Origin of the sequence: Streptomyces sp. NPDC096176, assembly GCF_044763255.1 — a bacterium.
Lineage (GTDB): Bacteria > Actinomycetota > Actinomycetes > Streptomycetales > Streptomycetaceae > Streptomyces.
Genome location: NZ_JBIWFV010000001.1, coordinates 446,134 through 501,044, shown reverse-complemented (window position 1 = coordinate 501,044; position 54,911 = coordinate 446,134). Strand labels below are relative to the sequence as shown.

At 69.6% G+C, this 54,911-nt stretch carries 52 protein-coding genes and 3 pseudogenes (2 of these 55 only partly in view); 27 read left to right on the top strand and 28 right to left on the bottom strand.

Annotated features, from left to right (window positions below; all coding sequences use genetic code 11):
- The 4 genes from ACIQ7Q_RS02455 to ACIQ7Q_RS02440 form a co-directional block, all read right to left on the bottom strand.
- Window positions 1-949, bottom strand: partial view of a GntP family permease gene (locus ACIQ7Q_RS02455; protein ID WP_403855432.1) — the 5' portion only. 524 nt of this gene lie to the left of the window's left edge; the window shows 949 of its 1,473 coding nt (coding positions 1-949); the start codon lies at window positions 947-949; its stop codon lies beyond the left edge, outside the window.
- A 90-nt stretch (window positions 950-1,039) separates the two neighbouring features.
- The gene (locus ACIQ7Q_RS02450; protein ID WP_403855430.1) at window positions 1,040-1,444 is read right to left on the bottom strand and encodes a RidA family protein; all 405 of its coding nucleotides are present in this window, start codon (window positions 1,442-1,444) and stop codon (window positions 1,040-1,042) included.
- Entirely contained in the window at window positions 1,441-2,205 is a 765-nt protein-coding gene (locus tag ACIQ7Q_RS02445; protein ID WP_403855428.1) for an IclR family transcriptional regulator, read from the bottom strand. Before ACIQ7Q_RS02445 ends, ACIQ7Q_RS02450 begins: the two co-directional genes overlap by 4 nt.
- Complete coding sequence (locus tag ACIQ7Q_RS02440) at window positions 2,202-3,281, bottom strand: sugar kinase (protein ID WP_403855426.1); 1,080 nt, start codon at window positions 3,279-3,281, stop codon at window positions 2,202-2,204. Before ACIQ7Q_RS02440 ends, ACIQ7Q_RS02445 begins: the two co-directional genes overlap by 4 nt.
- A 129-nt stretch (window positions 3,282-3,410) precedes the next feature.
- On the opposite strand from ACIQ7Q_RS02440, the gene ACIQ7Q_RS02435 reads away from it, so the two are divergent.
- The 4 genes from ACIQ7Q_RS02435 (at window position 3,411) to ACIQ7Q_RS02420 (ending at window position 9,174) form a co-directional block, all read left to right on the top strand.
- On the top strand, window positions 3,411-4,685 hold the full coding sequence (locus ACIQ7Q_RS02435; RefSeq protein ID WP_403855424.1) for an amino acid deaminase: 1,275 nt from the start codon (window positions 3,411-3,413) through the stop codon (window positions 4,683-4,685).
- Between the two features lie 214 nt (window positions 4,686-4,899).
- Window positions 4,900-6,525: an amidohydrolase family protein gene (locus ACIQ7Q_RS02430; RefSeq protein WP_403855422.1), complete on the top strand. Its 1,626-nt coding sequence runs from the start codon at window positions 4,900-4,902 to the stop codon at window positions 6,523-6,525.
- A 231-nt stretch (window positions 6,526-6,756) separates the two neighbouring features.
- Window positions 6,757-7,701 carry a glucose-1-phosphate thymidylyltransferase RfbA gene (gene rfbA / locus ACIQ7Q_RS02425; protein WP_403855420.1) on the top strand — a complete coding sequence of 315 codons (945 nt, stop codon included), beginning with the start codon at window positions 6,757-6,759 and terminating at the stop codon, window positions 7,699-7,701.
- 561 nt (window positions 7,702-8,262) lie between these two features.
- Window positions 8,263-9,174, top strand: a complete 912-nt coding sequence (locus ACIQ7Q_RS02420; protein ID WP_403855418.1) for a hypothetical protein — start codon at window positions 8,263-8,265, stop codon at window positions 9,172-9,174.
- Between the two features lie 124 nt (window positions 9,175-9,298).
- Here ACIQ7Q_RS02420 and ACIQ7Q_RS02415 read toward each other — a convergent pair whose 3' ends face one another.
- The 4 genes and pseudogenes from ACIQ7Q_RS02415 to ACIQ7Q_RS02400 all read right to left on the bottom strand — a co-directional run.
- Window positions 9,299-9,442, bottom strand: a complete 144-nt coding sequence (locus ACIQ7Q_RS02415) for a hypothetical protein (RefSeq protein ID WP_403855416.1) — start codon at window positions 9,440-9,442, stop codon at window positions 9,299-9,301.
- 162 nt (window positions 9,443-9,604) lie between these two features.
- The gene (locus ACIQ7Q_RS02410) at window positions 9,605-10,879 is read right to left on the bottom strand and encodes a glycosyltransferase (protein ID WP_403855414.1); all 1,275 of its coding nucleotides are present in this window, start codon (window positions 10,877-10,879) and stop codon (window positions 9,605-9,607) included.
- Window positions 10,876-11,460 carry a tetratricopeptide repeat protein gene (locus ACIQ7Q_RS02405; protein WP_403855412.1) on the bottom strand — a complete coding sequence of 195 codons (585 nt, stop codon included), beginning with the start codon at window positions 11,458-11,460 and terminating at the stop codon, window positions 10,876-10,878. Before ACIQ7Q_RS02405 ends, ACIQ7Q_RS02410 begins: the two co-directional genes overlap by 4 nt.
- A gap of 725 nt (window positions 11,461-12,185) precedes the next feature.
- Window positions 12,186-12,365, bottom strand: a pseudogene (locus ACIQ7Q_RS02400) (IS5/IS1182 family transposase); the annotation flags it as partial.
- Window positions 12,366-12,568: 203 nt separating this feature from the next.
- Between ACIQ7Q_RS02400 and ACIQ7Q_RS02395 the strand changes: the two are divergent.
- Together ACIQ7Q_RS02395 and ACIQ7Q_RS02390 are read left to right on the top strand one after the other, a co-directional pair.
- Window positions 12,569-12,784, top strand: a complete 216-nt coding sequence (locus ACIQ7Q_RS02395; RefSeq protein WP_403855411.1) for a hypothetical protein — start codon at window positions 12,569-12,571, stop codon at window positions 12,782-12,784.
- The gene (locus ACIQ7Q_RS02390) at window positions 12,777-13,607 is read left to right on the top strand and encodes a DUF2637 domain-containing protein (protein ID WP_403855409.1); all 831 of its coding nucleotides are present in this window, start codon (window positions 12,777-12,779) and stop codon (window positions 13,605-13,607) included. Before ACIQ7Q_RS02395 ends, ACIQ7Q_RS02390 begins: the two co-directional genes overlap by 8 nt.
- A 16-nt stretch (window positions 13,608-13,623) precedes the next feature.
- Here ACIQ7Q_RS02390 and ACIQ7Q_RS02385 read toward each other — a convergent pair.
- Window positions 13,624-13,872: pseudogene (locus tag ACIQ7Q_RS02385) on the bottom strand (transposase); the annotation flags it as partial.
- 990 nt (window positions 13,873-14,862) lie between these two features.
- On the opposite strand from ACIQ7Q_RS02385, the gene ACIQ7Q_RS02380 reads away from it, so the two are divergent.
- Window positions 14,863-15,111 (top strand): chaplin, encoded by a 249-nt coding sequence (locus ACIQ7Q_RS02380; protein WP_403855407.1) that lies wholly within the window; start codon window positions 14,863-14,865, stop codon window positions 15,109-15,111.
- A 511-nt stretch (window positions 15,112-15,622) separates the two neighbouring features.
- Here the strand turns inward: ACIQ7Q_RS02380 and ACIQ7Q_RS02375 are convergent.
- On the bottom strand, window positions 15,623-16,081 hold the full coding sequence (locus ACIQ7Q_RS02375; protein WP_403855405.1) for a hypothetical protein: 459 nt from the start codon (window positions 16,079-16,081) through the stop codon (window positions 15,623-15,625).
- A 616-nt stretch (window positions 16,082-16,697) separates the two neighbouring features.
- A complete protein-coding gene (locus ACIQ7Q_RS02370) occupies window positions 16,698-17,198 on the bottom strand; it encodes a DUF5949 family protein (RefSeq protein ID WP_403855403.1) in 501 nt (166 codons plus the stop codon).
- 1,010 nt (window positions 17,199-18,208) lie between these two features.
- On the opposite strand from ACIQ7Q_RS02370, the gene ACIQ7Q_RS02365 reads away from it, so the two are divergent.
- Both ACIQ7Q_RS02365 and ACIQ7Q_RS02360 read left to right on the top strand, forming a co-directional pair.
- On the top strand, window positions 18,209-18,508 hold the full coding sequence (locus tag ACIQ7Q_RS02365) for a hypothetical protein (protein ID WP_403855401.1): 300 nt from the start codon (window positions 18,209-18,211) through the stop codon (window positions 18,506-18,508).
- A 200-nt stretch (window positions 18,509-18,708) separates the two neighbouring features.
- Complete coding sequence (locus ACIQ7Q_RS02360) at window positions 18,709-18,897, top strand: hypothetical protein (RefSeq protein ID WP_403855399.1); 189 nt, start codon at window positions 18,709-18,711, stop codon at window positions 18,895-18,897.
- A gap of 87 nt (window positions 18,898-18,984) precedes the next feature.
- Here the strand turns inward: ACIQ7Q_RS02360 and ACIQ7Q_RS02355 are convergent, their stop codons facing one another.
- Window positions 18,985-19,638 (bottom strand): vitamin K epoxide reductase family protein, encoded by a 654-nt coding sequence (locus ACIQ7Q_RS02355; RefSeq protein WP_403855397.1) that lies wholly within the window; start codon window positions 19,636-19,638, stop codon window positions 18,985-18,987.
- A gap of 225 nt (window positions 19,639-19,863) precedes the next feature.
- On the opposite strand from ACIQ7Q_RS02355, the gene ACIQ7Q_RS02350 reads away from it, so the two are divergent.
- Together ACIQ7Q_RS02350 and ACIQ7Q_RS02345 are read left to right on the top strand one after the other, a co-directional pair.
- A complete protein-coding gene (locus ACIQ7Q_RS02350; protein ID WP_403855395.1) occupies window positions 19,864-20,274 on the top strand; it encodes a rodlin in 411 nt (136 codons plus the stop codon).
- Window positions 20,275-20,561: 287 nt separating this feature from the next.
- The gene (locus tag ACIQ7Q_RS02345; protein ID WP_403855393.1) at window positions 20,562-20,795 is read left to right on the top strand and encodes a chaplin; all 234 of its coding nucleotides are present in this window, start codon (window positions 20,562-20,564) and stop codon (window positions 20,793-20,795) included.
- Window positions 20,796-20,888: 93 nt separating this feature from the next.
- Here the strand turns inward: ACIQ7Q_RS02345 and ACIQ7Q_RS02340 are convergent, their stop codons facing one another.
- Complete coding sequence (locus ACIQ7Q_RS02340; RefSeq protein ID WP_403855391.1) at window positions 20,889-21,680, bottom strand: putative protein N(5)-glutamine methyltransferase; 792 nt, start codon at window positions 21,678-21,680, stop codon at window positions 20,889-20,891.
- Between the two features lie 375 nt (window positions 21,681-22,055).
- On the opposite strand from ACIQ7Q_RS02340, the gene ACIQ7Q_RS02335 reads away from it, so the two are divergent.
- Both ACIQ7Q_RS02335 and ACIQ7Q_RS02330 read left to right on the top strand, forming a co-directional pair.
- Complete coding sequence (locus ACIQ7Q_RS02335; RefSeq protein ID WP_403855389.1) at window positions 22,056-23,267, top strand: pyridoxal phosphate-dependent aminotransferase; 1,212 nt, start codon at window positions 22,056-22,058, stop codon at window positions 23,265-23,267.
- A gap of 80 nt (window positions 23,268-23,347) precedes the next feature.
- Window positions 23,348-23,734, top strand: a complete 387-nt coding sequence (locus ACIQ7Q_RS02330) for a hypothetical protein (protein ID WP_403855387.1) — start codon at window positions 23,348-23,350, stop codon at window positions 23,732-23,734.
- Window positions 23,735-23,821: 87 nt separating this feature from the next.
- On the opposite strand, the gene ACIQ7Q_RS02325 is transcribed toward ACIQ7Q_RS02330, so the two are convergent.
- Window positions 23,822-24,943 (bottom strand): glycosyltransferase, encoded by a 1,122-nt coding sequence (locus tag ACIQ7Q_RS02325; RefSeq protein ID WP_403855385.1) that lies wholly within the window; start codon window positions 24,941-24,943, stop codon window positions 23,822-23,824.
- A 389-nt stretch (window positions 24,944-25,332) separates the two neighbouring features.
- On the opposite strand from ACIQ7Q_RS02325, the gene ACIQ7Q_RS02320 reads away from it, so the two are divergent.
- On the top strand, window positions 25,333-25,974 hold the full coding sequence (locus ACIQ7Q_RS02320) for a hypothetical protein (RefSeq protein ID WP_403855383.1): 642 nt from the start codon (window positions 25,333-25,335) through the stop codon (window positions 25,972-25,974).
- A 202-nt stretch (window positions 25,975-26,176) separates the two neighbouring features.
- Here the strand turns inward: ACIQ7Q_RS02320 and ACIQ7Q_RS02315 are convergent, their stop codons facing one another.
- A complete protein-coding gene (locus tag ACIQ7Q_RS02315) occupies window positions 26,177-27,997 on the bottom strand; it encodes a phosphoenolpyruvate carboxykinase (GTP) (protein WP_403855381.1) in 1,821 nt (606 codons plus the stop codon).
- Window positions 27,998-28,203: 206 nt separating this feature from the next.
- On the opposite strand from ACIQ7Q_RS02315, the gene ACIQ7Q_RS02310 reads away from it, so the two are divergent.
- Complete coding sequence (locus tag ACIQ7Q_RS02310) at window positions 28,204-28,881, top strand: hemolysin III family protein (RefSeq protein WP_403855379.1); 678 nt, start codon at window positions 28,204-28,206, stop codon at window positions 28,879-28,881.
- Between the two features lie 86 nt (window positions 28,882-28,967).
- Window positions 28,968-29,591, top strand: a complete 624-nt coding sequence (locus ACIQ7Q_RS02305) for a TetR/AcrR family transcriptional regulator (RefSeq protein ID WP_403855377.1) — start codon at window positions 28,968-28,970, stop codon at window positions 29,589-29,591.
- 146 nt (window positions 29,592-29,737) lie between these two features.
- On the opposite strand, the gene ACIQ7Q_RS02300 is transcribed toward ACIQ7Q_RS02305, so the two are convergent.
- The 7 genes and pseudogenes from ACIQ7Q_RS02300 to ACIQ7Q_RS02270 form a co-directional block, all read right to left on the bottom strand.
- Window positions 29,738-32,107 carry a galactose oxidase-like domain-containing protein gene (locus tag ACIQ7Q_RS02300; protein WP_403856393.1) on the bottom strand — a complete coding sequence of 790 codons (2,370 nt, stop codon included), beginning with the start codon at window positions 32,105-32,107 and terminating at the stop codon, window positions 29,738-29,740.
- A gap of 141 nt (window positions 32,108-32,248) precedes the next feature.
- Window positions 32,249-33,457 carry a glycosyltransferase gene (locus tag ACIQ7Q_RS02295; protein WP_403855375.1) on the bottom strand — a complete coding sequence of 403 codons (1,209 nt, stop codon included), beginning with the start codon at window positions 33,455-33,457 and terminating at the stop codon, window positions 32,249-32,251.
- Window positions 33,454-35,235 carry an ArnT family glycosyltransferase gene (locus tag ACIQ7Q_RS02290; RefSeq protein ID WP_403855373.1) on the bottom strand — a complete coding sequence of 594 codons (1,782 nt, stop codon included), beginning with the start codon at window positions 35,233-35,235 and terminating at the stop codon, window positions 33,454-33,456. The genes ACIQ7Q_RS02295 and ACIQ7Q_RS02290 overlap by 4 nt, the downstream gene beginning before the upstream one ends.
- Window positions 35,232-36,455 carry a glycosyltransferase gene (locus tag ACIQ7Q_RS02285; RefSeq protein ID WP_403855370.1) on the bottom strand — a complete coding sequence of 408 codons (1,224 nt, stop codon included), beginning with the start codon at window positions 36,453-36,455 and terminating at the stop codon, window positions 35,232-35,234. The genes ACIQ7Q_RS02290 and ACIQ7Q_RS02285 overlap by 4 nt, the downstream gene beginning before the upstream one ends.
- Window positions 36,456-36,668: 213 nt before the next feature.
- Entirely contained in the window at window positions 36,669-38,687 is a 2,019-nt protein-coding gene (locus ACIQ7Q_RS02280) for a thioredoxin domain-containing protein (RefSeq protein ID WP_403855368.1), read from the bottom strand.
- A 401-nt stretch (window positions 38,688-39,088) separates the two neighbouring features.
- Complete coding sequence (locus tag ACIQ7Q_RS02275; protein ID WP_403855364.1) at window positions 39,089-39,274, bottom strand: DUF397 domain-containing protein; 186 nt, start codon at window positions 39,272-39,274, stop codon at window positions 39,089-39,091.
- Between the two features lie 5 nt (window positions 39,275-39,279).
- Window positions 39,280-40,112: pseudogene (locus tag ACIQ7Q_RS02270) on the bottom strand (helix-turn-helix domain-containing protein).
- 133 nt (window positions 40,113-40,245) lie between these two features.
- Between ACIQ7Q_RS02270 and ACIQ7Q_RS02265 the strand changes: the two are divergent.
- From ACIQ7Q_RS02265 to ACIQ7Q_RS02250, 4 genes are all read left to right on the top strand, one after another.
- On the top strand, window positions 40,246-40,776 hold the full coding sequence (locus ACIQ7Q_RS02265; RefSeq protein ID WP_403855362.1) for an ATP-binding protein: 531 nt from the start codon (window positions 40,246-40,248) through the stop codon (window positions 40,774-40,776).
- A 196-nt stretch (window positions 40,777-40,972) separates the two neighbouring features.
- The gene (locus tag ACIQ7Q_RS02260) at window positions 40,973-41,881 is read left to right on the top strand and encodes a helix-turn-helix domain-containing protein (RefSeq protein ID WP_403855360.1); all 909 of its coding nucleotides are present in this window, start codon (window positions 40,973-40,975) and stop codon (window positions 41,879-41,881) included.
- A gap of 118 nt (window positions 41,882-41,999) precedes the next feature.
- Window positions 42,000-42,566: a Uma2 family endonuclease gene (locus tag ACIQ7Q_RS02255; RefSeq protein ID WP_403855358.1), complete on the top strand. Its 567-nt coding sequence runs from the start codon at window positions 42,000-42,002 to the stop codon at window positions 42,564-42,566.
- A gap of 130 nt (window positions 42,567-42,696) precedes the next feature.
- Window positions 42,697-45,933: a tetratricopeptide repeat protein gene (locus tag ACIQ7Q_RS02250; RefSeq protein ID WP_403855356.1), complete on the top strand. Its 3,237-nt coding sequence runs from the start codon at window positions 42,697-42,699 to the stop codon at window positions 45,931-45,933.
- Between the two features lie 59 nt (window positions 45,934-45,992).
- On the opposite strand, the gene ACIQ7Q_RS02245 is transcribed toward ACIQ7Q_RS02250, so the two are convergent.
- Both ACIQ7Q_RS02245 and mca read right to left on the bottom strand, forming a co-directional pair.
- Complete coding sequence (locus tag ACIQ7Q_RS02245; RefSeq protein WP_403855354.1) at window positions 45,993-46,241, bottom strand: hypothetical protein; 249 nt, start codon at window positions 46,239-46,241, stop codon at window positions 45,993-45,995.
- Window positions 46,234-47,115 (bottom strand): mycothiol conjugate amidase Mca, encoded by an 882-nt coding sequence (gene mca, locus ACIQ7Q_RS02240; RefSeq protein ID WP_403855353.1) that lies wholly within the window; start codon window positions 47,113-47,115, stop codon window positions 46,234-46,236. The genes ACIQ7Q_RS02245 and mca overlap by 8 nt, the downstream gene beginning before the upstream one ends.
- Window positions 47,116-47,212: 97 nt before the next feature.
- Between mca and ACIQ7Q_RS02235 the strand changes: the two genes are divergently transcribed.
- Window positions 47,213-47,620, top strand: a complete 408-nt coding sequence (locus ACIQ7Q_RS02235) for a DUF4307 domain-containing protein (protein WP_403855351.1) — start codon at window positions 47,213-47,215, stop codon at window positions 47,618-47,620.
- Between the two features lie 165 nt (window positions 47,621-47,785).
- Window positions 47,786-48,283 (top strand): transcription elongation factor GreA, encoded by a 498-nt coding sequence (gene greA / locus ACIQ7Q_RS02230; RefSeq protein ID WP_403855349.1) that lies wholly within the window; start codon window positions 47,786-47,788, stop codon window positions 48,281-48,283.
- A 74-nt stretch (window positions 48,284-48,357) separates the two neighbouring features.
- Here greA and ACIQ7Q_RS02225 read toward each other — a convergent pair whose 3' ends face one another.
- The 3 genes from ACIQ7Q_RS02225 to ilvA form a co-directional block, all read right to left on the bottom strand.
- Window positions 48,358-49,215, bottom strand: a complete 858-nt coding sequence (locus ACIQ7Q_RS02225; RefSeq protein WP_403855347.1) for an ABC transporter permease — start codon at window positions 49,213-49,215, stop codon at window positions 48,358-48,360.
- On the bottom strand, window positions 49,212-50,228 hold the full coding sequence (locus ACIQ7Q_RS02220) for an ATP-binding cassette domain-containing protein (RefSeq protein ID WP_403855345.1): 1,017 nt from the start codon (window positions 50,226-50,228) through the stop codon (window positions 49,212-49,214). Before ACIQ7Q_RS02220 ends, ACIQ7Q_RS02225 begins: the two co-directional genes overlap by 4 nt.
- A 190-nt stretch (window positions 50,229-50,418) precedes the next feature.
- The gene (gene ilvA, locus ACIQ7Q_RS02215) at window positions 50,419-51,648 is read right to left on the bottom strand and encodes a threonine ammonia-lyase (RefSeq protein WP_403855343.1); all 1,230 of its coding nucleotides are present in this window, start codon (window positions 51,646-51,648) and stop codon (window positions 50,419-50,421) included.
- A 155-nt stretch (window positions 51,649-51,803) separates the two neighbouring features.
- Between ilvA and ACIQ7Q_RS02210 the strand changes: the two genes are divergently transcribed.
- From ACIQ7Q_RS02210 to ACIQ7Q_RS02195, 4 genes are all read left to right on the top strand, one after another.
- Window positions 51,804-52,355, top strand: coding sequence for a MarR family winged helix-turn-helix transcriptional regulator (locus tag ACIQ7Q_RS02210; protein ID WP_403855341.1), 552 nt, complete (start codon window positions 51,804-51,806; stop codon window positions 52,353-52,355).
- Window positions 52,356-52,387: 32 nt separating this feature from the next.
- Window positions 52,388-52,861 carry a sigma factor-like helix-turn-helix DNA-binding protein gene (locus tag ACIQ7Q_RS02205; RefSeq protein ID WP_403855339.1) on the top strand — a complete coding sequence of 158 codons (474 nt, stop codon included), beginning with the start codon at window positions 52,388-52,390 and terminating at the stop codon, window positions 52,859-52,861.
- A gap of 73 nt (window positions 52,862-52,934) precedes the next feature.
- Window positions 52,935-53,186 (top strand): hypothetical protein, encoded by a 252-nt coding sequence (locus tag ACIQ7Q_RS02200; RefSeq protein WP_403855337.1) that lies wholly within the window; start codon window positions 52,935-52,937, stop codon window positions 53,184-53,186.
- A gap of 92 nt (window positions 53,187-53,278) precedes the next feature.
- Window positions 53,279-53,470, top strand: coding sequence for a DUF1059 domain-containing protein (locus ACIQ7Q_RS02195; RefSeq protein ID WP_403855335.1), 192 nt, complete (start codon window positions 53,279-53,281; stop codon window positions 53,468-53,470).
- Between the two features lie 112 nt (window positions 53,471-53,582).
- On the opposite strand, the gene ACIQ7Q_RS02190 is transcribed toward ACIQ7Q_RS02195, so the two are convergent.
- Complete coding sequence (locus tag ACIQ7Q_RS02190) at window positions 53,583-54,737, bottom strand: cystathionine gamma-synthase (protein ID WP_403855333.1); 1,155 nt, start codon at window positions 54,735-54,737, stop codon at window positions 53,583-53,585.
- A 70-nt stretch (window positions 54,738-54,807) separates the two neighbouring features.
- On the opposite strand from ACIQ7Q_RS02190, the gene ACIQ7Q_RS02185 reads away from it, so the two are divergent.
- Window positions 54,808-54,911, top strand: partial view of a hypothetical protein gene (locus ACIQ7Q_RS02185; protein ID WP_403855331.1) — the start only. Its footprint extends 1,000 nt past the window's final position; the window shows 104 of its 1,104 coding nt (coding positions 1-104); the start codon lies at window positions 54,808-54,810; the stop codon falls past the right edge of the window.

Here is a 54,911-nt window from a genome sequence, read left to right as displayed (position 1 = left end):
TGGTCAGCGCGACGAACGGGTTGCCGAAGAACTCGATGACCGAACGCAGCGTGGACGGGTCGAGGGCGATGGAGGAGAACGTCGCGGCGAGGATGAGCACCAGCGGCGTTCCGATGATGGTGAGGACCGTGGACAGGGAGACCGGGCGCTCCTGCGGGGCGCGGCCCGCGGCGGCCTGCTCGGCGGCGACGGCGGCCTTGGCGTCCTCCGCGGCCTCCAGCATGTCCTGGGGCACCTCGACGAACAGGCGCTTGCCGATCCAGGCGGCGTACCCCCACGCGGCGATGACCGCCGGGATGCCGACGACCAGGCCCATCAGGATGACCCAGCCGAGGGAGACGTCGAACAGCCCGGCGGCGGCGACGGGACCGGGGTGCGGCGGCAGGAACGCGTGGGTCATGGACAGGCCGGCGAGCAGCGGCATCGCGTAGAGGACGATCGATTTGCCTGAGCGCTTGGCGGCGGCGTAGACGATGGGCGCGAGGACGAAGATGCCGACGTCGAAGAAAACCGGGACACCGAAGATCAGACCGGTGAGTCCCATGGCGAGCGGGGCGCGCTTCTCGCCGAACAGGCCCAGCAGCCGGGAGCTCAGCACCTCCGCTCCGCCGCTGACCTCGAGGATCGCGCCGAGCATGGTGCCCAGGCCGATGATGATGGCGACATGGCCGAGGATGCCGCCCATGCCGGTCTCGATGACGGAGACGGCCGCGGACTTCTGGACGGTCCCGAAGAGTTCGGTGACGGACAGGCCCGCCGCGAGGCCGACGGCTATGGAGACGGCGAGCAGGGCGACGAACGGCTGCAGCCGGACCTTGATGATCAGCAGCAGGAGCAGGGCGATACCGAGAGCCGCGACGGTCAGCAGACCCGCGGTGCCGTCGATGATCGTGAGCAGTCCGCCGGTGTGGGGAGTGGGTGGTGGTGGCGCGTCAGCGGCGAGGAACATGGCGGCTCATTTCGGTTTTTGGCAAGGGAGGGGCGCGGCACGGCGCTTCGGGGAGGAGCGCCGTGCCGTACAGCGGGGGATTCAGGAAGATCAGTCCAGGACTGCCAGGGCGTCGATCTCGATGAGCAGGCCGGCGGGGAGGCCGACATAGACCGTCGTACGGGCGGCGGGGGCGACCGTCAGGTCCTTGAAGTACTCGTTGTAGATCTCGTTCATCTCGGCGAAGTGGTCCACGTCCGTGAGGTAGACGCGGATCATCATCACGTCGTCCCAGCTCGCGCCGCCCTCCTCGAGGATCGCCTTGACGTTGTCGAGGGTCTGGAGGGTCTGCTCGCGCAGGGTCGGGCCGGCCGTGGTGGGCGCCTGGCCCTCGACGGCCGGGAGGAAGCCGACCTGTCCTGCGACCTGGAGGATGTTGCCCTTGCGGACTCCGTGGGAGAACTTGGCGGGCGGCGCGGTGTGGGTGCTCGGGGTGAGGGCGGTCTTCTCGGTCATGCGCGTGCTTCCTGTTGGGGGGTCTGTCCTGAGTACTCCCGGGTGATGGCGTCGGCGGTGCGGCGCACGAGCGGGAGCAGGGTGAGGAGTTCGTCCGCCGTGACGACGACGTTCGGTGCGGAGACCGACATCGCGGCGACGACACGGCCCTCCGCACCGCGGATGGGGGCGGCGATGCAGTTGATGGACTCCTCGTGGCCGCCGAGGTCGGTGGCCCAGCCCTGTTCGGCCACGCTCGCCAGCTCCTTGAGGAAGGCGGGGGCGTTCGGGATCGAACGGGACGTGTACATGGGGAAGTCGAGCTTCTCGGCGACGGCGCGCCGCTCGGCCTCCGGCAGGTCGGCCAGGAGCAGCTTGGCCACTGCCGCGACGGTGATCGCGACGGGCTTGCCGATACGGGAGTACATCCGGACCGGATAGCGGCTCTCGACCTTGTCGATGTAGAGAACCTCGCTCTCCTCGTACACGGCGAGATGGACGGTGTGCCCGATCTGCTCGTTCAGGGAGACGAGGTGGGGGTGGGCGATCTCGCGTACGTCGAGGTTCTCGACGGCCTCCTGGGCGAGGGCGAACAGCCGGGCGCCGAGGCGGTACCGCTGGTCCTGCTGCCGGTAGACGAGACCGTGCTCGTGGAGTGTGCGCAGCAGCCGCAGGGCGGTCGACTTGTGCACGCCGAGGCGTTCGGCGACCTGTCCGAGGTCGGCCGGCCCCTCCGCGAGCAGCGGAAGGATGCTCAGCGCGCGGTCGACGGTCTGACTCATGGCGTACGTACCTCCTGGTCCTGGCCCGTCCACCCGGGGCCGAGGTGCAGTCTCCCCCAGGCGTCGTCGTCCAGGGCGACGAGCCGGTCGGCGTGGACGGCGGACGGCGGGACCGCCAGGTCGGCGGCGACGGTGAGTGCGGCGGCGGCCCACAGGTGCCCGTGTCTCAGCCGGTCCCGACTGCTCAGTCCGCGCAGGGTCGCGGACAGGAATCCGGCGGCGAAGGCGTCGCCGGCCCCGACGGGTGCGGTGACGGTGACGCGGGGGGCGCGGGCGTGGGTGACGGTGTCGGGGAGGCCCTCCGCGCAGCGGTGGGCGTGGGTGACGGTGCCGGGAAGGCCCTCCGCGCAGCGGTCGTACACCACGGCTCCCGCCGCACCCCGCTTCACCACGAGCACGGCCGGTTCCGGCAGGGCGTCGCGGAGCGCGTCCGCGCCCCGTACTCCCCACGCCTCCTGTGCCTCGTCCTCCCCCACGAACACGATGTCCGCCCCGCGCGCCAGCTCCAGCAGGACCTTCGCGTCGGACGGGTCGCGCCACAGGCCGGGGCGGTGATTGACGTCGAACGAGACGAGAGGGCGCTCGTCCCGTCCTGCGGTGAGGTCGCGCATCAGGGCGAGGCAGTCGGACGACAGGGCAGCGGTGATGCCGGAGAGGTGCAGCATCCGGCCGGACCACAGGGCGTCGTACGACACGGTCCGCGACGACATCGTGGACGCGGCCGACCCGGCGCGGTAGTAGAGGACCTCGTGCGCGTCCGTCGCCCGGTCGGTCGCGGTGCGGAAGTAGATGCCCGTGGGCCGCTCGGGATCGTGGGTCACCGCCGAGGTGTCCACCCCGTAGGCCGCGATGGCCTCGGTGAGGTGGTCGCCGAAGCCGTCCGCGCCGACCCGGCCCACCCAGCGCGTGCGGTGTCCGGCCGCGGCGAGCGCACAGGCCACATTCGACTCGGCGCCGCCGATGCCGCGTACGAACGACGGCACGTCGGCGAGGCGCCCTCCCTGTGTGGGCAGGAACGTGACCATGGACTCGCCGAGGCAGACGACGTCCACGGGCCCGTGCACGCTCGCGGTCATGATCGCGGGGGCTCCTCGCTGGTCGGTCGCCGGGCCCATTGACCCGGTGTCGGCTCGGATGTTAGACAGCGGTAAGCGAAATACGCAATGGGCGTTGCATATGTTGCAACGTCATGGAGGAGGGCTCCCATGGCTGCCGACAACGCCGTCGCACGGCTCGCCGGTGAACCGGTCGACCACCGCTACAAGGCGCTCCCGCCCGATGCCGAGGGCCTCACCGTCGGGGAACTGGCAGCCTCTCGCCGCAACCTGTTCACCGGCGGCTTCACCACCCCCGTCCTCGCCCTGTCCGCCGAGTCCGTCGAGCACAACCTGGCCCTGCTCGAGACCTACTCGCGGCGCCACCGGCTCGCCTTCGCGCCGCACGGCAAGACGTCCATGTCGCCGCAGCTCTTCGAGCGCCAGCTGGAGCACGGCGCCTGGGGCATCACCGCCGCCGTACCGCACCAGGCCCGCGTCTACCGCGCGTACGGGATCCGGCGGATCTTCCTGGCCAACGAGGTCGTCGACGCCGCGGCCCTGCGCTGGATCGCGGGCGAGCTCGACACCGACCCCGAGTGCCGCTTCATCACCTACGTGGACTCCGTCCGTGGCGTCGAGCTGATGGACGAGGCACTGCGCGGCGTCTCGCGCCCCCTGGAGGTCGTGATCGAGCTCGGCGCCGGCGAGGGCGCCCGCACCGGGGCCCGCACGGAGGCCGACTGCGCGGCCGTCGCCGACGCGGTCGCCGCCACCGAAACACTGCGGCTGGTCGGTGTCGCCGGTTACGAGGGCGAGGTCCCGCAGGCCGACGGCGAGAGCGTACGGGACTGGCTGCGCCGACTCGTCGCGCTCGCCGCGGAGTTCGACAAGGCGGGCCGGTTCGACGGCACGGAGGAGATCGTGATCAGCGCCGGCGGCAGCGCGTGGTTCGACGCGGTCGCCGACGTCCTCGCGGACATCCCCGAGCTGTCGCTGCCCGTACTGAAGTTGCTGCGCTCAGGCGCGTACGTGTCGCACGACGACGGCCACTACCGGCATCTCACCCCCTTCAACCGGGTCCCGCAGGAAGGCGCGCTCCAGCCCGCGTTCCGTCTGTGGGCCCAGGTCGTCTCACGGCCCACCCCCGAGCAGGCCTTCGTCAACGCGGGCAAGCGGGACGCGGCGTACGACCTCGACCTCCCGGTGGCACAGGCCGTGCGCGACGCCCGCACCGGCGAGATCCGCCCGGCCGACGGCATCACCGTCTCCGGCCTCTCCGACCAGCACGGCTGGCTCCGAACGACCCCGGAGGCCGACGTGGAGGTCGGCGACTGGGTGGGGATGGGGCTGTCGCATCCGTGCACGTCGTTCGACAAGTGGCAGCTGATCCCGGTGGTGGAACGGGACGGGACGGTGACGGACTTCATCCGCACGTTCTTCTGACCCTGAGGGGCGTTTCCCCCACCCCGCCCCCTCCCGTAACCGGGGGCTCCGCCCCCGGACCCCCGCGCCGGGGTCGCCGGCGAGGCTGAAGTTGCCGGGCAACTTCAGCCCGTCTGGGGCACCTCCCACGGCCGCCAGGCCGTAGGGGGGATTGGGGAACGGCCCCGCGCAGCGGCCCCGCCCGCCCCCGCCCACCCCCCCGAAAGGCGACCCCATGGACCTCGTCATCCGCGACGCCCGCGTCATCGACGGCACCGGCGCCGCCTCCTACCGCGCCGACGTCGCCGTCGAGGACGGACGCATCACCGAGATACGCCAAGAACACACCGGCCCCCGCCCCACCGCCCCCCGCGTGCTCGACGCCGACGGCCTCGTCCTCTCCCCCGGCTTCATCGACATGCACGCCCACTCCGACCTCGCGCTCCTCCGCGACCCGGACCACTCCGCGAAGGCCGCCCAGGGCGTGACCCTGGAGGTGCTCGGTCAGGACGGCCTGTCGTACGCGCCGGTCGATGACGCCACCCTCGGCGCCGTGCGCAAGGCCATCACCGGGTGGAACGGCGACGGGGCCGACATCGACTTCGACTGGCGCACGGTCGGCGAGTACTTGGACCGGCTCGACCGCAACTTCGGTGGCCGCGGCATCGCGGTCAATGCCGCGTACCTGATCCCGCAGGGCACCGTCCGCATGCACGCGATGGGCTGGGAGGACCGGCCCCCCACGGATGCCGAGCTCACGCGCATGAAGCAGCTCGTGGCGGAAGGGCTCGAGCAGGGCGCGGTCGGCATGTCGTCGGGCCTGACGTACACCCCCGGCATGTACGCGAACGACTCCGAACTGGCCGAGCTGTGCCGCGTGGTGGCTGCCTACGACGGCTACTACTGCCCCCACCACCGTTCTTACGGCGCCGGCGCGCTCCAGGCGTACGAGGAGATGGTGAACCTCACCCGCGAGGCCGGCTGCGCCCTCCATCTGGCGCACGCCACCATGAACTTCGGCGTGAACAAGGGCAAGGCGCCCGATCTGCTCGCGCTGCTCGACTCCGCCCTGGACGCGGGCGCGGACCTCTCCCTCGACACCTATCCGTACACGCCCGGCTGCACCACGCTCGTCGCGATGCTGCCGAGCTGGGCGGGCGAGGGCGGGCCCGACGCCGTGCTGGCGCGGCTGCGGGACGAGGCCACCGCGGAGAAGATCCGGCACCATCTGGAGGAGCTCGGCTCCGACGGCTGCCACGGCGTGCCGATCGAGTGGGACACCATCGAGATCTCCGGTGTGAGCAACCCCGCCGTCGCGCGCCACGTCGGGCGGACGATCCGGCAGTCGGCCGACGAGCGCGGCGAGGCCCCGTGGGTGACCGCCCGGCGGCTGCTGATCGAGGACCGGCTCGGCTCGACGATCCTGCAGCACGTGGGCCACGAGGAGAACGTGCGGCAGATCATGCGCCACCGCGTCCACACGGGCGGCAGTGACGGCATCCTCCAGGGCGACAAGCCGCACCCGCGGGCGTACGGAACGTTCCCCCAGTACCTCGGCCGCTACGCACGCGAGTTGGGCATCCTGTCGCTGGAGGAGACCGTCGCGCACCTCACGTCGAGGCCCGCCGCCCGCCTGCGGCTGCCCGACCGGGGCCTGGTCCGCGAGGGCTACCGCGCCGACCTGGTGCTGTTCGACCCGCAGACGGTGGCGGCGGGATCGACGTTCGAGACGCCGCGCACGCTGCCGGTGGGCATCCCGCACGTGCTGATCGACGGCAGGTTCGTCATCGAGGACGGGAGTCGTACGGACATGCTCGCCGGCCGGGCGGTACGCCGCACGGTGCCTACCCGAAGCAGGTGAGTTCGTAAAGAGGTCGGAGGAGCTGGAAGGACGAAAACGATTCCGTGGGCTGACGGAATCGCACCTGGGGATGGAAGTCGGTGAGGCGGCGACGGCGAAACCAGCTCGAAGGCAAGACGTACGACATCGCGACTGTAAGAAATACTCTCTCGCGGGGCTCACGCCTGCACACGCCGCTGCTCTCCACACCAAAGGCACGCTATTCACAGGCACTTCATCTATGGTGATGCCATGCGAGGAATTCTGCTGGCCGGCGGCACCGGCTCGCGACTGTGGCCATTGACGCGGGCCGTGTCCAAACAATTGCTGCCAGTCTTCGACAAGCCCATGGTTTACTACCCGCTTTCCACGTTGGTGATGGCGGGGATCAGGGAAATTCTGATCATCACCACCCCCGATGACCAGTACCAGTTCCGCCAGTTGCTCGGAAACGGCAATCAACTGGGGTTGCGGCTGGAATACGCCAGGCAAGAGCGCCCCTCGGGCATCGCTCAAGCCTTCGTACTGGGCGCCGACTTCATCGAAGGCGAGTCGGTCGCTCTGATCCTGGGCGACAACATCTTCCACGGCAGCGGCCTCGGCACACAGCTGGACAACCATGACGGCATGAAGGGCGGCAGGGTATTCGCCTATCAGGTTGCCAACCCCGCGGCCTACGGCGTGGTGGATTTCGACGAGCTGGGCCGAGCACTGTCCATCGAGGAGAAGCCCGCCCGGCCCAGGTCCCGGTACGCCGTGCCCGGACTGTACTTCTATGACAACCACGTCGTGGACATCGCCCGAAGCCTACGGCCCAGCGCACGTGGCGAGTTGGAGATCACGGACGTCAACCGCGTCTACCTTGAATCCGGTGCGCTGCACGTCACCCGGCTCGACCGAGGCACCGCCTGGCTGGACACCGGAACGTTCACCTCCATGGTTCAGGCCTCAGAGTTCGTCCGGGTGATCGAAGAGCGCCAGGGCTTCAAGATCGGCTGCATCGAGGAGGCGGTCTGGCGGGCCGGCCTGATCGACGACAACCAGCTCCGGACACTGGCCCAGCCGCTGCTCAAGAGCGGGTACGGCCATTACCTCCTGGGACTCCTGGAAGACTCCACACATGCCGTCATGCGCCAAAGGCGAAACGAAACGCTTCCAGGCGAACTGCTACGCGCGGGACCGGCCGCTCCCGCGTAACCCCGAACATGTTCGGGGAGCGCACAGGTGCCCCTGAGGTGACACACCCTGGCCGCATTCAAGGCCAAGTCACCCAATCTTGCGGACAATTGGACGTCGCCCGGCAAGCCGCTGGACAAGGCGGTCAACACCGCACCAGCGCCGTCCGCTTTCCCCCGGCCGCACTGCCTCATCCGGCATGGCCGGAGCGGCCTGGCCGGCAGAACGAGAATCGGACAACGGAGAAACCGACGATCCCGTCCGGCCGACCGAGCTCGCCCGCCCAGCCGGACAACGGATCACCGAGTGGCTTTCGATACACCACTCCCGCGGACGTGAAAGTGCCTTGACAATCCCGTCGGCGCGGTTTCGCGTCCACTCGGGTGATCCTCATCTGCAACACGGACCGGCTTGTGATCATGCAGTGACCGACGGTGAATGATGGTGTCGTCCGTGGCCGTGGGCTACGTGACGCGTAGGCGAATAGGCGCGCTTCAAGAAGTGCGCGCGCTTGCGGTGTGGTCACTCCAGTTCCGTGAGGAAGGTTCTCTTGTGAGCCGTAAAACGATCCGTAGTTCCCGCATGAAAACCGCAACGCTGGTTTCGGCGGGAACCCTTGCCGTTGCGCTCAATGTTCTCCCGAGCACAGCGGCCGTCGCCGACGCGATCCAGCGGTCCGGCACCGAGCACAGCATGGGGCTCCCGGGCCCTAACGGCGCCACCAGTGCCGACCGTGACGGCCGTGACGGCCGTGACGGCGACCGGGGCCCGCGGGGCCCCCGGGGTCAGGTGGGCCCGCAGGGCCCGCAGGGTGTGCCCGGTGTGCCGGGTGAAGAGGGTCCGCAGGGCGTGCCCGGCGTGGACGGCGAGGACGGCGACGACGGCGCTCCTGGCCCGCAGGGTCCCCAGGGCGCTGACGGCGACCCCGGTGGCCCCCAGGGCCCGCAGGGAGAGCCCGGCGACGACGGCGACGACGGCGACGACGGCGACGACGGCGACGACGGCGCGCAGGGCCCGCAGGGCTTCCAAGGCGACGACGGCGCGCAGGGCCCACAGGGCTTCCAAGGCGACGACGGCGCGCAGGGCCCACAGGGCTTCCAAGGCGACGACGGCGCGCAGGGCCCGCAGGGCTTCCAAGGCGACGACGGCGTGCAGGGCCCGCAGGGCTTCCAGGGCGATGACGGAGCCGACGGCGTGCAGGGCCCGCAGGGCTTCCAGGGGTCGACCGAGCTCGACACCTACGTGGTGACCGCCACGGAGGACCTCCCCCTTGTGGGCGTCTCGGAATCGGCAGACGTTGACTGCACGGGCGCCGACGTCGCTGTCGGCGGTGGGTTCAGCATCGACTACACGCTCGGCGCCGGCATCATCCCCGACGAGTCCGCTCCGGTGTTCGTCGGTGACGGGCCCGCCACGGGCTGGCAGTCCTCGGTCACCGGCGTGGCCGGTGTCCAGGGCACGTTCACCGTCTACGCGATCTGCCAGGACACGTGACGAATCCCGTCTGACCGGCGGTGCGGTACGACCGTCGGCCTCAGGAACGACTGGCGGTGCCCCGGGGCGCAGGCTCCGGGGCACCGCCCATGTTGTTCCCCGGCGCAACGCCGGAGTGCACCACTCAGGAAAAGCCCTGCTGGACACGGCCCGTCGGCACGGCGTCGGCCGCCCCTCGGTCGTACTGCATGCACATGAGGACGACGGTTCCGCCGTCCTTGCCGTCCCAGGCGTGGAAACAGCGCGTGCTGCCCGGAAAGACGAACAAGGCTCCGGTGAGGATGGTGGCCCAGCTCCGTCGAGGTCAGGGACAGCCGCGAGAACACGCGGCGGCATCCCCCGAAGGCCGGCGATTCGACGCACAGACAGCCGAAGCGCCAGTCGGACCCGAATCAGGGCCTCCAGGGGATGCCGAGTACATCCTTCACGGTCAGACCCGCAGCGGTCCGCCGCAGCGCGCGGCGCCCTCCTTCATCGCGATGAGGTTCGCCACCACGTAGGAGATGTTGTTCTTGGAATGCCAGTCGGTCGGGTAGTAGGTGACCAGCCGCGACTTCTGGAACCTGGCCTCGATCTCGGGGACGAAGGTGCGGTACTGGTTGTCGGTGTAGTACCAGAAGGAGTTCTCGTTGTAGAACGCAACGTGCGTCGGGTCCTGGTATGCGCCGCGGCCGTCGGCGCTGGGGGTCATGGTGAGGAGCATGCCCCCCGGCGCCAGCAGCCGGTACAACTCGTTGATCAGCGGCACCTTCGCGGGTACGTGCTCCAGGAAGTCCACCGCCCGCATCAGACCGACGGAGTTGTCGGGCAGGTCCAGCCGGTCGGGCAGCTTCGCGACGATGTCGACGCCCTCCCCGGGGTACTGGTCCACGCCCAGGTATCCCGGCGGCTTCCGGTGAGCCGCGCCGAGGTCCAGCGCGTACAGGCCACGGCGCTGGGTCCACGCCAGGGCGTTGGCCTCGATGTACTTGTCGTACAGGGCCACCGTTTCACGCTGGATGTGTGCGTTGATCTTCGGGTCACGCTGCGTGTTCGCGCGATGGATCCGCTGGAGGTACAGGCAGCGAGGGATGTGGTGGAAGTCGCCGGCCTGGAAGAGGCGGCACATCAGGTCCTGGTCGTCCAGGACCGTTCGGGTGGCGTCGTATCCGCCGACCTTTTCGTAGACGTCCTTGCGGAACGCCCGTACGTGGTTGGGCGCGTACCAGATGTACGAGACGTTGTGTGGCGTAGGGGCCATGGACATGGCCTGCATCAGCCGGCGGCCGTCGACGTCCACATCTTCGTAATGCCAGCCGTGCGCCTCGTTGAAGCGGGTCTCGTCGCGCTTCCCGTCCTCGGTGATCTGCGCGGTGTTGCTGTAGACGAGGACGACGTCGGGATGAGTGTCGAACGCCTCTGCGAGCTCCGCCAGACACGCCTTCGCCAGCAGATCGTCGTGGTCGAGTTCCACGAGGAACTCGCCTCGAGCCAGTTCACAAGCCCTGCGCTTGGCCGCCCCGACGCCGTGGATGTCGTCCGCGATCTTCACGCGGACACGCTCATCGGGGTGCTCAGGCCGCCACCTGGCGCCGTTGTTGAGCAGAACGACCCACTCCCAGTCCGCGCATGACTGTGCCTGCAGCGAGGCAAGGCACTCATCAAGGAAACGCGGCCTGTGGCTGGGGGTGAAGACGGAGAACTTCGGTGTCGCAGTCGATGTCATCTGGTAGTCCCCGCTTGACTGGTTGACGGTGATGGGCTTACCGAATCCTGGAACTCGTCCGGGACATCAGCGTGCAGCTTGGGATCGATCGCAACGGCACGACGGAATGCGTCCTGCGCATCGTCGTCCTGACCCTTCTTCGCCAGGGCCCGCCCGAGGCGAAGGTAGGCCGTCGAGGCCTTCGGGTTGGCGGCAACAGCACGCTTCAGGAGCGTGACAGCACGGTCTGGATCGCTCGACTCGAGCAGCACCGCCTCGTTGAAGAGGGCGGACGCGAACGTCGGATCGATCTTCAAGGCCTTGTCATAGGCCGCACGGGCATCAGCCGTCCTGCCGTCACGCTGCGCGATGACACCCAGGTTGTACCAGGCGACCTTGTTCTCCGGATCCAGCTCCAGAGCACGCCTGAAGCTGCGGGCCGCTCCGGAGAAGTCCCGGTACTGCGACTGCATAAGACCGGCCTGCACAAGTGACTGCGCCTCCGAGACGGTCTCGATCGCCGACTTGGCGTCGGAATCCGGGGTCGTGGCCGGCTGGGAAAGAGTCGCCCAGGCGGCTACCCCTACGGCGACCATCGCCATTGCGGCGAATCCTGTCCACAATCGCCTACGTTTCACTGGTCACATCTCATGGAGTTGGTGCGGGAGGGGATGGATCCGGCTGATGTCCACTGGCTGACATGGTCCGTCGTGATCCGTGCCGACGAGCTCGGAGTCCGAACCCGCTTGACTGGCAGCAAAGTTACGAGGTGACCGTTATGACGTCACCCGTTGCCAGGCACTGACGGGGCAGATACCACCCGAACGTACGCATCGGACGAACAGTTCACCAGCAGCCGGCGTCGTGAATCCCGGCGCATCACACTGACGTTGAACGGTCAGCTCTCTCATTCGTCCGACGATGTGCCACTACCGTGGCCGCTCGTCGATGAAGTCGTGGTCGAATGCCAATCCGATGAGCTCACTGCGAAAGCGGTTGGCACCATGGCCAGTTCGCCGACCGTAGCGTCCGGGCTCGCCGCTGCATGCAGTGTTTCCGAGATGAGCGTCAAGGGTTGCTTCGCCTTCCCCAAAGAAGGTCGAGGCAACATGAATTGCCGTGACCGGGTAGCGGGCGTGCAGAAGGGCCGCTCCTGCACGGTCACGACGAGGTTCTCGGCCGCGGTGTTCGGGAGCGGATCACGAGGTGCGGTTGATTCACCGCTGGAGCCAGGTGTGGGTGGCGTTCTGCAACCTGGACAGTGCCTCCAGCGGCGAGGTTGCCCGGCAGCGGCACGATGCCGGCCGTCGTGAGGGCGGCGTGCAGGTCCACTGTCGCCGAGCAGGGTGTCGGGACGCCGCCGTGGTCGCCCCATCTGCCCGGGACGGAGGGATGGCGCGAGCAATCGCAGCAGCTGGGTGACACCGTTGGGGTTGCCGCCGGTCAGCGACACCGCAAGCGGGAAGCCCTGCCCGTCGACGAGTACGCGGTGCCCGCTGCCCGGCCGCACGCCGAACCCTCCGCATCTCTTCATAAGAGGCGATAGGGTGACCACTCTCACTCGGACAGTTCAATTATTTCACCCGAATGTCACGCATCAGGGCTATTGGAACGCTCGTTGTAAGGAATATGACGAGAGCACAGCTTCCTCCCGACGCCGCGGCCCGACGCGCACCGGGCACGGATGTGGCCCCAAAGAACGCGGGGACCATGGATCCCCGCTTTGCGGAGGCCCTGGCGGAGGACAAGGCGACACTCCACCATGAAGAGGATCGAAACGGCCTGACGCACGCATCCTCGGTGCTGAACGACTTTCTGGCGGTGATCGGCCGGATCCAGGCTGAATACCACCTGCTGTCGAACAAAATGCACGTGTCACCGACTGTACGTGGCGACGAATGGACGGGGCGAAACCTTCATGCATGACGAGTACAGCTCGTTCGGTTCAGCGGTTTCCCATCCGGATATGGGCGGCTATCGCGGGTGGGAGGACCCATATGGCCTCTCCCCGGCGAACATGCTGAGTACCCATGAGCCGATGGCTCCTCTCGGCCTGGAGATCCTCGACGCGCCGTGGGACCCGACAGCGGAACTGCAGCAACTGCTGCAGCCCCCTGTCGGGCAGGAGTTTCCCACGGCTTTCTCCGGCTACGGCAGCGCCCCTGGGCCTGGTGACCGCAGCACACTCACGGACCTGAGCGGGGTCACCGCCGAACTTCCTCATGTCCGCCCCACGCCTGGGCATCGACGAAGGGCATCGTCGCCCAAACCCAGGTTCATTCTGCTGCAGACAATCAGCTTCTCCATTGCGGTGCTGGCCGCCGTCATCGTCTCCGGAGTGAGCATTTTCGGGGGCATGGTCGCCCTGGACCCGCTACGGCAGGTTGCCGCGTCACGAACGTCCCAAGGCCTGATGAGCTGGTGGCCAGTCCTGGTCTATGGGCCCTGGATGGTCGCCTCTCTCACCATCCTGCGCGCATCGCTCCATCGTCGCCGGGCGGTGCAATCCTGGATCGTCGTACTCTTCTTCTCCGCCCTCGCGACCTGGTTGTGCGTGACTGAAGCAGCCGGGTCGCTCACTGACGTTGCTGCTGCCGCGCTACCTTCCCTTGCAGCTCTTGCCTGCTTTCAGCAACTCGTCCGGCTCGTCTCACAGGCCCGGCCACCGCGCCGCGCCTCCGCGCGTCATCGTCTCCGCGTTCCATCCAGACCATTCGTGCCCCCGACCCCAGAATCACGAGTCTGCTGAGCAATCTGCGCCACTGCTCACGACGTGAGCCTTCTTTCGAAATCACGTGCCGGATACGTCGTTTGCGCACGCAGGCATGGGTTCGCCGGCTGCTGTAGCCCTTATCGGCGCTCACGATGTCGGGCCTTGCACGAGGCCGCCCGGCGCCGGTCATGCGGCCGCGGATCTTCTCCATGACGTGCTCGAACCGGGTGCAGTCCGCCCGCTGCCCAGGTGTCATCGCCAAGGACAGCGGGCGGCACTCGTCGTCGACGCTCAAATGGACCTTGGTGGTGAACGGCCGCGCGAGCGGCTCAGGCCCTCACCTGCAGCACCACCTCCGCCAGGTAGACGGCCAGTTCCGGCCACCACACCGACGTGACCTGACGCCCCATCACCCCTGCGCCTTCCGAGGACGCGGGTGACGGGGCCTTTGCGCGGGCCGGCTCGCGTGCCGGCGATCGCGCATCACCGTTGGAGTCGACCGAGACGTCCCAGTCGATCGCGCTTTCTGCGTTCGCGGCGGCCCTGGACCTGTCGCAGAAGCCGCTCCCACCTTCCGTCGGCCGGCGACTGCACGAGTCTCTTGTGAACGGTCTTCGACGGGCCGAACCGCTCGGGCAGGTCGCGTCACTGCACCCCGGTCCGCACCCGGTGCAGGACTCCCTTGATCACCTCCCGATGGCCCCACCACCTGCCAGGCCGAGCGGCCATTCGGCCTTCCCGATTTCAAGAACCGGGGAAGCAATGGCGGTTGGCTGGTGACGCCCACCGAGATCCGTGCCGCGTTGGCTGCCCTCGAGGCGCAACCCGAGTCGGCCAAAGCCGGCACCTTCGCGGAGCAGCCGCGCTGGGACGAGTGGATCGACTACCTCAGGCGGGCAGCAGCCCACGGCGGATTCCGGGGCGAATGGCGACCCCGGGCAGCCTCACCTGTCTCTCCGCTCAAGATCGGTGAGACAGGCTTCATTTCGCGGCGGCCCTCGCTATCGGCTGCATCAGCCGAGACGAGCATGGACGACAGACATGGCGCGCCTCAGTCGCTCGACCGGCCCGTATACGGGAACGGCGGCAGGGCAACCGGATGCTGATGCTGCCCCTGATCCACGGGTACACCCGGCGCGACGGACATGCCGACTTCCTGCGCGAGGGCGTAGACGGAACCGTTGGGGTCTGTCTTTGCGGTGATCCGTTACCGGTGCCCGTTTTCTGCGTTGAACCGGGTGTTGAAGGCCGCAACCCCTGCGGCCGCCCCTCGTCTCGCAAGGAGAAGTTGATGTCGCGTATCGCGAAGGCCGCCGCCGTTGTCGCCGGCACGGGTGCCATCCTCGTCGGCGGTGCCGGCATGGCTGCCGCCGACGCCGGAGCGCTCGGTACGGCCACCGGTTCCCCGGGTGTCCTCTCGGGCAACCTCGTCCAGGTTCCCGTCCAGGTGCCGGTCAATCTCTGCGGCAACACGGTAGACGCCATCGCGCTGCTCAACCCGGCCTTCGGCAACACGTGCGCGAACGCCGACGGCGCCTGAGCCCCGCACCGCCGATGAACGCTGCGGCCTTCCCTGCACCACGTGGGGGAGGCCGCAGTCCTGTGCCGGTCCGGAGCCGCACAGGAAAGGGCCGACCGGTGATTCCCGGTCGGCCCTCGTGCGACCTGACGACACCAGGGACGGTGACCCGGTGCAGGGGCTCCAAAGCCGCGACGACTCGCACTTCGTTCTGCTGCTGCGACATGCCGGCGTTCGGGCGGTGCGCGTCAAGACGCGCGACCTCCTTGACCGGCAGGGTCCCGGCTGAAGCGTGTTGCGAAAGTCCCGCCTGGCCGACGACGCCTGGCACGCACTCCCCCGCAGCCTTCGGCGGAGGTACCCCCACGCTGCGTTGTCGGAGTCATCCAAGTACGCCCAGTACGAGAATGATCCGCCGCTGGCGGCGCTCGCACGCCCGGCACGACTACGCGGCAGGCTGTTGATCGCCGCAGCCGCGGGCGGCTCCCCCGGCTACCGCTCCCGCGCCTGGAAGAGCGAGTTCGCTGCCGACTCAGCTCAGCAGCAGACCTGCCGACGGCGTTCCCTGCACCACCGGAGCCATCAACGCGGCCTGCGGCAGTGTGACCGCGGACAGACCGTACAGGTCTTCACGCGGCTGGGTGAGCGGCGCTCCGAGTGAGGCGCCGGGGCCGGCCAGCTCCATGTCGGAGGCCTCGGAAGAGGCCTGTGCGACGGCGAGGTTGCCCTCTCCGAGAGCATTCTCCACGGGGAGCTCCAGCAGCGTGGCGGGCAGTTCACTGCTGAACGGCACCGCTGGCAGCGTGCCCTGCGGCACGAGGTTTCCGGTTACGTGCCGCGGGGCCTCGGGAGCTCCGGGCACGAGAACCGGAACTCCGGTGCTCAGTTCCGGCGCCTCGATCGGCAGGGCCGTCTCGAGGCTCTCGAGCGGCAGGGTGACCGGAACCGAGGGTGCGGCGACGGCGGGCGCGGAGCCCACGGCCGACGCCATGCACGCCACGACTACCGCCAAGCTACTGCCGGTTGTCAACTTCATCGCTGTCTTCGTCTCCTCATGAGCTCGCTTCCGGACACCTACCCGAAAGCACTACGGGATGTACTTCTCTCGGTGCTCTGCCACAACGAGCAGAAGGCGCCGAAGCGTGCATACATCCCCTGTCCGCAGCAATGTCAGGATGGAAGGTGACGCGGCTTGGTCCAGCATGGCGCCTTGAGAATCAGGGGGTTGCTGTGGGAGTGGGAGACACCGGGACAGTCGGACGGACTCGCCACGGCGCAGGAAGCCGATCACCGTTCCGGCGCACTGTCGGGAACGACTGCGAGCCGGGCGGGCTGACGTCCCGAGCCGGCGAGACGGTGCTGCCGTTCAACGTCACGCGCCGTCACCCTCCGCACCTGGGCCACGACGAGGTGGCCCTCACTACTGTTCGGCGCGCGTGTCGCGCGGCAGGTGGCGCAGGAACAGTTCCAGGAACCGGCAGCCGGTCCAGTGCACTTCGGCCGGCCGGCCGTCCGAGCCTGGCGGTCTCCGGCTTCGCCAACAGTGTCCGTCCTCCCGTTCGCGTTCGGGGGTACGGTGAGCGGCTGCCTACGGGAACCTCGGGCTGTCAGCGGCGCAGCTGGGACACCGGCAGCAGCACGTGGGCCGTGTCGTTGAGCGCGTCCTCGTCACCGAGGTGGGCCTGCAGGGTCTCCTCGGTGACGGGCACGCCGGGCTTCGCCTCGGGCCAGGCCTGTCCGGAGATCATGAAGTGCACATGGCCGCGCCGTTCGGCGGCTGCCAGCCATTCGGCGGGGGCGGGGCACTGTGCTTTCAAGTACGGCATGTTGACGACGGCCTGGCCCCCCTGCACGAGCAGCTGGATCGGGGAGACGCCTGCGTCGGTGTGGTCGTGCATCACGTCGCCCGTGGTGAGGCCGAGGTCCGCGATCATCGCCAGGGATGCGGCGGTACCCGCCGCCGCGCCCCCGGGGCCGTCGCCGAGGGAGTACGCGATCAGATAGGGCGTGTCGTGGCCCTGAGCCGGGTCACCGGTCCAGGCGAGCAGCGCGAGGGTGCCCAACTCGGCTCGGCCCACGGTCACTTTGGGTACGTTGGCAGTGGTCATGGCTCGGCACCCTAGTGCCCTGACGACCCCTGGCAGCTGCCCCGTTCACCTGCCCGGGTGAACAGACTCCGGGCCGGACCTCACAGCGACCCAGCGACGTTCGACGGTTCCGACGGTGGAATGCGGCCCTTACGGGACCGGACTCGCGGGGAGAGCGCCGAGTGGCGCGGACGGTGACGGCCGGAGCGACGACGTACCCGCGCAGCGACATCCGCATATTTGCCGAATCGGGTGCCGACGAGTTCCGCCTGGCGCCGACTCATGCGGCGGGCTCGGTGGTCCGCCGTACGGACCTGCCGGACCTGCCTTGTGCCGATCGAGGGGGGCGCCGCCGTGGCGGGCGGTCAGGCTCAGTACAAGTGCGGGCTCGAAAGGCCGTTCCTTCCGTACCCCAGCATCCCGGCGTGGCAGTGACCTCCGGTGCCCTGTGCGCGTTGGCCGCGGTATGGCAAGGACTACCGCTCCGGGTCGTTGGCAGCGCGTACAGACGAGAACGGATCCCGCACCGGCGGCACCGCCGCCCGGCAGCAGCCCGATCTACGAACAGCTCGCGCGCGAGTGGGCGGCCGCGGGCCGGACCATGCCGGGTCGGCCGGACGGCGAGTGGACACGGCTCACCCTGTTCCCGACCCCATCGGCGGAGCCATCGCAGGTCCGTCCCGCTCCCCCGTCGCCGCGACGGGGCTGGCTCCACGATTGGCACACCACGTGGCCCCCGCCCGGCTCCAGGGGACGCCCGCCGGCAGTAACCGCCAATGGTCCCATGCCTGGTGGTCCGAACCCGGGAAAGGCCTGATGGCCGCCCTTCCACGATCAAGGGCGGGTGGCGTCACGCCCGGGGGCGGGCCCCGCATCGTGCGCCCTGTCCGGGGACCCTCCCTGAGGGTGCAGAACCCTGCGCTCATTCGCATGTGCGTGACAGAAACACGGGAGCGACAGGGTTTCCCATACAAGCAAGGCTCGTTACGCCTGTAACGGCGGTGAGCACCGCCGGGAAAGGGATGCGAAACATGAAATACTCGACGGCTGCTGCCATCCTTGTCGGTTCCGTGACAGCGCTGGGTGCGGCCACTCCCGTGTTCGCCGCGGACTCGGCGGGCATGCCCCCCATGAGCCTGAACGGCGGTCTCGGCGAGGTGGCCTCCTCCGTTCCGCAGTTGGAAGACGCAACCCAGCCCGGGGCCGCCCTGAGCCAGGTGGGCGACACGGCCACCGACCTGAACAACATCAAGGGCAACGCACCCGAGGAGGTGCTGAAGGCTGCCGCCGCGACCACCCCCATGCTGGGCGGTGTCTCGCTCGGCGGCTGATCCGCCGCTGCCCGCAGCATCGCAATCAGCCGACCGGTACGGACCTTACGACACAGGGCCGTTGGAATCGGCCGAGACAACCCCGATCCGGTCGACTCCGGAATAGGTCAACCCACTCCCTCGGCGACGACCAGAGCACGTGGTTCTCGAGCGGCAGCAACTCCGCCCAGGAGTACGGCAACGCCGAGACTCACGGCACCATGAGCCCGCAGCTCACCAACGTTGGCCCTCTCTTGGACCTCCTGGTGCCGGTCACCCTTCAGGACATCCCTGTCCTGTCGGCTCCGTGGAACCGGCTGTGCGTCGAGAACTCCACCCAGGCCAAGGGCGACGCCCTCCTGTCACACGACATCCCGGTCCTGCCGGGGAACGACGAGTCCACTCGCTGATCATCGCGGGAGCCCCGGCGCCGTGAGGCTGCCGGGGCCCCGGTTGCCGCTCCTGTACGTGTACGTTCGTGCTCAGGTACGCGAGGATCAGCTGGTCCAGAAGTCCCACCAGCGAGTCAGGATCAGCACCCCGATGATCCCGATGTGCAACACGGGGAGCACCCAGGTGAACTCGTCGAGAAAGCCGCGCAGCGGGGCCGGGGCGGACAGGATGCCGTTGCGGACGTTGTGCGATGTCACATACCAGAACATGACGATCGTGGCCAACCACGCCAGTGAGCACCACAGGCACAGGGCGTTGATCTCGTACAGCGACTGGTGCTGCAGCCATGTAGAGAATCCGACACCGCACAGCGTGCCGGCGTTCAGGCCCAGCCAGTACCACCTCCGGTACCTCGCTCCCGCGAGCAGCGCCATACCGATCGCGAGCACGACGCCGTAGGCGACGAGCCCCAGCATCGGGTTGGGGAAGCCGAAGGCGGCCGCCTGTTCGCTCTTCATGATGTCGCCGCACGACACCACCGGGTTCAGGCTGCAGCCCGGCCTGAAGCCCGAGTCCTCCAGCAGCTTGAACTTGTCGATCGTGATGACCCACGACGCCAGCAGCCCGGCCGCACCGGTGGCCACCAGCATCCAGGAGAAGGCCCGGCTCGCGCCGACAGTGCTCCGGCCGGGCCCCTTGACGGCCCGCCGCCTTCCCCCCTGTCCTACGGACAGATACCTGGTAGATGTAATTGTCATATTGAATTCACCGCTCTTTCACCTCTGTGGATTCGCCTATTGTGCCGCAAGCAGAAGCGCACTCAGGGTGGAAAATCCATTCGGCGAAACGGGTGAACGCGATACCTCCAACGGCCCACACAGGGCCGTGTGCGGCATTCGGGTGAACACCCGAAACCAAACTTCGCGGGTTCAGTTGATCAGGCTGCACCGCGTTCGCCTGTTCAAACGAAAAAGGACAAGTAAGTGATCAAGAACATTCTGACGACGACCATGGTCACCGCTTCGATGGTGGGCGCCGGCGCGGCGATGGCCCCGCAGGCTCTGGCCGTCGGAGACGAGCAGGGCACCTTCTCCACGAGCGAAATCGGCGCCACGCAGCATTACGGCAACTCCGCCACCTACGGCACCATGAGCCCGCAGATGGGCCTGATTCAGGGCTCGCTCAACAAGCCCTGCGTCGGCCTGCCCGCCAAGGCCAACGTCGGCTCCCTCGTCGGCCTCGTCCCGGTCGCCGCCCAGGACGTGCCGATCCTGTCGGCCCCGCAGAACCAGCAGTGCGTCGAGAACTCCACCCAGGCCAAGGGCGACGAGCCCCTGTCGCACATCCTCAGCGACATCCCGGTCCTGTCGGAGAACGGCGATTCCACCCGCTGATCACCGCAGGCGGATGAACTGCCCCCGTGCGTGACGCACGGGGGCAGTTCCGTGCCACAATTGAACTCCCACAGAATCGTGGGCTTTCTCCGCGGATTCCGTGCATCGGCTCGACAATTATCTTCGAGGCATACGAGTGACTTTTCGACCCCGTGGGCGCGCGGCGACTTCCCAGCGGGAACCGATTCGTTTACTAGTTCCGCGGAGGCGCATGTCTGCATGGTTGAAATGCAGCTGCGCGGGACGAAGGCCGTACCGCGTACAGCGTCCCTGCTGAAAGGATCGAAATGAAGTACACAAAGGCTGCAGCCGTTGTCGCGGGGATCCTCGTGGCTCTGGGCAGCGCAGCGCCCGCCATGGCCGACGCGGGTGCCCAGGGCACTGCTACCGGTTCCGCGGGTGTCCTGTCCGGCAACGTCATCCAGCTTCCGGTCAGCGTTCCGCTGAACCTCACCGGCAACTCGGTGAACGTGCTCGGCCTGCTGAATCCGGTGAGCGCCAACACTTCCATCATCGGCTGACAGTCCACGCGGCGCCCCCTTGGGCGCGGTGGCGGAACGGCCCCGAGGCGCCGATGGCGCTCCTCGGGGCCGTTCCGCTGTTCGACTTCTCGTCTATTCGGGCCTGGTCCCGATCACTACGGTGGCGTCCAACTCCTCGTGAACGGCGACACGTGGGCAGAGACCGTGATCGGCGAACGCGGCAACGGTTCGCGGGGCCTGCCGCTCGCTCGTTTCGACAAGCAGCGCCCCGCCGGGAACCAGCCACAGCGCCGCACCGGCGCTCACCCGCAGCTGGATGTCGACCCCATCGGCCCCGCCGTCGAGGGCCACCAGTGGTTCGTGCTCGCGAGCCTCCGGGGGCAGCAGGCCGATCTCGGCCGTGGGCACGTACGGGGCGTTGGCGATGAGTACATCGACACGGCCCGCAAGACCGGCCGGGAGCGGGTCGTAGAGATCCCCCTCGTACACCCGGCCGCCGACCGGTGCGACGTTGCGCCGGGCGCACCGGACCGCGGCGGGCTCGATGTCGGCGGCGTGCAGCTCACCGGCCCCGAGCGCGTGAAGCACCGCAGCCCCGAGGGCGCCCGAGCCGCAGCACAGGTCCACGACGACGGGGCTCGGCGGGGCGAGCTCGAGGGCCTGGGCGACGAGGAACTCGCTGCGGCGGCGGGGCACGAACACCCCGGGGTCGACCGCCACGCGCCTTCCGCGGAAATCGGCCCAGCCGAGAACGTGTTCCAGGGGCAGGCCCATGACGCGGCGTTCGACCATGGCGGCGAGTTCGTCGCGATCGCGGGCGGTGGAAATCAGCAGATCCGCCTCGTCCTCCGCGAAGACACAACCGGCGGAACGCAGGACGGAGATGACGGAGGCATGGGACGGATACAGCTCGGAGACCGACATGAAAGCCTTTCGGGGCGACCGACGAAGGGCACCCTCGCGGTCACCTAGGCCCGGTCGGCCGCACGGCTGCGAGATGAGGGCACCCAGCCTGCTACTGCGGGAATGGGTCTCACCTCCTCGGTTGCCACGGCGCCGCCGGCACTGCACGGGGCAGGGGCGGAGCGCTGCTCGGGCGGGCAACACTACCCGAAGGTGACGAGAGCAACACACGTTTCGCAGGCGCGCGGATTCGCAGGTTGGTGGCGTTGATCGCGACGGTTTCGAAGGAAGGGAAGTCCCCTCGCCCCGGAAAGCAACAAACCGGACATTCGCCCCGTGCCCCTCGTGGCTCAAAACGCGAAGCGATCTCCGTTGGACGCCCGTAAGCTCACGGGCATGCAGGTGATCCAGTCCACGAAGCTCGCAAACGTCTGTTACGAAATCCGGGGCCCGGTCCTCGAGGAGGCGATGCGGCTCGAGGCAGCAGGTCATCGCATCCTCAAGCTCAACACCGGCAACCCGGCCGCCTTCGGGTTCGAGTGCCCGCCCGAGATCCTCGAGGACATCCTCCGCAACCTCAGCGGCGCCCACGGCTACGGCGACGCGAAGGGGCTGCTGTCCGCCCGGCGGGCGGTGATGCAGCACTACCAGACGAAGGGGGTCGACCTCGACGTCGAGGACATCTACCTGGGCAACGGCGTCTCCGAGCTGATCCAGATGTCGATGCAGGCGTTGCTCGACGACGGCGACGAGGTGCTGGTGCCGGCTCCGGACTATCCGCTGTGGACGGCGTCCGTGTCGCTGTCCGGCGGGACCGCCGTGCACTACCGGTGCGACGAGCAGTCCGACTGGATGCCGGACCTGGCGGACATCGAGCGCAAGATCACCGACCGCACCAAGGCGATCGTGATCATCAACCCGAACAACCCGACCGGTGCCGTCTACGACGACGAGATGCTGCGCAGCCTCACCGAGATCGCCCGGCGCCACAATCTGGTCGTCTGCTCGGACGAGATCTACGACAAGATCCTTTACGACGGCGCCACACACACCCCCACCGCCGCGATCGCCCCGGACCTGATGGTCCTCACCTTCAACGGGCTGTCCAAGAACTACCGGGTGGCCGGCTACCGGTCCGGCTGGATGGCGGTCTGCGGTCCCAAGGCGCACGCCTCCTCGTACATCGAGGGCCTGACGATCCTGGCCAACATGCGGCTGTGCGCCAACATGCCCTCGCAGCACGCGGTCGCCACGGCGCTGGGCGGCCGGCAGTCGATCGAGGACCTGGTGCTGCCCGGCGGGCGGATCCTCGAGCAGCGGGACGTCGCGTATGACCTGCTGACGCAGATTCCCGGCGTGACCTGCGTGAAGCCGAAGGGCGCGCTGTATCTGTTCCCGCGGCTCGACCCCAAGGTCCACAAGGTCAAGGACGACCGGCAGATGGTGCTGGACCTGCTGCGGGCCGAGAAGATCATGGTTGTGCACGGCACGGGGTTCAACTGGCCTGAGCCCGATCACTTCCGGATCGTGACGCTGCCGGCGGCGCAGGATCTGGCGGATGCCGTGACGCGGATCGGCACGTTCCTGGACGGGTACGGGCAGCCGTAGCAACGGTTTCCGACCGGACTCAACTTTAGACTCGTTCCAATGTAGGATGGTCTCCTGACTGTGAGCAGGAGGCCATCCCCATGTACGAGCCGATCCGCGCCAAGTCGGTCCACTCGATGGCCGACGAGGCGCAGTACCCCCACCGCACCCGCGAGGAGGAGCTGGACATCCAGCTCGCCGGGCACCTCTCCGCCCTGCTGGCAGTGACGGACGAGCTCGGTCTCGACTCGGCCGCGGAAGCCGTCGCCGCTCAGATCTCGAGGCTGCGCGGCGCCCCGCCGGCCCGCCACGCGGGCCTCAGCGGCGCCGACCCCGCCGATCTGCACCAGCGGGCCCTCGCCCTCGCGGGCCGGGCCCTCGTCGTCGCCGCCTCGCGCGCCGACACCGCCGTCGCGATCCTCTCCGCCGAGCGGATGGACGCCCACACCGCCGCCCTCAAGAACCAGCACCTGGTCGGCGCCCCCTGACGGCCCCGGTCCACGGGCCGGGGAGGCGCGTGGACCGGGGCCAACCAAACAGGACGACATCCGCTCATCTCGGATGCGCCCTGTGTCTCAGCGGCCGGCGGCGCTCACCAGTTCCTTGACGGCCAGCTTGCGTCGGGCGAACTCCAGATTGCCGGTCACGCGCTCGCGCTGTTCGGCAGGCAACTGGCCTCTGTCGAGGAGGCGTTCGCAGCAGATCCGCGACTCCTCGTACTCCCCCACCCAGTAGGCGGCGATGGCGAGTTCGTCGAGTGCGCGCCAGCGATACCAGTCGGCCTCGACGAACAGGACGTCGGTCGGGAACGGGATCCGCGCCGCCTGCTTCGCGAACATGTAGGCCAGCGGCCAGCGTTGGCCGTTGACACGGCAGTAACGCGCGAGTCCGCCGAGAGCCTCGGCGCGTGAGGGCCTGCTTTCGTGCGCCCGGAGGTACCGGTCCATCACCTCGGCGGCCGGCCGCTCGATGCTCGCGGCGATCCGGGCGCCGTTCAGGTGGGCACAGAAGACCTCCTGGTCCCAACCGCCCATGGCCGCCCTCCGGTCGTAGGCGGCGATCGACTTCTCCGGCTCTCCGGCGTCGCGCCAGCTCTGGCCGAGGTAGAAGACGTAGCGGGCGTTGTCCGGCTCGTCGATCAAGCCCTGCGTGAGGATCTCGGCGTCACGGAGGTACTTCGCACGCTGGCCTTCCTTCAGGCGTGCGCCGCCACTCAGGGTGAGAATGTTGGCCCCCCTGAGCGTCCCCCGCTTGTACGGCTTTCCGCAGTCGATGTACTCGTGCAGCACGCCGACATAGCGCCAGGGCAGCCGGGTGGAGACAAGCGCGGGGCGCCAGTGGATCATGGACCCGTGGTGCAGCGCGACGCTGTAGGCGTCATGAGTCAGCTTCGGCATACGAAAGCCGGGCCGCACCTCCATCAGGTCGTCGGCGTCGATGAACAGCAAGTAGTCCGCCTTGTCACGGGCGAGTTCGATCGCCTCGCTCCGGCTCTTGTCGAACCCCTTCCAGGGCCGTTCGTACAAGGCGCCCGGCAGATCACCGAAGACGTCGCGAATGACGTCCTGCGTACCGTCCGTCGAGCCGGTGTCCACGATGACCCAGGTGTCGATCAGGGGACGGACGGACTCGAGGCAGCGCCGGATCACCGGGGCCTCGTCCTTGACGATCATGTTGAGGCAGACCGTTGATTTCACAGGTCCCATCCAACGTGGTGAAGTAAATGGTCGGGCAGCTATGACGCTGCCGGCAGAGGCGTTTCGGCCCGCGGATTTCGTTTTGCGGAGCTGCACCCAGAGGGATCCGGACTGTTGCCCGGAGCCACTGAATCGTTCTCGACCGGACGGACAGGAGTCCTCACGGCACAGTCATAGCCCCGCCGCGGGCGCCCCGGGGTCAGCCACACGGAACGCGCCATTAATTCACCACCGGAAACATTGGCGGTTCACCCGCTTCGGGCCACGCATGCTGGTCCATTGTGTTGATCGTCTGCGTGGCTCTGAACTGAATTGCTCTCACCACCGAATGATGCCCGGGGAAGCGGAGGAGCTTCCCGATCATCAGCGGTTCGAAACGAGCAATTCGCATGAGTCCTGAGAACAGGACCTCTTTCGGCCCTCTCCCCCGGCGGGGCAGGTGGCTCGCCGGCGGTGCGACGGCATCGGTGGCGCTCGTGGTACTGGGCTTCTCCGGCACGGCGGTGGCGATCGGCGCGCAGCAGCAGGTGGGCCCGGCGTACGAGTCGGCTGAGGGTGACGAGTGCAAGGACAACGGGCCCGACATGGAGCTTTCCGGCTCCATGGGTCCGGTGGGTGACGACTTCGACCCCAAGGACAAGGGCAAGTGCGACGGGGCCACGGGTGACACGGGGCCCACGGGTGACACGGGCCCGACCGGCGACACCGGACCGACCGGCACGCTCGCCATCACTCAGGCGACCGGGGACACGGTCTCCGCGGGGCCGGGCGCCTCGGCAGTCAGCACCGCCACCTGCCCGGAGGGCCAGGTGGCGGTCTCCGGCGGCTACGTTTTGAGCTTCGGGGCGATCCCGGGTGTCTCCGGGCAGACGTCGACCAACGCCCCGGGCGACAGCTGGCAGGTCACCGTGGACAACCCGTACTCCACCGACAACGAGGGCGGGTTTGCCATCGCGTACTGCGCCCCCGGATCTGTAGCCGGATTGGCGGCGGACATCACCACCCAGGCAAGGCCCACATCGCGTTCCTGAACCTGTTGGCCGGCTCGAGGGCGGCTCTGCTCGGCCGGCCGGAGTCCAGGTCCTGACCGCACTGGGAGCCTGAACGAGTTCGGCCCCCGAAGCCTGAGGGGGCTTCGGGGGCCGATCACACGTGGCGGGTCGTTCGTGACCCCCACTGGTCAGGGCGGATGTCGGGGCGCCCCGCCACGTGGCTTCAGGGGCCGGGCTCAGGTCAGCCCAGGCGGGAGACCAGCGCGCGGTACTCGTCCCACAGCTCCTTGGGCGTGTGGTCGCCGAAGGTGTTGAGGTGCTCGGGGACCAGGGCGGCCTCCTCGCGCCAGACCTCGGCGTCGACCTTGAGCAGGAAGTCGAGGTCCGCCTCCGGCAGGTCGAGCCCCTCGGTGTCGAGCGAGTCGCGCGTCGGCAGGATGCCGATGGGGGTCTCGACACCCTCGGCCTTGCCCTCGAGGCGCTCCACGATCCACTTCAGGACTCGGCTGTTCTCGCCGAAGCCGGGCCACACGAACTTGCCCGCGCCGTTCTTGCGGAACCAGTTCACGTAGTAGATCTTCGGCAGCTTGGCCTGGTCGGCGTCTGCGCCGACCTTGATCCAGTGCGCCATGTAGTCGCCCATGTTGTAGCCGCAGAACGGCAGCATGGCGAACGGGTCGCGGCGCAGCTCGCCGACCTTGCCCTCGGCGGCGGCGGTCTTCTCCGAGGCGACGTTCGCGCCCAGGAAGACACCGTGGTTCCAGTCGAAGGACTCGGTCACGAGCGGGACCGCGGAAGCACGGCGGCCGCCGAAGAGGATCGCGGAGATCGGGACGCCCTTCGGGTCCTCCCACTCGGGGGCCGCGATCGGGCACTGCGAGGCGGGGACGGTGAAGCGGGCGTTGGGGTGGGCGGCCGGCGTCCCGGACTCGGGCGTCCAGTCGTTGCCCTTCCAGTCCGTGAGGTGGGCCGGGGCCTCCTCGGTCATGCCCTCCCACCAGACGTCGTTGTCGTCGGTGAGTGCGACGTTGGTGAAGACCGCGTTGCCCCAGAGGGTCTTCATGGCGTTGGCGTTGGTGTGCTCGCCGGTGCCGGGCGCGACGCCGAAGAAGCCGGCCTCGGGGTTGATGGCGTAGAGGCGGCCGTCCTCACCGAAGCGCATCCAGGCGATGTCGTCGCCGATCGTCTCGACTGTCCAGCCGGAGATCGTGGGCTCCAGCATGGCGAGGTTGGTCTTGCCGCAGGCGGACGGGAAGGCGGCGGCGACGTACTTGGCCTCGCCCTGCGGCGGGGTCAGCTTGAGGATCAGCATGTGCTCGGCGAGCCAGCCCTCGTCGCGGGCCATGACGGACGCGATGCGCAGGGCGTAGCACTTCTTGCCGAGCAGGGCGTTGCCGCCGTAGCCGGAGCCGAAGGACCAGATCTCACGGGTCTCGGGGAAGTGCGAGATGTACTTGGTGGAGTTGCACGGCCACGGGACGTCGGCCTCGCCCTCCGCGAGAGGCGCGCCCAGCGTGTGGACGGCCTTGACGAAGAAGCCGTCGGTGCCGAGCTCGTCGAGGACGGGCTGCCCCATACGGGTCATGGTGCGCATGGAGACGGCGACGTAGGCGGAGTCGGTGATCTCGACGCCGATCGCGGAGAGGTCCGAACCGAGCGGGCCCATGCAGAACGGGACGACGTACATCGTCCGGCCCTTCATGGAGCCGCGGAAGATGCCCTTCTCGCCGGCGAAGATCTCCTTCATCTCGGCCGGGGCCTTCCAGTGGTTCGTCGGGCCGGCGTCCTCCTCCTTCTCGGAGCAGATGAAGGTGCGGTCCTCCACACGGGCGACATCGGTGGGGTCCGAAGCGGCGTAGTACGAGTTCGGGCGCTTGATCGGGTCGAGCTTCTTGAACGTGCCCTTCGCGACCAGTTCCTCAGCCAGTCGCTCGTACTCAGCCTCGGAACCGTCGCACCAGACGATGCTGTCCGGCTGCGTGATTGCCGCGATCTCGTCGACCCAGGAGATCAGTTCCTGGTGATGGGTGGGGACGCTGGGAGCCGCGATGTCGCGCGCCACGATCGCTCCTAAATGAGGGGTTTATAGGTTTGTGCCCCGTGGGGGCCGCGACCCGGATGCTTCGTACCTACTTTTGGCTGGCGCTCATCCGGTGCCGACCGCACTCATCTGATCATCGATGCCGAATGCCCATATGTCCAGAGGCCCTCTCACGTGAGCATCGCCACTGTGGCTGTTACCTACGGTTGCGTAGGTAACATGCGGCCATGACTTCAGCCGTGCCCGAAGTGACCGAGATCGATCCGCCACCGGTGAAGCCGAGGCTGCGCGGCTGGCTGCACGCAGGCATGTTTCCCGCCGTCCTGGTCGCCGGAATCGTCCTCACGGCCCTGGCGGACTCGACACGCGCCCAGATCGCCTGCGGCATCTACGTACTGACCGCATGCCTGCTCTTCGGAGTGAGCGCCCTCTACCACCGTGGCAACTGGGGGCCGCGGGCCACGGCCGTGCTGCGCCGGCTGGACCACGCGAACATCTTCCTGATCATCGCGGGCACCTACACCCCGCTCACTCTGCTCCTGCTCCCCGACTCCACCGGACGCGTGCTGCTCTGGGCGGTCTGGGCGGCCGCGGTGGCCGGTATCGCGTTCCGGGTCTTCTGGGTCGGCGCGCCGCGCTGGCTGTACACCCCGTGCTACATAGCGATGGGCTGGGCGGCGGTCTTCTTCCTGCCCGACTTCATGCGCGAGGGCGGCGTCGCGGTCCTGGTCCTGGTGATCGTCGGCGGCCTGCTCTACAGCGCGGGCGGGGTGATCTACGGGCTGAAGCGGCCCAACCCGTCACCGCGCTGGTTCGGCTTCCACGAGGTGTTCCACTCGCTGACGCTGGCGGCGTTCATCGTCCACTACGTGGGCATCTCGCTGGTGGCGTACCGGCACGCGTGAACGGCCGCCGTCGCCGACCCGGCGACGGCGGCCGGGCCTGATCGGGGCCTGATCGGGGCAGCGGCCGATGCCCGACAATGACGTGCATGGCCGCCTTCGCACATCTCCCGCTCGAACAGCAGCAGCCCCCGCCGGGCCTGCGGGAGCGCAAGAAGATCAAGACCCGTATGGCCATCCGCGCGGCCGCGTACCGGTTGATCGCCGAGCAGGGGTACGAAGCGACCACCGTCGAGCAGATCGCGGCGGCGGCCGAGGTCTCCCCCTCCACCGTCTTCCGCTACTTCCCCGCCAAGGAAGACATCGTCCTCACCGACGAGTACGGCCCCGTCCTGGTGTCGTCGCTGCGGGCGCGGCCCGTGGACGAACCGCCGCTCGAGTCACTGCGGCTCATCCTGACCGACGTCGTCGCCGCGGCCCTCGACAACGAGCCCGAGGAGATGCGGCAGCGGGCCCGTCTCCTGCTCGAGGTCCCGGCCGTGCGCGCCCGCATGACCGAGACCATGGCCGAGACCTCACAGCTCCTCGCCCGCCCCATCGCCGACCGTGCCGGCCGGGAGCCGGACGACCTGGAGGTACGGGTCTTCTCCGCCGCGGTCATGGGCGCGCTGCGGGAGACGCTGTTCCACTGGGCGAAGCGCGGCCTGACGGACGATCCGGTCGCGCTCGTGGACCGCACGCTGGACGTGCTCAAGGGCGGCCTGCGGCTGTAGCGCAAGCGAGTCGCCGCAGGGCCTCGGCCGTGAGTGATCTGGTGTCATCGTCTCCGACGATCCCTCGGGGGTGGGGCCGGCCTCGTTCCCGACCCCGCCGCGGCACAGCCGGAGGTGTCCTCCGACGGCACGACCCCGTCAGGCGCTCACCGCCTGCGGACGTCCCCCTTCCCGCACGCCACACCGTCGCGGTTCGCATCGAGGCGCAGCGGGTCGTCGCCGCCGTTGACCTTCAGGCGGCCGTAGTCGTGGGACGCCAGCCATTCGCAGCGGGCCGCCGTCGTGGGCCTGACCTTCTTCGGGAAGACCGTGGGCACGCACACACCCGCACTGCCGTAGTGCCGGTCACAGCCCGCGATCTGCGGATCCACCGGCACCGACGTCCGCTTCTTCTGCTTGTTCTTCGGCGCCTTCGCCGGCGCGTCGGCGAACTCGTGGACATGTGCCGAGGGCGCGTCGGCGGCCATGGCCTGCGGCCCGCCCAGGTGCACCCACTCGGCCACCGACGGCACACCGTTCGCGTCGACCGCGAAGAGCATGTACCAGCCGGGCGGCGCCAGGTTCGGGTTGCTGGTGACGTTGAGGTCGATGTTGTTGCCGTCGACCGTCATCGGCAGGTCCACGAAGCGCTGGTTCGGGTCGGACGAGTGCGTGACCGCCGCCGGGCGGATCAGCTCCGCCTTGGCGACGGGCCGGTCGACCGTGATCCGCTGGGTGTCCCCGTACGTCCACTCGCCGTCGATCACCGAGGTGATCTGCGGCCGTGCCCCCTTCAGCAGGTAAGGCGGCGTGTAGATCGACACGTTGTGGTTGTACGTGCCGTTGCCCGGGTTGTCGCCGACCGACATCACCCTGCCGTCGGGCAGCAGGAACGACGACGAGTGGTAGCCGCGCGGGACCGGGTCGGTCGCGAGCCCCGGCTCGTAGGTGTCGGTCGCCGGGTCGAAGAAGGACGCCTCGTAGACCGGGTCGGCACGGTCGTGCAGCGCGCCGCCGGTCTCGAAGACCTTGCCGTCCGGCAGCAGGACGGCGGAGACGTACATCTTGCCCTCCGCGCCCGTCTGCGGGCGGCGGCCCTGTCCCTGGTCGACCTCGCCCTGGGGGAGCAACGGGCCGTGCACATAGGCAGGGTCGGGCTCCTTGAGGTCGATGATGTCGGTGAAGCGGTTGGCGACGGGATTCGTCTCGTTGTTGCCGCCGCCGATCGTCAGCACCCGCTGGTCCTGCGCGGGCGGCAGCAGCACGCTCGCCGACTCGTCGCGCTCGTCCTTGGCCTGGAGGCCGGGGACGTCCGTGATGGTGTTGGCGTCGTAGTCGTAGATCGACGCGCCGGTTCCGGGGGTGCCGTTGCCGAAGGTGTGGCTGCCGGAGTAGAAGAGGCGGCCGTCCTGCATCAGGATCATCGACGGGTACAGGCCCCAGTACGACCAGGTCTGGTTGACCTCGTTCATCGGCAGCCACTTGTTCTGCGCGGCGGAGAACTTCTCGGCGGTCACATTGCCGGTCGAGTCCTCCTTCAGCCCGCCGAAGGAGATGACGTCACCGTTGCCGAGGATCGTCGCCGACGGGTACCAGTGGCCCCCGTTCATGTCGTTCGTGCGGGTGTAGGTCTCGGTCGCCGGGTCGAAGACGAACGAGTCCTTCAGGCCCTGGTAGCCGATCGAGCCGTCCGCGGACGGATAGCCCTTGTTGCCGGACATGATCAGGATCTTGCCGTCCTGGAGCTGCACATGGCCCGCGCAGAACATGTCGACCGGCGTCGGGATCGTGCGGAAGGTGCCGCTCGCCGGGTCGTACACCGCGGAGGTGAACGTGCCCGCCTCGAACAGCGCCGAGTCGTTGCCGGAGCCCGCGATGACCAGCACCTTGCCGTTGTGCATCACGACCGAGTGCATGGAGCGCACCGGGTTCTGCACCGGCAGGACGTCCCAGCGGCCCTTCAGGCACTCCTCGGACGTGCCCGTGCACTGCGGTTCGGGCGCGGGGACGGACACCTCCTCCATCACGTAGTCGTCGGTGGTGACCGAGCCGGTGCCGTACACGGACACGCCCCACGCGATCCGGTCGGTGCCGGGCGGCACCGCGGGGGTGCGCACCTCGGCGCGCTGGTAGCCGGCGCTCATCTCGAGGGTCTTGAGGTCCGTCCAGTACTGCCAGCCCGCCGTGCTGTCGTGGCGGAAGAGCGTGACGGACGTGTCGGGGGTGGTGGACTTGTACCAGAGGGAGAGGTCGTACTGCCGGCCCTGCGTCACCTGCGGCGCGCAGGCCATGGTTTCGGTGATCAGTGCCTTGCGGTCGCCGTCGACACGGCGGGTCAGCGAGACCTTCATCGCCTTGGAGCCGGAGTGGGCGTCGGCGACGGTCTCGAACGTGTAGTCGTTGTCGCCCCAGCCGGACTTCGACCAGCAGGCCGGCATGTCGCCGCTGCCCGCCGTCTCGAAGCCGGGGTTGGAGATCAGGTTCGGCGGCCCCGCCTGGGCCGCCTGGGGCGCGGACATCAGCAGAGCCGTGGTCATGGCGCCGACGGCGAGCAGCGCGGTTCTGCGTCTGCGGCGGCGGGCGGCCGGGGACGGTGGTGACATGGCGGTTCCCTTCGTGCGGCTCTCTACCAGGGCTTGCGGGTGGTGGCGTTCGAGCGGGGCCGGCGGTCGTGAGGGTCAGGGGCTGACGCGCACATCGGCCTGCGGCGCCACCCGGGAGGAGGTCTCCTTCCGGCGCGGCAGATAGACCAGCGCCTCCGTGGCGGCGAACCGCACGACGAACGTGGTCAGCAGCGCCAGCGCCGTCGCCGGCAGCACCGCCATGTCCAGCCACGACACGAACAGTGCGATCAGCGGGATGCGCAGCAGCAGATCGGCGTTGGCGAGCAGCGCGAACCGGCCCACCCGGTCCGCCCAGTGCCGGTGATGCCGGCGGTCGCGGAACAGCAGCACCTCGATGAGGAGGAAGTTCCAGACCACGCCGAACTGGTTGGCCACGATCTCGGCCGGCAGGTAGTGCATGCCCGCACCGGTCAGCAGGTGCAGTCCGAGCAGGTTCGGTACGAAGCCCGTCAGTCCGATCAGCCCGAAGGCGATCATCCGGGCGATCGGCGACGCGGTACGCAGCCCGGTGAGATGCCCGAGGAAGCGCATGCCCTCCTTCGCCGTCGACTTCGACTCCCCCGCGAAACGGTCCTGGAAGACGAACGGCACCTCCGCGACGGTCTCCGGCCGGCAGCGCACCGCCAGCTCCAGCAGGATCTTGTAGCCGAGGGGCTTGAGCACGTCCGCGGTCACCACGCTGCGCCGGATCGCGAAGAAGCCGCTCATCGGGTCGCTGATCCCCCGCAGCCGTCGGGGGAACAGGCCCTTGGTCAGCCAGGTCGCGCCGCGCGACACGGCAATGCGGTAGCCGCCCGCGAGCCCTTCCCGGCTGCCGCCGCGGATGTAGCGGCTGGCGACGACGAGGTCCGCGCCCGCCTGCTCCCCCGCCGCGACCAACTCCGGTACGAGAGAAGGGGGGTGCTGCAGATCGGCGTCCATGACGACGATCCAGTCGGAGCCCGCCTTCCGCATGCCTTCGACGACCGCGCCGCCCAGTCCTCCGGTCGGGGTGTCCCGGTGCAGCACGTCGACCGGAAAGGGGCAGTCCTGGGCGGCGCTGCGGATCACCTCCGGCGTGTCGTCGGTGGAGTCGTCGACGAACAGGACCTCGCAGGGCAGCCGGGACGGCACGGACTCGGTGAGCCGGCGCAGCAGTTCGCGGATGTTTCCGGACTCGTTGAAGGTCGGGACGACGATGGTGACGGCGCCGGGCTCGGGCACCTGGGTAGCACTCAGCTCCGGATCGCCGAGTTCCTCGGCGCCCGTACGGGGGGTGGTCACAGCTCGCCTCCAGCGATCCTACGGATCTCGATGCGGTCCTCGCCCTCGCCGAACACGGCGACCGGCGTCGAATGCTCCAGAGCGGACTTGACGTTGGGCAGGTCCACGGCGTCGCGCCGTACGGTCGGGGAGGAGACGACGTAGTCGATGTCGCGCCAGCCGCGGGGCATCGTCTTCGTCACTGCGGGGTCGAGATCCGCCTTGTAGAACCAGATCGCCCCGGTGCCGGGTTCGAAACCGTCGTGCACGAGATCCAGCCAGAGGGCGTCGTCGACGAGGACGCGGGTGCGGGCGGGGTCGTCGACCTCGTTCTGCATCCAGGCCGCGGCGGCGCGGTAGGGGGCGTTGGCGTCGACCGTGAGGGCGGCGCGGTTGCCGTCGTACCAGCGGGGCGCGATGTAGGCGGTGGCCGCGAGGGCGAGGAGGGCGGCGAGGCCCATGCGGGCCCTGCCCGCCAGGCGGTTGCGCCCCCGGGCGGGCGGGTCCGGCACGTGAACGTCTCCCGTCGGGGGCTCCGCCCCCGAACTCCCGCGCCTCAAGCGCCGGCGGGGCTGAGGTGGCCCGTCCGCACGGTCGGGCCTGCGTGACCCGGTCGGCAAGGCGCGGCCAGGCAGCCGCCTCAGTACCGCGTGGGCCACGCTCGCCGCGGCCGCCGCCAGGACCAGCGCCAGGAAGGGCAGGGCCTGGATGACGTACATCGCGGGCAGGTAGCCCGACGGGCGCATCGCGACGACCGCGAGGATCGCCACGACGAGCGCGGGGCCCGCGAGCGCCCGTGCCGTGACCGACCAGCGCAGGGTGAGCAGCAGCAGGGCCGCCCCCGCGAGGCCGCCGAGCGGCAGGACATGGTCGTAGTAGAGCCACGACCGGAACACTCCGTGCGAGCCGGAGCCGGTGTCGAAGATGGAGCCGGATCCCACGCGGCTCATCTGGTAGGTGATGCCGTCGATCAGCGACACATGGCCCTCGCCCGGGAACAGCTCGTTGTTCAGCAGGGCGAAGAGCGGGTACGACAGACCGATCAGCGCGCAGGCCGTGATCGCGCCCGTCACCGCGAACTTGCGGGTGTCCCGGTGACTGTGCCGCCACATGGTCACCAGCAGCGCCGGCAGCACCACCAGCATCGTCTCCTTGGTGAGCACGGAGACGGCGGCGGTGAGCCCGGCGGCGAAGTGGTGCCACAGATGCCGTTTGGGCGACGCCGCCAGGCAGAAGGCCAGCAGCATCCACATCACGGCGATGTTGTCGAGGAAGATCTCGCGCTGCAGGACCACGGAGAGCGGCGAGAGGCCGAACAGGGCCATCGCCAGCCCTGCCGCCCACCGCGGCAGGAACAGCCGGCGCGCCAGGACGTACAGCAGCACCGCGCACGCCGCGCTGACGGCGAGCATGGCGAAGCGCATCGAGGCGACGCTCATCGTCTCGGGCGCGATCAGCGACGGTATCCAGGTCAGGAACGCGATCTGGATCCAGCCGAGGGGCGGATGGTCGTACCAGTACGTGTAGTGGGCGAGGCCCTCGCCCTGCTGCACTGCCCACGCCTGGGCGAGATACGTGCCCTCGTCGTCGCTGAGCGTCGGGAAGTGGGTGATGTTCCAGCCCTGGACGAGCAGGATCACGCAGAGCAGTACGCCGCACAGCAGCAGGTCGGGCCGCGAGCCGCGGAACCGTACGACCCTGCGTATGTATACGGGCGTGATGTCGGCGGCAGTCGCCGACGTCCGGGCGGCCGGGGCCGGCTCGGTGGCTTCGGGGGCCGGAGGCAGGGTCGTCGTCACCGTCGGGCGTCCTCTCTCGTCTCGCTCGCATTGGTGAGGTGCGCGCCGACATGGCTCGTCAGCTCCCACTCGTTACGGCCGCGCTGCTCCCGCCAGACCGCGCGCACGGCGGCGCCGGCCAGCAGTACCTGGTAGAAGGGCCCGCCGAGGATGAGCTTGAGGTAGTGGACGGCCCGGACCCGCATGCCGTACTGCTTGCCGAAGTCGTGCAATCCGACGATCTCGAAGACGAAGGTGACCATGGCCGTGATCAGCGGCAGGAAGGTCACGATGGCGATTCCGACGGGTACGTCGAGGAAGAGCGCGATCGCGACGTTCAGTGGGATGATCACGCCGGAGTAGGCCTGCAGGAAAGGCGTCATCAGGGTGTAGCGGGCCAGCATCCGCTGCCCCCGTCCCGGCAGCTGCTTCCAGTCCTTCTTGCGGTAGACCTGGAGGAAGCCCTGGTTCCAGCGGGTGCGCTGTTTGAGCAGGCTCATCAGGGTGCCGGGGGTCTCCTCCCGGGTGACCATGTCGCTGTCGTACGCGACGACGACCTTCTTGCCCGCGGACGACAGCCGCACGCCGAGGTCGCAGTCCTCGGCGAGGCAGTTCGGGTCCCAGCCGTCGGCCTCGCGCAGCACCGTGGTCCGTACGAAGACGGTGTTGCCGCCGAGCGGGATGAAGCCCTTCTGCGCGTGCAGGTGGAGCCTGCTGCGGAACCAGAAGAAGTACTCGAGGCAGTTCCGCAGGCTGTACCAGCTGGAGTGGAAGTTGATCAGCTGCACCCCGCCCTGGACCACGTCGGCGCCGGTGGAGGTGAAGGCGTGGTCGACGTGGGCCAGGAGCTCGGGGTGGACCTGGTCCTCCGCGTCGAAGACGCCGACGATGTCGCCGCGGCAGTGCGGGAGCGCGGTGTTGAGCGCCTTGGGTTTGTTCTTGACCTCATGGGTGTCGGTGATGACCCGCACCCGGACCGGGTCCTGCCGGGCGGCCCGTTCGGCGACCGCGGCCGTCTCGGGATCGTCGTGTCCGACGATCACGATGATCTCGAAGTTGGAGTGGCTGGATTCCAGCAGCCGCTCGATGGTGTGTTCCAGCACAGCCTGCTCGTGGCGGGCCGGCAGCAGCAGTGAGAACGACAGTCCTACGCCGCCGTGCGGGCGGTCGAATCGTGTCGCCGCGAGAGTTTCCGGCGTACGCCAGGCATGCATCTGCCACCACAGCGTGAAAGCCGCCATCCAGAAAAGCGCCACCGAAATGGCAGCAACGAACACCGATATGAGCACAAGCCCCCCTAGGCCCCTCGTGCCGCGGCAAGGACCCCCCTGGCCGCCGACACGCTTCCCCCACGCGCGCACTCCCCAGTACGCGCGTCGACTTTCGTCCGTTCAGGACAATAGAGGCGGAGGGTTGCGTTCCGGTGCTCGTCCGTTAAATTCTGTCGTTCTCTCTCAGTTGGTGAGTTTTCGGACAAGTTCTGATGCGCTTGTGGTCGGTGAATCGCACACGAATCCGCGGCAGACATAGGCCGCCGAACTGCCGTTCACCAAGGGACGGTCCCGCAGCAACGGAAACTCGTCACTGCCCGGTTCGCCCACGGCGACGGCGAGCCCCGGCGCCGTGGCCAGCAGCGCCGTACGGTGCAACTCCCGTACCGACGGGTCGCCCTGAGGGCCGACGACCGCCACCTCGCGCGGACCGTCCAGCAGCGCCTCCGCCGCCGCGAGCCCCCAGCCGATGAACCGGGGGGCACGCGGCCCCAGAGCCTTCACCACACCCAACGCGCCTTCCGCAGCGGCACGGTGGGCCTCCGACCCGGTGTGCGCCGCGTACAGAAGAAGCGCTGCGGCAGCCGCCGACCAGCCCGAGGGCGCGGCGTTGTCCGTGGGGTCCTGGGGGCGCCGGATCAGCTGCTCCGCGTCGTGCGCCGTGTCGTACAGCGCCCCGCCCTCGGCGGTGAACTGGTCGATGACGATGTCCAGCAGGAAGCCGGCGAACTCCAGCCAGGCGCCCTCCCCGACGACCGCCGCGAGGGCGAGGAAACCCTCCGCCACATCGGCGTAGTCCTCGAGCACACCCGCGTTGGCGCCGACCCTGCCGTCCTTGGACGTACGCGCCAGACGGACCCCGCCCGCGGAGAAGTCCATGTGCACCCGCACCAGCAGATCCGCGGCCTCGGTGGCCCGCTCGACCAGGTCCGGGCGGTCGAAGTACGCGCCGGTCTCGGCGAGCGCGGCGATGGCGAGCCCGTTCCAGGCCGCCACCACCTTGTCGTCCCGGCCCGGACGCGGCCGCTCCTCCCGGGCCGCGAGCAGCCGCGCCCGCAGCCCCTCGTCCGGCTCGCCCGCCGGGAGCCGCAGCACCGACGCGCCCTCCTCGAAGGTGCCCTCCTCCGTCACCCCGTACAGCTCGGCCGCCCGCGCCCCGTCCTCGTCGCCGAGCACCTCGCGCAGCTGCGCCGGCGTCCACACGTAGAACGCGCCCTCGGCGTGACCGCCGTCCGCCGTGTCGCTGTCCGCGTCCAGCGCGGAAGCGAATCCGCCCTCGGCGGTGCGCATTTCACGCACCAGGAAGTCCGCGGTCTCCAGCGCGACCCGCCGCGCCAGATCGCTGCCGGTGGCCCGCCACAGGTGGGCGTAGACGCGGCACAGCAGGGCGTTGTCATAGAGCATTTTCTCGAAGTGCGGCACGACCCACTCGCGGTCCACCGAATAGCGGGCGAACCCGCCGCCGAGCTGGTCGTAGATCCCGCCGCGCGCCATCGCCTCGCAGGTCTCCGCCGCCATCTGCAGCGCACCCTCCGCTCCCGTGCGGGCATGGTGCCGCAGCAGGAACTCGAGGACCATCGACGGCGGGAACTTCGGCGCACCGCCGAACCCACCGTGCCGCTCGTCGTAGTCCCGGGTCAGCCCGAGCAGCGCGCCCGCGAGCTCCTCCTCACCCGGCACGCCCTGCCCGCCGTGCGCGAGGGAGCGCGACGCCAGATCACGGGTGATCTTCTGCGCGACCTCGGCCACCTCCTCCGGCCGCCCGGTCCATGCCTCGCCGACACCCTCCAGCACCTGCCGGAAGGACGGCATCCCGTGCCGGGGCGCGGGCGGGAAATACGTACCGAAGTAGAACGGCTCCCCCTCGGCGGTCATCCACACGGACATCGGCCAGCCGCCCTGCCCGGTCGCCGCCTGCACGGCCTCCATGTACACGGCGTCCACGTCGGGCCGCTCCTCGCGGTCGACCTTGATGTTGACGAAGTGCTCGTTCATGTACGCGGCGGTGTCCGCGTCCTCGAAGCTCTCGTGCGCGAGCACATGACACCAGTGGCAGCTGCTGTACCCCACGCTCAGGAACACCGGCACATTGCGCCGCCTCGCCTCCTCGAAGGCGGCAGGCTCCCACTGCCACCAGTCGACGGGGTTCTCGGCGTGCTGGAGGAGGTACGGGGACGTGGCCTGCGCAAGTCGGTTCGCCATACCCCCATCCTCGCGCACCGCCCGCGCCGAGGCCCGGGGGCAGGTCCGGCGCGGCCGAGCCGCGTCAGTCGTCGCGGCCCTGCCAGGTGGTCACGCAGCTCCGTTGCCCTCCGGATCGGCGAGCACGCGGAGCGCCGGGGCGCGCACCGCGGACACGAGCCGGCCGCCCGCCGCCGGGCTCCGTGCGCGGTCCGAGCCCGTGCAGGGCCGCGGAGATCCGACGTGCCAGTGCGCTGTCCTGGCCGGTCACGGCCGCCGCGGCGGCGGACTGGAGGGGGTGAGCACGGCCAGCCGGGGCCGGATGTCCGCGACGAGATGCCCATCCGCGTGGTCCCCGCACGCGGCGACGGCAACGGCGTACCGGTGTCGTCTATGGCGTCCACGCCCTTCATGCCGGCCGGTCAGCGCTTGCCGGTACGCCCGACGAACGCCGCCCAGGCGTCCCGCCCGAGGGTCAGCGCGGGCAGAGCGGTGTCCTTGGAGTCACGGACGTGGACGGTGAGAGGGGTGGTGGCGACCTCGACGCAGTCGGAACCGGGTTCACCGCTGCTGTAGCTGCTCTTGAACCAGACCAGGCCTGTCGTCATGACGGTCACGTCTCCCTCAGAACCTTCTCGATGAAAGCCAGCGACTCATGCGGGGTGAGCGCCTGAGCTCGGATGCTTCCATACTGCATCTCCAGGAACTGCACCTCCCTGGCCTGAGAGAAGAGACGGGTCACGTGCAGCACTTCGGTGTACCCGAGCGCAGCGCCGTCGCGCAGCTTGAAGATGCGGAATCCGCCGGTGAGACCGGCATGGTCCTCGCGGTCGGTAGGCATGACCTGAATCTCGACATTCCGGTACTGACCCACCTCCAGCAGCCGTGTGAGCTGCGCCCGTTGCACATCTCGGCCGCCGAGCGGGCGCCGGAGTGCGACCTCGTCCATCACGAAGCTGAAAACCGGCAACGTCTGCGTCGGGTCCACGATCTCCTGTCGGGCCATGCGCGCGGCCACTTCGCGTTCGATCACCTCCTCCGACAGCAGCGGCCGTCGCGCCCTGAACAGAGCACGTGTGTAGGCCTCGATCTGGATCAGCCCGTGCACCACGGAATCGGTGTAGGCGCCCAGCTCCACGGCCTGCGCCTCCAGCTTGGCCAGATCCCGCACCTTCTTCGGGTAGCGGGCCTCCGCCACGTCCTGTTTCATCGCCGAGAGGATGCCGCCGCGTCCAGCGCCTCGTCGGCCTTGTCGAGGAACTCCGGTTTCGGGACGCGACGGCCTCGTTCCACGGACGAGACCTGCTCCTCGCCGTACCCGATGGCCGCGCCCAACTCGCCCTGCCGCAGCCCGGCCCGCTCCCGCCATGCCTTGATCTGGCGGCCGACGGCCTTCAGGACGGCGGCGGACTCGTCGTCGGCGCCATCAGTGGTCATGTCCTCCATGGGCACGGCCTTTCGCAGCTCGGCAGTCGGCTGTCGGACGGCCCGGACAACGGCCGTCCCGCCCCCGGACAGAAGCGGGCCGTACCGGCGGCGGCCCTGTTCAGCCTCTGCACGGGCGGCCACGCTGAGTGACGTGAATCAGGAAATCACCCGAACCGGCGCCTCCGCGCAAGCCCTTGCCGCCGCACCCGCACTCGTACCCGCACCCGTCCGGCAGTTCACCGTGCTGCTCTCCGCGACGCGCCGGGGCGCCCGGCTCGCCCGGCGGCTGACGGTCGCTCATCTCGCGGACTGGGGGCTGCCGTACGGGGAAGCCGCTCAGATCGTCGGCGAGCTCGCCGCCAACGCCGTCACCCACGGACTCGTACCGGGGCGGGATTTCCGGCTGGGACTGTCGCTGGGGCCGAACGGCGCCCTGCGGATCGAGGTGACCGACGCGTGCGGCGAGCGGCTGCCCGAGCCCGCCTCGCCGGGCGGGGACGCGGTGTCGGGGCGCGGGCTGCTGCTCGTGTCGGCGCTCGCGGACCGATGGGGTGTCGTCCAGGGGCCCGCCCCGTGCAAGACGGTATGGGCGGAGATGGCCCGACTCGCCCCGGTTGAACCGGAACAGGGGTGCCGCGACGCGGTGGAGCGCGTCGCGGTGGCCTGCGAGGTAAAGGAGTAAGAACCGGGAGAGAACCCTCCCCACCCACCCCCTGCCCCCTGCGTCACCCGCGCGGGTGATGTGGGCCAACGAGGCTGGCGCATATGCCGGTTCGCGGTGCACGCTCAGCACACAACCTCACAAACGCAACGGCCCCCAATCGGGACTCGCAATCCCGATCGAGGGCCTCACCACCCAGGAAGTCGACACCTTCCCTATGGCTGATCCGCAGCTTAACGCGCTGCCGCGCGCCCTGTCCCTCGTTCCCACCTCCGGTGTGCAGCACATCAACATCCGCCACCCGGAGCGCTTCACCGTGATCGGGAACCACCTCGCCCAGCACGAGAACCTCTCCCTCACGGCCATCGGGCTGTCCACGCACGTCCAGTCCCTCAAGGCCGGGACGGTCATCTCGATCCGGGCCATCGCCCAGCGCTTCCCGGAGAGCGAGAAGCGCGTCGCCGACGCCTTCAACGAGCTGGAGGCGGCCGGGTACATCGCCCGCATCCGCGTACGGCTGCCCTCCGGCGAGCTGGTGACCGTCACCGTCTCGTACAACAACCCGCCCGCGATGCGGGACCGCGACCCCGGCGCCACCGCGCCCGCCCGCCCGGAGCAGGCCCCGGAACCACCGCCCCCGGCGGCGGCGCCGCAGCCGGTAGCCGCGAGCATCCCGGCCCCCGTCGCGCCGGCCCCGCAGCCCGCCGCCCCGCGCGCACCGCAGCCTGCGCCCGCATCGCCGAACGGCGAGCAGCCGGTGAGCCCGGCGGCTCACCGCCTGCTCGCGGGGTTGCGCGCCACCGACCCCAGGCTGTTGCTCTCCGGCCCGGACATCCGGCGACTCGCGCCCGGCGTGGACCGCTGGCTGGAGCGCGGCGTCGACCCGCAGGCGGTCCACCGCACCCTCACCGCAGCCCTGCCGGGCGGCCCGATCGTCCGCCCCGCCGGCCTGCTCGCCCACCGCCTCACGGCCCTCCTGCCCCCGCCGCTCCCTCCTGCCCCGCAGCCGCCCCGCCCCGATCCGCTCCAGAACTGCGACGACTGCGACCGCGCCTTCCGCGCCCCGGTGCCGGGGCGCTGCCCCGCCTGCGAGGCCACCTCCCGGACGACCGGCGCGGCAGCATGAGACCGCCGCCCGCCCCGCACCGGTCTGCCCGCGTGCGCCACCTGCGTACCGGGATCACGGGACTACCCTGAGCGTGGTACGGCCTCATCCCGTCGAGCTGGTACAGGGAGGTCCTTCCATGGGCGCGGAGATGGCCCCTCCCGAGTGGATGCATGAGCAGGTGACCGCCGAGCAGTACGACTCCTGGGGCGACGAGCAGTGCTCGGGCATCGAGATCGTGGACGGGATGGTCGTCGTGAGCCCCAGCGCGTCGAAGCGACGCAACCGGCTGGCGCGCATCCTCGCGAACGCACTCGACGCGGCGGCCGGCCCGGAATGGAACGCCGACACCGACTTCGACGTCCGCCTCCGGGACGTGCCTCTGTCGAACCGCAGGCCCGACGTGACCGTCTACCGGGCCGACGCACTCGACATCACGCCCACCAGGCCCGAACACGTACTGCTGGTCGTCGAAGTCGTGTCGCCCGGTTCGGAGACCACGGACCGTGTCGTCAAGGTCGACCAGTACGCACGAGCCGGGATCCCGTTCTACTGGCGCGTCGAACAGGCGGCGACGGGCATCCCGCTCGTCTACACCTACGTCCTGGACCCGGCGACCCGCGTTTACCGGGACGGAGACGTGTTCACCGGCGTGGTGAAGGCCGTGGCGCCGTTCACCGTCGAGATCGACCTCGGCGCGCTCTGAGCCGACGGCCGCTCCATCTCCGTCCCCACCGGAACCCCTCGCACTTCCTCCCCGGGGCGACGACACTTGACGGCGGGACAGATGGGTAGCCACACGGAAACCGGGTCTTCCCGGGGGACGGGGGACATACATGCGGGACAGCCACCGGGCTGAAGCGGAACGGCTGTTGGGACGGGCCGTGGAGGAAGAGGCACGGCGCAGCGGCGGACGGACCGACGGCCAATTGCTGCTGTCCCGGGCCCGCGCGGAGCTCGACTCCATGGCGGCGAGCGCGAGCGAGGAGTACGCCGCGTACGAGCAGGCGCTCGCGGAGGCGGAGGCGGGGCGGCTGGCGCTGTCCGAACGGTTCAGCCGGAAGAACCTCTCAACCCCGGTGCTGGTCACCGCCGTCGCCGCAGCCGCCGCCGTCGGCGCGGACGTCGCACTCGGGACGGCCGCGGGCACGGCGTTCGGCGCCGGTGCCGTCGTCGCCGTGGCCGGGGCCGCGACCACCGTCGCCAAGGTGACCGCCTCGCACTGGCCGGCCGCGCACCGCAGGGCCGGAGCCCTGGGACAGCCGGGCGGTGCGGAGCAGCTGCGGCTGCAGTGGCTGACCGCCCTGGAGGTGCGGGGCATCCGCCCGTTCCTGGACCAGCAGCGGATGCTGGCCTCGTCCACGCGGACCACGACCGCGAAGAAGACCGCTGCGGTGCCGCAGCTCCGTGGGGCGGACCGGTCGGCGGCCGCGCGCCGCAGGTCCGTGCTGGAGCAGTCGTTCGGGCATCTGCCGCAGCCGGGGGGCCCGTTCGCGGGCCGGCGGGAGCAGATGGCGCAGATCACGCAGTGGGTGCACGCCGCACGCGCGTCGACGCGGACGCGTCCGGTGGTGGTGGTGCTCCATGGGGCGCCCGGTTCCGGGCGCACCACGCTCGCCGTGCGGGCGGCACAGCACCTCAAGGACCTGTTCCGCGGCGCCTGCGTGGTCGATCTGCGGGGCGAGAGCGAGCGGCCGCTGTCCACCCGTGACGCGCTGCTGCACCTGCTGAACCGGCTCGGCGCCCCGCGTGAGCAGCTGCTGTTCCGCGAGAGGTCGTCCGCCGAGCAGCAGGTCCGGCGGCTGGGCGAGCTGTACCACCAGTATCTGACCGGGCTGCCGGTGACCGTCGTGCTGGACGACGCGAGCGACCCGGCCCAGGTGCGCACGCTGATACCGGAGCGGTCGGACAGCCTGGTGCTGGTGACGTCCCGCGCGCCGCTCGACCTGCCCGACGACGTCCCGGCCCGGGTGCACCAGCTGCCGGTCGACGCTCTGGACGCGGCGGGCGCGGAGGAGCTCCTGCGGGCCGCGGCCGGGGAGCCCTCGCCGGGGCCGTACGACGCGCAGTCGGCCGACGAGGTACGGGAGTTGTGCGGCGGGCTGCCGCTGGCGCTGCGGCTGGCGGGCTCCTCGCTCACCGAGCGCTCCGCCGACAAGCTGGCGGCGGATCTCGCGACATATGCCGTGCGGCATCACTCCGTCGACGGGCCGGTCGATCCGGTCGAGCGGGCGCTGTGGCTGCGCTACACCGACCAGTCCGAGCAGGCCCAGCGGCTGCTGCGGCGGCTCGCGCTGGCGGGACGGGCGTCGCTCGGCCCGGCCGCCGCGGCGGCGCTGCTGGCCACCGACGACCAGGAGGCGAAGCGGCTGCTGGGGGCCCTCGCACAGGCGGGTCTGATCGACCATGTCCGCTCCGAGCGCTACCGGCTGCACGACGCGGTGCGCGCCTTCGCCCGGGCCCGGCTGCTGGACGAGGAGGCGGCCCCGGACCGCGCCGCCGCGCAGGAGCGGCTGATCCACAACTACGCCGAGCTGGCCGGCGCGGTGATCCGCATGGTCGACGGCAAGATGTCCACGCGGGCGGGCCAGTTCGGGGCGTACGGCTTCCCCTCGCTCGACGCGGCGCTGCGCTGGCTGGACGAGGAGTCCAGCTTCATCACGTCCGCTCTGCGGCACGCGGAGGGCGTCGACCAGCAGGCCGTGCTCGGGCTGCTGGGCGCACTGTGCGACTACTGCCTGCTGCGCGGCGACCTCTACCGCCTCGGTGAGATCAGCGAGCTCACGCAGGCCGTGGACCAGGGCCTGCTGGAGCGTTCGGTGCGCTGGCGCACCGGTATCGCGGCCCGGCAGCTCGGCGAACTGGACAAGGCGCGTACGACGCTCTCGTCGGTGGTGGGTCTGTACCGGGACGCGCACCAGGACGCGGGGGCGGCCCTCGCGCTGTGTTCGCTCGGAATCACGCTGCACCACCAGGGAAACCTCACGGAGGCCGCGGCCAAGCTGCACGAGGCGATCGAGCTGCAGGCCTCCGACGAGCAGGTGGAGGACCGCGCCTGGTCGCTGCACGCCCTCGCGGCCGTGGAGCGCGACCGGGCGAACCTCGCCGAGGCGGTGCGGCTGCTGGAGGCCGCGCTGGCGCTGCACCGCGAGGGCGAGTCGCTGCACGGCGAGGCGTGGACCCGGTTCCATCTGGGCCAGGTGTTCCTGCGGACGGGCGACGTACCGGCCGCCGAGTCCGCACTGCGGGAGGCCCTCGAGCTGTACGGCCGTACCCACGACGACCGCGGCGAGGCATGGGCGCTGACCCAGCTGGCGCGCGCCCGCCTCGTCGACGGCGACCCGGCACCCGCCGTGGAGGAGCTCCGCCGGGCGCTGGCGCGCCACCGGGAGAGCGAGGACGCCCGCGGCGAGGCGTGGACGCTGTACTACCTGGGCCAGGCCCTGGAGGAGGCCGGCGACCGCGACCAGGCCGTACGGGAGCTGGAGAGGGCGCGGACGATGTTCTCGCGGATGCGGGACGTGTACGGGCTGGCCTGCGCCCGCCACCACTCGGGCCGGGTCACTCGCGACCAGCTGGCGGCCCGCACGGGCAACCTGCGCAACTCCGGCTTCGCCCGCCAGCTCCTCGTCGACGCCCGTGCCGACTTCTCCCGTATCGGCCTCGCGCACGGCGAGGCGTGGACCTGTCTGGAGCTGGCGATGATCGACGCGGGCAACAACCGTGCGCCGCAGGCTCTGGAACTGTGCGGCGAGGCGGCGGCCCTGTTCGCCTCGTACGGCGACGAGCGCGGCGCCGACTGGGCCCGCTTCCTGCGCTGCACGCTCCTGCCGTACGCGTCGCCGGGCGGCATCGAGGTCGGCACGGTGGTAGCCCAGGAGGAGCTGACCCGGCTGATGGCCGCCACGCACCCGTCGCGCGACGCCAAGCTGGAGGACTGCGCCGAGGCCCTGGCGGTGATGCTGGAGCGCGGTGTGCGCCTCGAGGACGGCTGGCAGGCCTGGCACCTCGGCATGGTCCCGAACCGGCACGCGCGGGAGGTCATGGGCGTACCGGTGGAGGCGTCACGGTAGCGGCCGGGCAGCCCATGGGCCCGGACCGCTGTGGCGGTCCGGGCCCATGCGTGACGGCGTCAGGCCGAGGAGCCCGTGGTACGGCTCTCGGGCGCCGACCGCGCGGCCTGCGGGTCCGGGGCCTCCTCGAAGTTCACCCGGCCCATGTGGCGGTTCATGGACTTCATCAGGGCCCACACACCGACCGCCAGCGCCGCGAAGACGAGAAAGCCCAGGACACCGGGGGTGACCTTGTTCTCGTCGAGCTCCTTGGCGAGGGTGGCCATGTGCGTCATTGCGAGGTTTGCGCTTGCGCTCATGTCAGGCATTGTCGCGGATGCCCGCGAAGAGGTCGTCCTCGGGGAGGGAGGTATCGACGAGCGACTTCGCCAGCTCGTACTCCTCCGTCGGCCAGACCTCCTGCTGGATCTCCATGGGGACGCGGAACCAGCCGCCCTCCGGGTCGATCTGCGTGGCGTGCGCGATCAGCGCCCGGTCGCGGGTCTCGAAGAAGTCGGCGCAGGGCACGTACGTGGTCAGCGTCCGCTCCGCGCGCTGGAACTCCTTCCAGCGCTCCAGCCACTCCCCGTAGGGGGACTCGAGGCCGCGTGCGAGCAGCGCCTCGTGGAGGGCGACCGTGCGCGGGCGGTTGAAGCCCTGGTTGTAGTAGAGCTTCTGCGGCTGGTAGGCCTCGCCGTACTCGCTCTCCGGGAACTTCTCCCGGTCGGCCGCCCCCTCGAACGCCACCATCGTGATCTTGTGGGTCATGATGTGGTCGGGGTGCGGATAGCCGCCGTTCTCGTCGTAGGTCGTGATGACCTGCGGACGGAAGGCGCGGATCTTGCGCACCAGCTCGCCGGCCGCCTTGTCGACGTCCTCGAGGGCGAAACAGCCCTCCGGCAGCGGCGGGAGCGGGTCGCCCTCCGGCAGGCCGGAGTCGACGAAGCCGAGCCACTCCTGCTTGACGCCGAGAATCTCGCGCGCCTCGTCCATCTCCTTCCTGCGGACCTCGTGGATGTTCTCCTCGATGTAGGCGTTGCCCTGGAGCTTCGGATTGAGGATGGAACCGCGCTCGCCCCCCGTGCAGGTCACGACCAGCACGTCCACCCCCTCGGACACATACTTGGCCATCGTCGCCGCGCCCTTGCTCGACTCGTCGTCGGGGTGGGCGTGCACGGCCATCAGTCGCAGCTGCTCAGTCAAGACTCGATCCTCAATGAATAGTCGCGTCGTGCAACTCCTATAGTGACCGAATCGGCGGACGGAAAATTCCTGCCTCCGGCTCGTGAAAGGAACGATCATGGCGGCTGTCGGCGAGAAGCTTCCGCAGGGGCGCTACGGACGCTCCGCGGACGAGCGCGCGGACCGCAAGCTGCGGATCGTGGGCGCCGTGCTCGGGGTGGGCATGCTCGGCCTCGTCGGCTGGTTCGGCTACGACTACGTCGCGGGCACGAAGATCAGCGCCGAAGTGATCAAGTTCGATGTGACCGAGGGCGCCGACGAGGTGCAGGTCCACCTCGAGGTGCGCAAGGACGAGGCCGCCACGGGCAGCTGCACGCTGCGGGCTCTGGCGGAGGATGGCGGCGAGGTCGGCCGGCTCGACATGCGCATCGGCCAGGAGGGTGAGACCCGCGTCGACCAGGTCGTGAAGATCCGTACGACCCGGCAGGCCACGAGCGCGGAGCTGATGGGCTGCCACGCCGGGTGATGTCACCCATGACACCCCGCTGAGCAGGGGTTCTCCATCTCCTGTGGCTTTCGTCCTCCCCCTTTCCCGCCGGAATTGTTAGGCTCGTGGTTTCGCCCACCCGTGGAGGAACATTCTTCTGGGTAGGGCGATGCTTTGTATTCCCAGTACCTACGAGGAGCACCTGTGACCCAGACCAGCGACAACGTCACCTGGCTGACCCAGGAGGCGTACAACCAGCTCAAGGCCGAGCTGGAGTACCTGTCTGGTCCCGCGCGCACCGAGATCGCCAAGAAGATCGAGGCAGCGCGTGAGGAGGGGGACCTGCGGGAGAACGGCGGGTACCACGCGGCCAAGGAGGAGCAGGGCAAGCAGGAGCTCCGTGTGCGCCAGCTGACCCAGCTCCTGGACAACGCCAAGGTCGGCGAAGCGCCGGCGGACGACGGCATCGTCGAGCCCGGCATGGTCGTCACAATCGCCTTCGACGGCGACGAGAACGACACCCTGACGTTCCTGATGGCGTCGCGCGAGTACGCAAGCTCCGACATCGAGACGTACTCGCCGCAGTCGCCGCTGGGCGTCGGCGTGAACGGCAGGAAGGTCGGCGACGACGCGGAGTACGAGCTGCCGAACGGCAGGAAGGCCTCGGTGAAGATCCTCGCGGCCAAGCCCTACTCGGCCTGAGCGAGACGCAGACACGACGAAGGGGCCGGACCGCGTGACGCGGTCCGGCCCCTTCGTCGTGCTCGTGGCGCCGGTCAGGCGGCGGCGGAGCGGTACTTGCGGACCGCCAGCGTGCGGAACACCGCCAGGATCAGCAGCGACCAGAGCGCCGAGGCCAGCACCGGGTGCTGCATGGGCCAGGCGTCGGGCGCCTTGAAGCCGGGCGGCAGGTTGCCGAACAGCTCACGGCATGCCTGCACGGTCGCGCTGAACGGGTTCCACTCGGCGATGGTCCGCAGGAAGCCCGGCATGTTGTTGGCGTCCACGAAGGCGTTCGAGATGAACGTCAGCGGGAACAGCCAGATCAGTCCGCCGGAGGTGGCGGCCTCGGGCGTGCGGACCGAGAGGCCGATCAGTGCGCCGATCCAGGAGAACGCGTACCCGAGGAAGAGCAGCAGCAGGAAGCCGAGCAGCACCTTGCCGATGTTCTCGTGGACCCGCCAGCCGAGGATCAGTGCGACGACAGCGAGCACGACGAGCGTGAACGCCGTCTGCACGAGGTCGGCGAGGGTGCGGCCGGTGAGGACCGCGCCGCGCGCCATGGGCAGCGAGCGGAAGCGGTCGATGAGGCCCTTGTGCATGTCGTCGGCGATGCCGGCCCCCGCGCCCGCGGTGGCGAAGGTGACGGTCTGGGCGAAGATGCCCGCCATCAGGAACTCGCGGTAGTCCTGGGGCGAGATGGAGCCGCCGACCTGGATGGAGCCGCCGAAGACGTAGGTGAAGAGCACCACGAACATGATCGGCTGGAAAAGCCCGAAAATGATCATCTCCGGGATGCGCGCCATCCTGATCAGGTTGCGCTTGGCCACGACCAGTGAGTCACCGACCGACTGCCCGATGCCGCCCTTGGGGCGGGGCGCCGTGATCGGCGCGGCTTCTGTGGTGGCGCTCACTTCGCGCCCTCCTTCCTGGACTTGCGGCCGGACCGGTCGCCCTGCCCGTCGGTGTCCGCTTCCGCGTCCGCGACCTCCGCCGCGTGCCCGGTGAGCGAGATGAAGACGTCGTCGAGGGTGGGGCGGCGCAGGCCGATGTCGTCGATCTCCACGCCGCGGGTGTCGAGGTCGCGGATGACCTCGGCGAGCAGCTTGGCGCCGCCGGTGACCGGGACGGTGAGCTTGCGGGTGTGCTCGGCGACGGCGACCTCGCCCTTGCCATAGGAGGCGAGCACCTCGCGGGCGGGGAGGATCTGCTCCCGCTCGTGCACCACGACCTCGACGCGCTCGCCGCCGGTGCGGGCCTTGAGCTGGTCGGAGGTGCCGCGGGCGATGACCTTGCCGTGGTCGACAACGCAGATGTTGTCGGCGAGGTGGTCCGCCTCCTCCAGGTACTGCGTCGTCAGCAGCAGTGTCGTACCGCCGCCGACGAGCTCCTGGATGACCTCCCACAGCTGCTGGCGGTTGCGCGGGTCGAGTCCGGTGGTCGGCTCGTCCATGAACATCACGGGCGGGGAGACGACCAGCGCCGCGGCCAGGTCGAGCCGGCGCCGCATACCGCCGGAGTACGTCTTGGCGGGGCGGTCTGCGGCGTCGGCGAGATTGAAGCGCTCGAGCAGTTGGACCGCCCGAGCCTTCGCGTCCCTGGCGCTCATCTGGTAGAGCTGCCCGACCATCTGGAGGTTCTCCCGGCCGGTCAGGTACTCGTCGACGGCGGCGAACTGGCCGGAGAGGCCGATGGACCTGCGCACCTCGTTGGGGTGCTTGAGGACATCGATGCCGGCGACGACGGCGGAGCCGCTGTCGGGCTGGAGCAGAGTGGTCAGTACACGCACGGTCGTGGTCTTGCCGGCGCCGTTGGGGCCGAGAAGTCCCAGGACCGTGCCTTCGGGGACGTCGAGGTCGACGCCGTCCAGTGCCCTTACATCGCCGAAGGTCTTCACGAGACCTTCGGCGTAGATGGCGCCTGGCATAGGGGTTCTCCCAAGGTGAAAAGTGGATGGGGTGCGTCCGCGCAGCAGGACTCGGTTCGCCGGCGATCCCACCTTTGGCGGGAGCATGGCAAGACCTCAAACCGTAACGCGATACATCGCGTTTCTCAAGTATGTCGCGTCACCGTGCGCGCGGGTATCGCGATACGTGCACGTCGAGGGGCCGGGCCGGCTAGCCCATGACCGTGTAACCCGCGGCGCGCAGCGTCGCCGCGACCTCCTCGCAGTGCTCGGGGCCCTTCGTCTCCAGATGCAGCTCCACCTCCGCCTCCGTCAGCCCCAGCCGTGGGTCGGTGCGTACATGGCTCACGTCGAGAACATTGGCATCCGCCACTGACAACGCACTGAGAAGTCCGGCGAGAGCCCCGGGCCGGTCGGTCAGACGCAGCCTCAGGGACAGATACCTGCCCGCCGCGGCCATGCCGTGCCGCAGGATGCGCTGCATCAGCAGCGGATCCACATTGCCGCCCGTCAGGAGGGCGACAACCGGGCCCTCGAAGAACTTCGGATCGCTCATCAGCGCGGCCACCGAGCTCGCCCCCGCAGGCTCGACGACCATCTTCGCCCGCTCGAGACACAGCAGCAGCGCGCTGGAGAGCGCGTCCTCGGAGACCGTACGGACATCGTCGACAAGATCGCCAATGATTTTGAAGGGCACATCGCCCGGGCGCCCCACCTTGATGCCGTCCGCCATCGTCGACGGCTCCCGGATGGAGACCGGACGCCCCGCCGCGAGCGACGGCGGATACGCGGCGGCGCCCTCCGCCTGCACGCCGATCACCTTCACGTCGGGACGCAGCGCCTTCACCGCGACAGCGATACCGGCCGCAAGACCGCCGCCCCCGATCCCCACGACGATCGTCCGCACCTCCGGGCACTGCTCGAGGATCTCCAGGCCCACCGTGCCCTGCCCGGCGACGATGTCCGGGTGGTCGAAGGGGTGGATGAGGACGGCGCCCGTCTCGTCCGCGTACTCCCGCGCGGCGGCCAGTGTCTCGTCGACCACCTGCCCGTGCAGCCGCACGTCGGCGCCGTACTCCCTGGTCGCCGCGACCTTCGGCAGCGGGGCGCCGACCGGCATGAAGACCGTGGAGTGCACGCCCAGCAGTGACGACGCCAGCGCCACGCCCTGCGCGTGGTTACCCGCGGACGCGGCGACGACGCCCGCCGCCCGCTCCTCCGGCCGCAGCCCGGCGATCCGCACGTACGCCCCGCGCAGCTTGAAGGAGCCGGTGCGCTGCAGGTTCTCGCACTTGAGGTGGACGGGCGCCCCGACCAGCTGCGACAGGTGCCTGCTGCCCTCCATCGCCGTGACTCTGGCGACGCCGGACAGCATCTTCTGCGCCCCCCGGATGTCGTCGAGGATCACGGAGCGAAGGATCTCGGGCGCACGGAAGCTCATGCCGCAAGTCTCGCAGTTCGGCCCATGAGAAGCGGTGGCGTCCGCATCCCGGGCCAGGAGCGGAAGCGGATCGTGCAGCGCAGGTACGTGGGGGCCCGGGGCCGCGTACTCTGTCCCCCACCAACCGACCACCGCACAAGAGAGCCCCCGCAGCCATGCCCACTTCTCAGGACATGACGACCACTGCGTCTGCCTCTCGGGGGAACCCCACCTCCGAACCGCCCGGCGGCCCCGGTCTCCTCGATGCCCTCCAGCACCAGGTGGCCCTGTTCGCCCGCCGCGCGGAGCAGACCCGGCTCGGCGGAGTCGGCCAAGTCCGCAACTCGATGGACCGTGCCGCGTACCTGCTGCTCAACCGCCTCGACATCGAAGGCCCGATGGGCGTCAAGGCGCTGGCCGCCTCGATGGGCATCGACTCCTCGACCGTGACCCGGCAGGTGGCGCCGCTCGTCGACACCGGACTGGTCAAACGCACCTCGCACCCGGAGGACGGCCGCGCGGTCGTGCTCCAGCTGTCCCCCCGCGGCCAGGCCCGGCTCCAGGAAGTCCGCGACTCGCGGCGCGAGCTCATGGCGCAGGTCACGGAGGGCTGGACGGAGAGCGAGCGCGAAGCCTTCTGCACCCTGCTCACACGTTTCAACTCGGCACTCTCCGCCCGCCAGGCGGGCCTGCCCGCCTCGGACACGGAGACCACGCCAACCTCTTGACCTGAGCCCGCCTCCGGGCCCTATATGAGGACGTGAGCGAGCGGAATTCGGCCGTGGACCGCCGCCGCGCCCGTGAGTTCGATGCCTTCGTGGCGGGCGCGGCGAGCCGCCTGCTGCACGTCGCGACGCTGCTGACGGCTGAGCCCCCGGCCGCCAACCCCCTCGCACAACGGCTGCTGACCGCCTCGCTGGCCCGCACGTACGCGCGCTGGGACCGGCTGCGCGGCGAGGACCCGTACAACCGCACCCGCCAGGAGCTCGCCGTCCGCTTCGCGCGCAGCGCCTGGCGTTATCACCGGGTGCGGGGTGGGGTGCTGGACCGCCTCACCCCGCAGGAGCGGCTGATCCTCGTGCTGCGTCTGCACGAGGGCGTCGCGGAGGAGCAGACGGCGGCGGTCATCGGACTGCCGGCGGACCGGGTGCGGGCCATCTGCAGCCGCGCGGTCGCCACCATGCGCGGCGCCCCGCGCACAGCGCACCGTCCCGTCCTGCGGATCGCGTCGTGAACGGGCCCGGGAACGCGGACGACGAGGGTCACGTCGTGAACGGGCCCGGGCGCAAGGAGGACGAGGTCGCGTCATGAACGGGCCCGAGCGCAAGGAGGACGAGGTCCGCCGGATGATGGACGGCCCGCACCCCGCAGTCCCCGCCGGCCTCGGCCGGCTCGCCGCCGACCAGGGCGCACGACTGCTGCGCCGCAGGCGCACCCTGCGCAGGGTGTGGCTTGTGCTGCTTGTCGCGGCGATGATCGCCTTCACGGCCTGGGCGACGGTCACCGAGCCATGGACGGTGCCTCCGTCGGACACGACCCCGCCCCTGGAGGGCTGGTAGCACCCGGGGAGCCACACGCCCGGACTGGTTCACCCTCTTCGTCCGGATCTATCCTGAGATGAGCGGCGTGTGGAACGAGCCTAGGAGGCCCCATGACCAGGAAAGTAGTCGACTGCCGCGACACCCCGAGCGTCTCCGGCTGCACCCTCACCATCAGCGGTGAGGAGGACGAGGTCGTACGGGCGGCAGCGGAGCACGCCGTCTCCATCCACGGACACACCGACGGCCCCGAGCTGCGGCAGATGATCCGCGAGTCCCTGAAGGACGAGAAGGTCGGCGTCTGAGCGAGCGCCGGAACGCACTCCCGCTCCCTCCGGCCCACGGCTTCCGCAGACCCGCGACGTGCCGCAGGCCCCCGCCAAGGAGGACGGGGGCCTGCGGCACGTCAGGACCGTGTCAGCCCAGCGCCTGCTGCAGGTCGGCCAACAGGTCGTCGGCCGCCTCGATGCCCACCGACAGACGGACCAGGTCGCCGGGGACCTCGAGCGCGGAGCCCACGACGGACGCGTGTGTCATCCGGCCCGGGTGCTCGATCAGCGACTCCACACCGCCCAGGGACTCCCCCAGCGTGAACAGCTTGGCGCGGTTGCAGACCTCCACCGCCGCCTGCTCGCCGCCCTCGACCCGGAAGGAGACCATGCCGCCGAAGGCACGCATCTGCTTGGCCGCGATCTCGTGACCCGGGTGCTCGGGCAGCCCCGGGTAGAGGACCTGCGTGACCTTCGGGTGCCGGGTGAGCATGTCGGCGACGCGCGTCGCGTTCTCACTGTGCCGGTCCATGCGGACAGGCAGCGTCTTGATGCCGCGCAGCACGAGCCACGCGTCGAACGGCCCCGCGACCGCGCCCATCGCGTTCTGGTGGTACGCCAGTTCCTCGCCGAGGTCGGCGTCGGCGGCGATCAGCGCACCGCCGACGACATCCGAGTGCCCACCCATGTACTTGGTCAGCGAGTGCACGACGACGTCCGCGCCGAGCGCGATCGGCTGCTGCAGGTAAGGGCTGGCGAACGTGTTGTCGACGACGAGCTTCGCGCCCGCCGAGCGCGCGATGTCCGCGACGGCCGCGATGTCGGTGATGCCGAGCAGCGGGTTCGACGGCGTCTCGACCCAGATCACCTTCGTGCGGTCCGTGACCGACGCCCGCACCGAGGCGGGGTCGGACGTGTCCGCGACGGAGAAGTCCACGCCCCAGCGCTCGACCACCTTGGCGAAGAGCCGGAAGGTGCCGCCGTAGGCGTCGTTCGGGATCACCACGTGCGCCCCGGGGGACAGCAGCGTCCGCAGCAGGCAGTCCTCGGCCGCGAGCCCGGACGCGAAGGCGAGACCGCGCCGGCCGCCCTCGATGGCGGCGAGATTCTCCTCGAGCGCGGTGCGCGTGGGGTTGGCGCTGCGGCTGTACTCGTAACCGCCGCGCAGGCCGCCGACGCCGTCCTGCTTGTACGTGGACACCTGGTAGATGGGCGGGACGACCGCGCCGGTCAGCGGATCCGCCGTGTTGCCCGCATGGATGGCGCGGGTCTCGAAGCTGTGAAAGCTGTGCTGGTCGCTCATGAGGCCCGAGCGTAGTCCCGTCCCCGACCGGGCGTGGCCGGTCCCCGCCCGCATCCGGGACAATGGGCACATGGAGATTCTCTGGTTCCTGATCGCACTGTGCATGCTCGTCGCGATCATCGGCCCCGCAATGCTGCGCCGCCGCAACGGCATCCGGCTCGCCGAGCCCGGCTC

What these genes read in the sequence shown, in the direction of transcription:
- ACIQ7Q_RS02310 (WP_403855379.1), top strand. Translation starts at nt 28,204, where the DNA reads ATGACTTCAGCCGTGCCCGAAGTGACCGAGATCGATCCGCCACCGGTG.
- ACIQ7Q_RS02410 (WP_403855414.1), bottom strand. Translation starts at nt 10,879, where the DNA reads ATGACATCGACTGCGACACCGAAGTTCTCCGTCTTCACCCCCAGCCAC.
- ACIQ7Q_RS02440 (WP_403855426.1), bottom strand. Translation starts at nt 3,281, where the DNA reads ATGACCGCGAGCGTGCACGGGCCCGTGGACGTCGTCTGCCTCGGCGAG.
- ACIQ7Q_RS02245 (WP_403855354.1), bottom strand. Translation starts at nt 46,241, where the DNA reads ATGCCTGACATGAGCGCAAGCGCAAACCTCGCAATGACGCACATGGCC.
- ACIQ7Q_RS02340 (WP_403855391.1), bottom strand. Translation starts at nt 21,680, where the DNA reads ATGTCGGTCTCCGAGCTGTATCCGTCCCATGCCTCCGTCATCTCCGTC.
- ACIQ7Q_RS02445 (WP_403855428.1), bottom strand. Translation starts at nt 2,205, where the DNA reads ATGAGTCAGACCGTCGACCGCGCGCTGAGCATCCTTCCGCTGCTCGCG.
- ACIQ7Q_RS02405 (WP_403855412.1), bottom strand. Translation starts at nt 11,460, where the DNA reads ATGGCGATGGTCGCCGTAGGGGTAGCCGCCTGGGCGACTCTTTCCCAG.
- ACIQ7Q_RS02390 (WP_403855409.1), top strand. Translation starts at nt 12,777, where the DNA reads ATGCATGACGAGTACAGCTCGTTCGGTTCAGCGGTTTCCCATCCGGAT.
- ACIQ7Q_RS02330 (WP_403855387.1), top strand. Translation starts at nt 23,348, where the DNA reads ATGTACGAGCCGATCCGCGCCAAGTCGGTCCACTCGATGGCCGACGAG.
- ACIQ7Q_RS02450 (WP_403855430.1), bottom strand. Translation starts at nt 1,444, where the DNA reads ATGACCGAGAAGACCGCCCTCACCCCGAGCACCCACACCGCGCCGCCC.
- ACIQ7Q_RS02420 (WP_403855418.1), top strand. Translation starts at nt 8,263, where the DNA reads ATGAAAACCGCAACGCTGGTTTCGGCGGGAACCCTTGCCGTTGCGCTC.
- ACIQ7Q_RS02355 (WP_403855397.1), bottom strand. Translation starts at nt 19,638, where the DNA reads ATGACAATTACATCTACCAGGTATCTGTCCGTAGGACAGGGGGGAAGG.
- ACIQ7Q_RS02250 (WP_403855356.1), top strand. Translation starts at nt 42,697, where the DNA reads ATGCGGGACAGCCACCGGGCTGAAGCGGAACGGCTGTTGGGACGGGCC.
- ACIQ7Q_RS02300 (WP_403856393.1), bottom strand. Translation starts at nt 32,107, where the DNA reads ATGACCACGGCTCTGCTGATGTCCGCGCCCCAGGCGGCCCAGGCGGGG.
- ilvA (WP_403855343.1), bottom strand. Translation starts at nt 51,648, where the DNA reads ATGAGCTTCCGTGCGCCCGAGATCCTTCGCTCCGTGATCCTCGACGAC.
- ACIQ7Q_RS02260 (WP_403855360.1), top strand. Translation starts at nt 40,973, where the DNA reads ATGGCTGATCCGCAGCTTAACGCGCTGCCGCGCGCCCTGTCCCTCGTT.
- ACIQ7Q_RS02370 (WP_403855403.1), bottom strand. Translation starts at nt 17,198, where the DNA reads ATGACCACTGCCAACGTACCCAAAGTGACCGTGGGCCGAGCCGAGTTG.
- ACIQ7Q_RS02305 (WP_403855377.1), top strand. Translation starts at nt 28,968, where the DNA reads ATGGCCGCCTTCGCACATCTCCCGCTCGAACAGCAGCAGCCCCCGCCG.
- ACIQ7Q_RS02360 (WP_403855399.1), top strand. Translation starts at nt 18,709, where the DNA reads ATGAGCCCGCAGCTCACCAACGTTGGCCCTCTCTTGGACCTCCTGGTG.
- ACIQ7Q_RS02285 (WP_403855370.1), bottom strand. Translation starts at nt 36,455, where the DNA reads ATGGCGGCTTTCACGCTGTGGTGGCAGATGCATGCCTGGCGTACGCCG.
- ACIQ7Q_RS02430 (WP_403855422.1), top strand. Translation starts at nt 4,900, where the DNA reads ATGGACCTCGTCATCCGCGACGCCCGCGTCATCGACGGCACCGGCGCC.
- ACIQ7Q_RS02210 (WP_403855341.1), top strand. Translation starts at nt 51,804, where the DNA reads ATGCCCACTTCTCAGGACATGACGACCACTGCGTCTGCCTCTCGGGGG.
- ACIQ7Q_RS02275 (WP_403855364.1), bottom strand. Translation starts at nt 39,274, where the DNA reads ATGACGACAGGCCTGGTCTGGTTCAAGAGCAGCTACAGCAGCGGTGAA.
- ACIQ7Q_RS02190 (WP_403855333.1), bottom strand. Translation starts at nt 54,737, where the DNA reads ATGAGCGACCAGCACAGCTTTCACAGCTTCGAGACCCGCGCCATCCAT.
- ACIQ7Q_RS02235 (WP_403855351.1), top strand. Translation starts at nt 47,213, where the DNA reads ATGGCGGCTGTCGGCGAGAAGCTTCCGCAGGGGCGCTACGGACGCTCC.
- ACIQ7Q_RS02200 (WP_403855337.1), top strand. Translation starts at nt 52,935, where the DNA reads ATGAACGGGCCCGAGCGCAAGGAGGACGAGGTCCGCCGGATGATGGAC.
- rfbA (WP_403855420.1), top strand. Translation starts at nt 6,757, where the DNA reads ATGCGAGGAATTCTGCTGGCCGGCGGCACCGGCTCGCGACTGTGGCCA.
- ACIQ7Q_RS02320 (WP_403855383.1), top strand. Translation starts at nt 25,333, where the DNA reads ATGAGTCCTGAGAACAGGACCTCTTTCGGCCCTCTCCCCCGGCGGGGC.
- ACIQ7Q_RS02280 (WP_403855368.1), bottom strand. Translation starts at nt 38,687, where the DNA reads ATGGCGAACCGACTTGCGCAGGCCACGTCCCCGTACCTCCTCCAGCAC.
- ACIQ7Q_RS02195 (WP_403855335.1), top strand. Translation starts at nt 53,279, where the DNA reads ATGACCAGGAAAGTAGTCGACTGCCGCGACACCCCGAGCGTCTCCGGC.
- ACIQ7Q_RS02375 (WP_403855405.1), bottom strand. Translation starts at nt 16,081, where the DNA reads ATGGCGTCGGCCGTGGGCTCCGCGCCCGCCGTCGCCGCACCCTCGGTT.
- ACIQ7Q_RS02335 (WP_403855389.1), top strand. Translation starts at nt 22,056, where the DNA reads ATGCAGGTGATCCAGTCCACGAAGCTCGCAAACGTCTGTTACGAAATC.
- ACIQ7Q_RS02345 (WP_403855393.1), top strand. Translation starts at nt 20,562, where the DNA reads ATGAAGTACACAAAGGCTGCAGCCGTTGTCGCGGGGATCCTCGTGGCT.
- ACIQ7Q_RS02380 (WP_403855407.1), top strand. Translation starts at nt 14,863, where the DNA reads ATGTCGCGTATCGCGAAGGCCGCCGCCGTTGTCGCCGGCACGGGTGCC.
- ACIQ7Q_RS02255 (WP_403855358.1), top strand. Translation starts at nt 42,000, where the DNA reads ATGGGCGCGGAGATGGCCCCTCCCGAGTGGATGCATGAGCAGGTGACC.
- ACIQ7Q_RS02365 (WP_403855401.1), top strand. Translation starts at nt 18,209, where the DNA reads ATGAAATACTCGACGGCTGCTGCCATCCTTGTCGGTTCCGTGACAGCG.
- ACIQ7Q_RS02220 (WP_403855345.1), bottom strand. Translation starts at nt 50,228, where the DNA reads ATGCCAGGCGCCATCTACGCCGAAGGTCTCGTGAAGACCTTCGGCGAT.
- ACIQ7Q_RS02395 (WP_403855411.1), top strand. Translation starts at nt 12,569, where the DNA reads ATGGATCCCCGCTTTGCGGAGGCCCTGGCGGAGGACAAGGCGACACTC.
- ACIQ7Q_RS02435 (WP_403855424.1), top strand. Translation starts at nt 3,411, where the DNA reads ATGGCTGCCGACAACGCCGTCGCACGGCTCGCCGGTGAACCGGTCGAC.